Origin of the sequence: Brevundimonas sp. (genome assembly GCF_032055285.1) — a bacterium.
Classification (GTDB): domain Bacteria; phylum Pseudomonadota; class Alphaproteobacteria; order Caulobacterales; family Caulobacteraceae; genus Brevundimonas.
This window is the reverse complement of record NZ_DAMBRE010000001.1, coordinates 496,978-551,821: the sequence shown is the minus strand read 5'-3', so window position 1 is coordinate 551,821 and position 54,844 is coordinate 496,978. Positions and strand designations below refer to the sequence as shown.

The 54,844-nt window shown below is 68.6% G+C and carries 57 protein-coding genes (2 of these 57 running past the window's edge); 31 read left to right on the top strand and 26 right to left on the bottom strand.

The features are described from left to right. Both RTY13_RS02790 and RTY13_RS02785 read right to left on the bottom strand, forming a co-directional pair. A protein-coding gene (locus RTY13_RS02790) for a DMT family transporter (RefSeq protein WP_312780961.1) crosses the window boundary here: on the bottom strand, positions 1–192 show its start. Its footprint begins 255 nt before the window's first position; only the first 192 of its 447 coding nucleotides appear in the window; its start codon is at positions 190–192; the stop codon falls past the left edge of the window. A gap of 9 nt (positions 193–201) precedes the next feature. After that, positions 202–675 (bottom strand): NUDIX domain-containing protein, encoded by a 474-nt coding sequence (locus RTY13_RS02785; RefSeq protein WP_312780959.1) that lies wholly within the window; start codon positions 673–675, stop codon positions 202–204. A 154-nt stretch (positions 676–829) separates the two neighbouring features. On the opposite strand from RTY13_RS02785, the gene RTY13_RS02780 reads away from it, so the two are divergent. The 7 genes from RTY13_RS02780 to RTY13_RS02750 all read left to right on the top strand — a co-directional run bounded on the left by RTY13_RS02780 (position 830) and on the right by RTY13_RS02750 (position 4,156). Then, complete coding sequence (locus RTY13_RS02780; protein WP_312062223.1) at positions 830–1,231, top strand: dihydroneopterin aldolase; 402 nt, start codon at positions 830–832, stop codon at positions 1,229–1,231. Beyond that, positions 1,232–2,011 carry an SDR family oxidoreductase gene (locus RTY13_RS02775; protein ID WP_312780957.1) on the top strand — a complete coding sequence of 260 codons (780 nt, stop codon included), beginning with the start codon at positions 1,232–1,234 and terminating at the stop codon, positions 2,009–2,011. A 94-nt stretch (positions 2,012–2,105) separates the two neighbouring features. Then, on the top strand, positions 2,106–2,642 hold the full coding sequence (locus RTY13_RS02770) for a 6-pyruvoyl trahydropterin synthase family protein (protein ID WP_312780955.1): 537 nt from the start codon (positions 2,106–2,108) through the stop codon (positions 2,640–2,642). Further along, positions 2,639–3,028 carry a dihydroneopterin aldolase gene (gene folB, locus RTY13_RS02765; protein ID WP_312780954.1) on the top strand — a complete coding sequence of 130 codons (390 nt, stop codon included), beginning with the start codon at positions 2,639–2,641 and terminating at the stop codon, positions 3,026–3,028. The genes RTY13_RS02770 and folB overlap by 4 nt, the downstream gene beginning before the upstream one ends. Positions 3,029–3,086: 58 nt before the next feature. Beyond that, a complete protein-coding gene (locus tag RTY13_RS02760) occupies positions 3,087–3,470 on the top strand; it encodes a serine/threonine protein kinase (RefSeq protein WP_312780953.1) in 384 nt (127 codons plus the stop codon). Positions 3,471–3,477: 7 nt separating this feature from the next. Beyond that, positions 3,478–3,852, top strand: a complete 375-nt coding sequence (locus RTY13_RS02755) for a hypothetical protein (protein WP_312780951.1) — start codon at positions 3,478–3,480, stop codon at positions 3,850–3,852. A 16-nt stretch (positions 3,853–3,868) separates the two neighbouring features. Further along, complete coding sequence (locus tag RTY13_RS02750) at positions 3,869–4,156, top strand: GNAT family N-acetyltransferase (protein WP_312780950.1); 288 nt, start codon at positions 3,869–3,871, stop codon at positions 4,154–4,156. Between the two features lie 184 nt (positions 4,157–4,340). Here RTY13_RS02750 and RTY13_RS02745 read toward each other — a convergent pair whose 3' ends face one another. Both RTY13_RS02745 and uvrB read right to left on the bottom strand, forming a co-directional pair. After that, positions 4,341–4,670 carry a hypothetical protein gene (locus RTY13_RS02745; RefSeq protein WP_312780949.1) on the bottom strand — a complete coding sequence of 110 codons (330 nt, stop codon included), beginning with the start codon at positions 4,668–4,670 and terminating at the stop codon, positions 4,341–4,343. A gap of 110 nt (positions 4,671–4,780) precedes the next feature. After that, a complete protein-coding gene (gene uvrB / locus RTY13_RS02740; protein ID WP_312780947.1) occupies positions 4,781–7,141 on the bottom strand; it encodes an excinuclease ABC subunit UvrB in 2,361 nt (786 codons plus the stop codon). A gap of 90 nt (positions 7,142–7,231) precedes the next feature. Between uvrB and RTY13_RS02735 the strand changes: the two genes are divergently transcribed. From RTY13_RS02735 to RTY13_RS02720, 4 genes are read left to right on the top strand one after another with little or no spacing between them, the layout of a single operon-like run. Beyond that, positions 7,232–8,368: a beta-ketoacyl-ACP synthase III gene (locus tag RTY13_RS02735; protein ID WP_312780946.1), complete on the top strand. Its 1,137-nt coding sequence runs from the start codon at positions 7,232–7,234 to the stop codon at positions 8,366–8,368. Further along, positions 8,308–9,048, top strand: a complete 741-nt coding sequence (locus RTY13_RS02730; protein WP_312780945.1) for an iron-containing redox enzyme family protein — start codon at positions 8,308–8,310, stop codon at positions 9,046–9,048. The genes RTY13_RS02735 and RTY13_RS02730 overlap by 61 nt, the downstream gene beginning before the upstream one ends. Continuing rightward, positions 9,045–9,974, top strand: a complete 930-nt coding sequence (locus RTY13_RS02725) for a DUF6999 family protein (protein ID WP_312780943.1) — start codon at positions 9,045–9,047, stop codon at positions 9,972–9,974. The genes RTY13_RS02730 and RTY13_RS02725 overlap by 4 nt, the downstream gene beginning before the upstream one ends. Before the next feature lie 60 nt (positions 9,975–10,034). Then, positions 10,035–11,300 (top strand): dicarboxylate/amino acid:cation symporter, encoded by a 1,266-nt coding sequence (locus tag RTY13_RS02720; protein ID WP_312780941.1) that lies wholly within the window; start codon positions 10,035–10,037, stop codon positions 11,298–11,300. Positions 11,301–11,328: 28 nt separating this feature from the next. Here the strand turns inward: RTY13_RS02720 and RTY13_RS02715 are convergent, their stop codons facing one another. The 3 genes from RTY13_RS02715 to RTY13_RS02705 all read right to left on the bottom strand — a co-directional run bounded on the left by RTY13_RS02715 (position 11,329) and on the right by RTY13_RS02705 (position 17,388). Continuing rightward, a complete protein-coding gene (locus RTY13_RS02715) occupies positions 11,329–11,925 on the bottom strand; it encodes a hypothetical protein (RefSeq protein ID WP_312780939.1) in 597 nt (198 codons plus the stop codon). After that, positions 11,922–14,582 carry a M14 family metallopeptidase gene (locus RTY13_RS02710; RefSeq protein ID WP_312780938.1) on the bottom strand — a complete coding sequence of 887 codons (2,661 nt, stop codon included), beginning with the start codon at positions 14,580–14,582 and terminating at the stop codon, positions 11,922–11,924. The genes RTY13_RS02715 and RTY13_RS02710 overlap by 4 nt, the downstream gene beginning before the upstream one ends. Positions 14,583–14,739: 157 nt before the next feature. Continuing rightward, positions 14,740–17,388: a glycoside hydrolase family 3 C-terminal domain-containing protein gene (locus tag RTY13_RS02705; RefSeq protein WP_312780937.1), complete on the bottom strand. Its 2,649-nt coding sequence runs from the start codon at positions 17,386–17,388 to the stop codon at positions 14,740–14,742. Between the two features lie 230 nt (positions 17,389–17,618). Here RTY13_RS02705 and RTY13_RS02700 point away from each other — a divergent pair, with 230 nt between their 5' ends. From RTY13_RS02700 to RTY13_RS02680, 5 genes are all read left to right on the top strand, one after another. Beyond that, entirely contained in the window at positions 17,619–17,918 is a 300-nt protein-coding gene (locus RTY13_RS02700; RefSeq protein ID WP_409450280.1) for a PadR family transcriptional regulator, read from the top strand. A 378-nt stretch (positions 17,919–18,296) separates the two neighbouring features. Next, positions 18,297–19,031, top strand: coding sequence for a hypothetical protein (locus RTY13_RS02695; RefSeq protein WP_312780935.1), 735 nt, complete (start codon positions 18,297–18,299; stop codon positions 19,029–19,031). Between the two features lie 79 nt (positions 19,032–19,110). Continuing rightward, positions 19,111–20,217: an Ada metal-binding domain-containing protein gene (locus tag RTY13_RS02690; protein ID WP_312780934.1), complete on the top strand. Its 1,107-nt coding sequence runs from the start codon at positions 19,111–19,113 to the stop codon at positions 20,215–20,217. Continuing rightward, complete coding sequence (locus tag RTY13_RS02685; RefSeq protein WP_312780933.1) at positions 20,198–20,725, top strand: methylated-DNA--[protein]-cysteine S-methyltransferase; 528 nt, start codon at positions 20,198–20,200, stop codon at positions 20,723–20,725. The genes RTY13_RS02690 and RTY13_RS02685 overlap by 20 nt, the downstream gene beginning before the upstream one ends. A 44-nt stretch (positions 20,726–20,769) precedes the next feature. Next, a complete protein-coding gene (locus tag RTY13_RS02680; RefSeq protein WP_312780932.1) occupies positions 20,770–21,540 on the top strand; it encodes a hypothetical protein in 771 nt (256 codons plus the stop codon). Here the strand turns inward: RTY13_RS02680 and RTY13_RS02675 are convergent, their stop codons facing one another. Further along, positions 21,541–22,242, bottom strand: coding sequence for a LamG domain-containing protein (locus RTY13_RS02675; protein WP_312780931.1), 702 nt, complete (start codon positions 22,240–22,242; stop codon positions 21,541–21,543). A 10-nt stretch (positions 22,243–22,252) separates the two neighbouring features. After that, entirely contained in the window at positions 22,253–23,770 is a 1,518-nt protein-coding gene (ilvA, locus tag RTY13_RS02670; RefSeq protein ID WP_312780930.1) for a threonine ammonia-lyase, biosynthetic, read from the bottom strand. 174 nt (positions 23,771–23,944) lie between these two features. On the opposite strand from ilvA, the gene RTY13_RS02665 reads away from it, so the two are divergent. From RTY13_RS02665 to nadC, 5 genes are all read left to right on the top strand, one after another. After that, the gene (locus RTY13_RS02665) at positions 23,945–24,280 is read left to right on the top strand and encodes a GIY-YIG nuclease family protein (protein ID WP_312780928.1); all 336 of its coding nucleotides are present in this window, start codon (positions 23,945–23,947) and stop codon (positions 24,278–24,280) included. A gap of 116 nt (positions 24,281–24,396) precedes the next feature. Further along, complete coding sequence (nadA, locus tag RTY13_RS02660) at positions 24,397–25,476, top strand: quinolinate synthase NadA (protein ID WP_312780926.1); 1,080 nt, start codon at positions 24,397–24,399, stop codon at positions 25,474–25,476. A gap of 12 nt (positions 25,477–25,488) precedes the next feature. After that, positions 25,489–26,382, top strand: coding sequence for a site-2 protease family protein (locus tag RTY13_RS02655; protein ID WP_312780924.1), 894 nt, complete (start codon positions 25,489–25,491; stop codon positions 26,380–26,382). Positions 26,383–26,386: 4 nt separating this feature from the next. Continuing rightward, positions 26,387–27,913, top strand: a complete 1,527-nt coding sequence (locus tag RTY13_RS02650; protein ID WP_312780922.1) for an L-aspartate oxidase — start codon at positions 26,387–26,389, stop codon at positions 27,911–27,913. A 195-nt stretch (positions 27,914–28,108) separates the two neighbouring features. After that, positions 28,109–28,969: a carboxylating nicotinate-nucleotide diphosphorylase gene (gene nadC, locus RTY13_RS02645; RefSeq protein ID WP_409450271.1), complete on the top strand. Its 861-nt coding sequence runs from the start codon at positions 28,109–28,111 to the stop codon at positions 28,967–28,969. Here the strand turns inward: nadC and RTY13_RS02640 are convergent. Then, complete coding sequence (locus RTY13_RS02640) at positions 28,923–30,065, bottom strand: acyltransferase (RefSeq protein ID WP_312781776.1); 1,143 nt, start codon at positions 30,063–30,065, stop codon at positions 28,923–28,925. The genes nadC and RTY13_RS02640 overlap by 47 nt on opposite strands. Before the next feature lie 121 nt (positions 30,066–30,186). Here RTY13_RS02640 and RTY13_RS02635 point away from each other — a divergent pair, with 121 nt between their 5' ends. Next, positions 30,187–30,396, top strand: a complete 210-nt coding sequence (locus RTY13_RS02635) for a hypothetical protein (protein WP_312780920.1) — start codon at positions 30,187–30,189, stop codon at positions 30,394–30,396. Between the two features lie 21 nt (positions 30,397–30,417). On the opposite strand, the gene RTY13_RS02630 is transcribed toward RTY13_RS02635, so the two are convergent. Further along, a complete protein-coding gene (locus RTY13_RS02630) occupies positions 30,418–31,419 on the bottom strand; it encodes a cell wall hydrolase (RefSeq protein ID WP_312780918.1) in 1,002 nt (333 codons plus the stop codon). 429 nt (positions 31,420–31,848) lie between these two features. On the opposite strand from RTY13_RS02630, the gene RTY13_RS02625 reads away from it, so the two are divergent. The 4 genes from RTY13_RS02625 (at position 31,849) to RTY13_RS02610 (ending at position 34,578) form a co-directional block, all read left to right on the top strand. Further along, complete coding sequence (locus tag RTY13_RS02625) at positions 31,849–32,049, top strand: hypothetical protein (protein ID WP_312780916.1); 201 nt, start codon at positions 31,849–31,851, stop codon at positions 32,047–32,049. 233 nt (positions 32,050–32,282) lie between these two features. Then, positions 32,283–32,645, top strand: coding sequence for a DUF6481 family protein (locus RTY13_RS02620; RefSeq protein WP_312780914.1), 363 nt, complete (start codon positions 32,283–32,285; stop codon positions 32,643–32,645). A gap of 158 nt (positions 32,646–32,803) precedes the next feature. After that, a complete protein-coding gene (locus RTY13_RS02615; protein ID WP_312780912.1) occupies positions 32,804–33,283 on the top strand; it encodes a Dps family protein in 480 nt (159 codons plus the stop codon). A 101-nt stretch (positions 33,284–33,384) separates the two neighbouring features. Continuing rightward, on the top strand, positions 33,385–34,578 hold the full coding sequence (locus RTY13_RS02610; RefSeq protein ID WP_312780910.1) for a cell wall hydrolase: 1,194 nt from the start codon (positions 33,385–33,387) through the stop codon (positions 34,576–34,578). A gap of 16 nt (positions 34,579–34,594) precedes the next feature. Here RTY13_RS02610 and RTY13_RS02605 read toward each other — a convergent pair whose 3' ends face one another. Together RTY13_RS02605 and RTY13_RS02600 are read right to left on the bottom strand one after the other, a co-directional pair. Further along, the gene (locus RTY13_RS02605; protein ID WP_312780908.1) at positions 34,595–35,065 is read right to left on the bottom strand and encodes a hypothetical protein; all 471 of its coding nucleotides are present in this window, start codon (positions 35,063–35,065) and stop codon (positions 34,595–34,597) included. 63 nt (positions 35,066–35,128) lie between these two features. Next, on the bottom strand, positions 35,129–36,190 hold the full coding sequence (locus RTY13_RS02600) for a hypothetical protein (protein WP_312780906.1): 1,062 nt from the start codon (positions 36,188–36,190) through the stop codon (positions 35,129–35,131). Positions 36,191–36,314: 124 nt separating this feature from the next. On the opposite strand from RTY13_RS02600, the gene RTY13_RS02595 reads away from it, so the two are divergent. Both RTY13_RS02595 and RTY13_RS02590 read left to right on the top strand, forming a co-directional pair. Beyond that, positions 36,315–37,010 carry a response regulator transcription factor gene (locus RTY13_RS02595; RefSeq protein WP_312780904.1) on the top strand — a complete coding sequence of 232 codons (696 nt, stop codon included), beginning with the start codon at positions 36,315–36,317 and terminating at the stop codon, positions 37,008–37,010. Continuing rightward, positions 37,007–38,338: an ATP-binding protein gene (locus tag RTY13_RS02590; RefSeq protein WP_312780902.1), complete on the top strand. Its 1,332-nt coding sequence runs from the start codon at positions 37,007–37,009 to the stop codon at positions 38,336–38,338. The genes RTY13_RS02595 and RTY13_RS02590 overlap by 4 nt, the downstream gene beginning before the upstream one ends. A 39-nt stretch (positions 38,339–38,377) precedes the next feature. Here the strand turns inward: RTY13_RS02590 and trxB are convergent, their stop codons facing one another. Continuing rightward, positions 38,378–39,385: a thioredoxin-disulfide reductase gene (gene trxB / locus RTY13_RS02585; protein ID WP_312780900.1), complete on the bottom strand. Its 1,008-nt coding sequence runs from the start codon at positions 39,383–39,385 to the stop codon at positions 38,378–38,380. A 78-nt stretch (positions 39,386–39,463) separates the two neighbouring features. On the opposite strand from trxB, the gene RTY13_RS02580 reads away from it, so the two are divergent. Then, entirely contained in the window at positions 39,464–40,969 is a 1,506-nt protein-coding gene (locus RTY13_RS02580; protein WP_312780898.1) for a TIGR00341 family protein, read from the top strand. A gap of 29 nt (positions 40,970–40,998) precedes the next feature. Next, on the top strand, positions 40,999–41,292 hold the full coding sequence (locus tag RTY13_RS02575) for a hypothetical protein (protein WP_312780896.1): 294 nt from the start codon (positions 40,999–41,001) through the stop codon (positions 41,290–41,292). On the opposite strand, the gene RTY13_RS02570 is transcribed toward RTY13_RS02575, so the two are convergent. The 12 genes from RTY13_RS02570 to RTY13_RS02515 form a co-directional block, all read right to left on the bottom strand. After that, a complete protein-coding gene (locus RTY13_RS02570) occupies positions 41,289–42,317 on the bottom strand; it encodes a mitochondrial fission ELM1 family protein (protein WP_312780894.1) in 1,029 nt (342 codons plus the stop codon). The two genes, RTY13_RS02575 and RTY13_RS02570, sit on opposite strands and share 4 nt — an antisense overlap. Then, on the bottom strand, positions 42,308–42,781 hold the full coding sequence (greA, locus tag RTY13_RS02565; protein WP_312780892.1) for a transcription elongation factor GreA: 474 nt from the start codon (positions 42,779–42,781) through the stop codon (positions 42,308–42,310). The genes RTY13_RS02570 and greA overlap by 10 nt, the downstream gene beginning before the upstream one ends. A gap of 141 nt (positions 42,782–42,922) precedes the next feature. Further along, complete coding sequence (locus tag RTY13_RS02560) at positions 42,923–43,147, bottom strand: hypothetical protein (RefSeq protein ID WP_312780890.1); 225 nt, start codon at positions 43,145–43,147, stop codon at positions 42,923–42,925. Positions 43,148–43,215: 68 nt separating this feature from the next. After that, a complete protein-coding gene (locus tag RTY13_RS02555; RefSeq protein WP_312780888.1) occupies positions 43,216–43,884 on the bottom strand; it encodes a glutathione S-transferase in 669 nt (222 codons plus the stop codon). A 65-nt stretch (positions 43,885–43,949) separates the two neighbouring features. Beyond that, positions 43,950–44,174, bottom strand: a complete 225-nt coding sequence (locus RTY13_RS02550) for a cysteine protease (RefSeq protein ID WP_312780887.1) — start codon at positions 44,172–44,174, stop codon at positions 43,950–43,952. 65 nt (positions 44,175–44,239) lie between these two features. After that, positions 44,240–45,556 carry an amidohydrolase gene (locus RTY13_RS02545; RefSeq protein ID WP_312780886.1) on the bottom strand — a complete coding sequence of 439 codons (1,317 nt, stop codon included), beginning with the start codon at positions 45,554–45,556 and terminating at the stop codon, positions 44,240–44,242. A 55-nt stretch (positions 45,557–45,611) separates the two neighbouring features. After that, positions 45,612–45,860: a DUF1294 domain-containing protein gene (locus tag RTY13_RS02540; protein ID WP_312781774.1), complete on the bottom strand. Its 249-nt coding sequence runs from the start codon at positions 45,858–45,860 to the stop codon at positions 45,612–45,614. Between the two features lie 58 nt (positions 45,861–45,918). Further along, a complete protein-coding gene (locus tag RTY13_RS02535) occupies positions 45,919–46,362 on the bottom strand; it encodes a hypothetical protein (RefSeq protein ID WP_312780884.1) in 444 nt (147 codons plus the stop codon). Between the two features lie 109 nt (positions 46,363–46,471). Further along, positions 46,472–49,771: a carbamoyl-phosphate synthase large subunit gene (gene carB / locus RTY13_RS02530; protein WP_312780882.1), complete on the bottom strand. Its 3,300-nt coding sequence runs from the start codon at positions 49,769–49,771 to the stop codon at positions 46,472–46,474. Positions 49,772–49,780: 9 nt separating this feature from the next. Beyond that, on the bottom strand, positions 49,781–50,059 hold the full coding sequence (locus RTY13_RS02525; RefSeq protein WP_292083616.1) for a ribonuclease E inhibitor RraB: 279 nt from the start codon (positions 50,057–50,059) through the stop codon (positions 49,781–49,783). Positions 50,060–50,322: 263 nt separating this feature from the next. Next, on the bottom strand, positions 50,323–53,625 hold the full coding sequence (locus RTY13_RS02520; RefSeq protein ID WP_312780880.1) for a TonB-dependent receptor domain-containing protein: 3,303 nt from the start codon (positions 53,623–53,625) through the stop codon (positions 50,323–50,325). 238 nt (positions 53,626–53,863) lie between these two features. Next, positions 53,864–54,568 (bottom strand): HAD family hydrolase, encoded by a 705-nt coding sequence (locus RTY13_RS02515; RefSeq protein ID WP_312780878.1) that lies wholly within the window; start codon positions 54,566–54,568, stop codon positions 53,864–53,866. Between the two features lie 88 nt (positions 54,569–54,656). Here RTY13_RS02515 and RTY13_RS02510 point away from each other — a divergent pair, with 88 nt between their 5' ends. Continuing rightward, positions 54,657–54,844, top strand: the beginning of a protein-coding gene (locus RTY13_RS02510) for an amino acid permease (protein WP_312780876.1). 1,108 nt of this gene lie beyond the right edge of the window; 188 of the gene's 1,296 nt are visible here — the first part of the coding sequence; the start codon lies at positions 54,657–54,659; its stop codon lies off the right edge, out of view.

Here is a 54,844-nt window from a genome sequence, read left to right as displayed (position 1 = left end):
ACCGACGTCCGGGCGCGCTTGCAGGGTCATGGCCAGCACGCCCAGGGCCACCGTACCGACGGCGAAGGAGACAAAGGCGGCGTTCAGCGGCGAGCCGACCGCCGTGACCAGCTTGGCGTTGGTCGGCCCCTGTAAGGCCGTGGCGGCGCCGGCCAGCAGCAAGGTCAGAAAGACAAGGATCGGAGCCTGCATGGGCGGACCCTACCAGTTCGGATCGGCGGGCGCGCCGTCGAAGATCTCGGCCAACCGATCGCGGGTGGCGCGGGTCGTGTCCTCGGGCAGGGCGTCGGGGGCGAACCAGCCGATCTCGGCGATCTCGCCGTGACTGGTGCGCTCGGTCATGTCGAAGGCGTCGATGCGAAAGACCAGGACGTGATCTCCGGGAAAGAACCGCTCGTTGGAATGAACCGAGATCAGGCGCGGCTCGCCCTTGGCGATCAGCCCCGCCTCTTCGCGCAGTTCGCGGACCACGGCGGCCTGGGTCGTCTCGCCCCGGTCCACGCCCCCGCCGGGCAGCCACCAGCCGTGCAGATAGGTGTGCTTGACCAGCAGCACCCGACCCTCGGCGTCCGTCGCCACGCCGCGCACGCCCAGCGTCATCCCCCGGCTCATCCGCGAGACGGCGAAGAAGAGCGGCCGGGTGAAGGGCTCGATTCGGGTGCGCCAGGTGGTCATGGGGCGACGATAGGCCGGGCGACGCTGGCTTGAACAGTCGCGCCGCTGCCTCTATGCGAAGCTTTGAACAGGAGCCTTCCCATGCTGGCCATCGCCACCATCTTCGTCTTCATCGCCGTCATCGCCGCCGTGAACTTCTACGAGTTCGGCCGGGTTGACTGAATCCGCTGCCGGCGCGGGCGGGTTCGACTGGCGTCACGCCGGGGACCATGTCCGCGTCCTGTTGTCGGATGTGGCGGTCGATGTGCGCATCGGCCTGCACCCGTGGGAGCGGCACCCCGAGCGCCCCACGCGGCTGATCGTCAATGTCGAGATGTTCGCCGTCTGGCCTTTGGCGCAAGGCGGTTTCATCGACTACGACCGGGTGCGCGATCATATTTCCGGCTGGCGCGGGCGTGACCACGTGGAGCTGCTGGAGACCCTGGTCGAGGAACTGATCGGCGTCTGTTTCGCCCTGCCGCCGGTCGAGGCCTGCCGCGTGCGGATCACCAAGCCGCACATCTTCCCCGAGGCCGCAGGAGCGGGCGTGGAAATCTTCCGCCGCAGGCCGGGCTGAATGGGCGATCCCCTGAACAAGACGGTGCTGATCACCGGGGCCGCGCGGCGCGTCGGCGCCGGGATGGCGCGGGCCCTGGCCGAGGCGGGCTGGGACGTGGCCGTCCACCATCGCGGCGGGGCCGCAGAGGCGGCGGCCCTGGTCGCCGAACTGACCGGCCTGGGCGTGCGCGCGGCGGCCTTTCAGGCGGACCTGAATGATGCGGACGAACGCGACGGCCTGATCGACCGGGTGGTTTCTCATTTCGGGCGGATCGACGCCCTGATCAACAACGCCTCCCTGTTCCGCTACGATACCCTGTCGACCCTGACCGAGGCGTCGTGGGCCGAGCATCTGGCGTCGAACCTGACCGCGCCGGTCTTCCTGATCCGCGACTTCGCCCGTGCGGTCGAGGCGGCGGACGGGCAGGGGGTGGTGGTCAACATTCTGGATCACAAGGTGGACAGTCCGAACCCGGACTTCTTCGCCTATACGGCGGGCAAGGTCGGTCTGGCGGGGCTGACGCGGACCCTGGCCATGGGGCTGGCGCCCCGCATCCGGCTGTGCGGCGTCTCGCCCGGCCTGATCCTGCGCAGCGGCGAGCAGACCGAGGCCGAGTATGAGGCCGCCTGGCGCGATACGCCGCTGGGGCGCGGCGCCTCGCTGGAAGACGTGGCCCGCACCGTGCGCTTCGTTCTCGAGACGCCCAGCCTGACGGGCCAGAACCTGACCATCGACGGGGGCGAAAGCCTGATCGGCCGGGGGCGGGACGTGGCCTTTGACGGAATCCCCGTTCCCTGAACGCGCCTTTACTTCGCCGTCGTCAGGGTGTTGATGCGCGAACCCTTCGCGGCGCCTATATGGGGCGACTGTGTTTTCGGAACCCTTGCCCCTGATGCCTGCCGTCCAGTTCACCCGCCGCTTCTCGATGGCGCACCGGCTGATCGCCGATGCGGGGTCCAAGTGCGCCGTGCCGCACGGGCACAACGAGTTCGTGAAGGTGACGCTGGAGCCGACCGCCGAGATCGCCTTTGGCCAGTCCAACCACGCCGCCTCGTTCGAGAACCTGAAGCGGCGCTGGCACGGTTTCGTCGACCGCAGCCTGGACCATGCCTTCCAGCTGAACCGCGCCGACCCTCTGCTGGCCTGGTTCCAGAGCCATGAGCCGCAGCGGCTGAACCAGGTCCTGACCGTCGACGGCGATCCCACGACCGAGGCCCTGGTCATCGCCCTGTGGCGCAAGCTGGAAGCCATCCTCGCCGCCGAGGGCCTGCCCTTCCGTCTGGCCGAACTGGCCATCGAGGAGACGCCGACCAATACCGTCCTGACGCGCGGTCTGACCGAGGCCGAGCGGGCGTGGAAGCTGGGCGACTGGTGCGACCGGGCCGATTTCAGCATCAATGACATCCTGCCGCCGGAGACCTGGTCGTGAGCGCCGTCGTCACGCCTTTCACCGCGTCCGAGCCGCGCCGTCTGGGCCTGACCGTGCTGGTGCGCGGTCTGGAGGTTCAGGCCGCCATCGGCGTCCACGCCCACGAGCACGGTCGCTTGCAGCCCCTGTTCGTCGACGTCGAGCTGGACCTCGGCGCCGCCCCGATCCGCTCCCTGTCCGACACCCTGGACTATGAGGGCGTGGCCCGGATCGCCCGCGATCTGGCGGCGGGCGAGCACATCGCCCTGGTCGAGACCTTCGCCGAGCGCGTCGCCCTGGCCTGCCTGGCCGATCATCGCGTCCTGGCCGTCAAGGTGCGCATCGAAAAGCCCGGCGCCATTCCGGGCGCAGCGGCGGCGGGCTGCGAAGTCGCCTATTCGCGCTGAGGCCGGTTGCGCGGGGCCGTCCGTCCCGCCATTGTCCCGCCTCGTTCAAGAGGTTCCGATGGTCCAATCCGGCGATTACAGCAGCAACAGCGCGGCGGCCTCGCCCGATCAGGCCGGCGACCTGACCAGCCTCTATGTCGGCTACGCCCTGATCCTGTTCGCCGTGCCGACCTTTGGCGTGGCGGCGGCGATCGGCCTGCTGCGGATGTGGCGCAAGGCGCCGCCCGCTGATCCTCTGGCGCGCAGCCATTTCATCTTCCAGCAGCGGACCTTGATGGCCGCCGTGGCCGCCATCGTCGGCGGGGTGGTCCTGATCCTCATCAACGTCGGGGTCTTCGTCCTGTTCGTCATGTCGGTGTGGACCATCCTGCGCGGCGCCCTGGGTCTGAAGGACCTGCTGGAAGGCCGCCCGATCCGCCATCCGCTGCGTCTGTTCTACTGAGGCCGTCATGACTGATCAGATTTCCCAGGCGCGCGGCAATGGCCGCGACGGGGCCGTTCTGGCCTGGATCCTCTACATCCTGTCGATCCCCAGCGCGAACCTGCTGGTGCTGGCGGGGCTGATCGTGGCCTATGCCTGCCGCGGCTCGGCGACCGGTCTGGCGGCCCAGCATATCGAGGCCCAGATCAGCCTGTTCTGGTCGGTCTTCTGGATCAGCGTCGTGCTGTGGGGCCTGATTGCGGTCAGCGCCGTGGCCTCCATCCTGCTGATCGGCATTCCCTTCCTGATCCTGTTCGGACTTCTTTTGCTGCTGGTGTCGATCTGGTTCACGGTCAAAAGCGTTCTGGGTCTGCTGGCCCTGCTGAACGACCGGCCGGCCTGATTTCAGGAGCCTTTTCGTGAGCGCCTTTCGCGACCAGCCCGCCGACCGCCGCTTCCAGCAGGAGTTCGCCGACGCCGAGGGGAACGAGCACCCTGTCTGGGCCGAGTACGCCATTCGCGGCCACGCCCGCGTCATCCTGCACGTCGAGGCCCACCCGGCCCTGCGCGGCCATGGCGCGGCGGGCCAGTTCATGCAGGCCCTGGCCGAACACGCGCGGGCCGAGAAGCTGACGCTAATTCCGCACTGCAGCTATGCGGTGGCGTGGCTGCGCAGGCACCCCGAGTTCGCGGACATCGTCGGCTGAACCCTCTTCGTCATCCCGGAAGCGGCGCAGCTGCTATTCGGGACCGCAGGAAATGCTGGCGGCGGCGTCCTGGGCGGTCCCGGCTCTGCGCTTCGCTTCGGCCGGGATGACGGGCGTGGTTGCGCAAAGCGCCGAGGCCGCGTCGGGTCGAGAAGGCGGAGCCTTCTGACCGCGGCCTACAGCATCATGGATGGCTCTTGGCGATGATGGCCTTCATGGTCTCGGCCTTGGCGGGCAGGTCCTGGACCAGACGATGGGCCAGTTCGCGGGCGCCGACCGGATAGGCGTCGCCGCCGTCGGCGATCTCGCGCGCCATGTCGGCGGCCTTGAGCAGAACCTCTTCCAGCGCCTCGACCTGTTCGAGCGCCAGGGCGCGCGCCTCGGCCTGGAGGCGTTTGACGCGCTCGGCGGTGGTCTCGGGCGCACGCATCAGGTCATAGACCTCGGCCTCGGGGGAGGAGACGACCCGCAGGTTGGGCCGGTCGTCGGATTCTGGACTGTTCGGTTTCGACATGATGCACCCTTCGACACGACAATGCCGCAATTTCCGCACCGTTCCCTTAAACAAGTGAGGGCGGCGCCGGGTTTTGCGCCGCTGTGGCGCCCAAGCCTCAGGGCTTTCCCCTACCGCCCCTTCCTGAACGCCTCGGCCTTTTCGGCCGCCGCTTCCTTGCGCCAGCGTTTGGGGGCTGACTTGTCGACCTCCTCGCCTGCGCCGGTGAGGGCTTCATTGGCGAATTCGAGGTCGAGGAGCTTCATGCGCTTGATCTCGTCGCGCAGGCGGGCGGCTTCTTCGAACTCTAGGTTGGCGGCGGCGTCGCGCATGCGGCCTTCGAGGTCCTTGAGGGCGGCCTGGAAGTTGGAGCCGAGGAAGGGCTTGGCCGCTTCGGCGACGCCGGGGCGGGTCAGCTGGTCGAGGTCGCGCGACTCATAGGGGCTGTCCAGGATGTCCTTGATGTCGCGCTTGACGCTTTCGGGCGTGATGCCGTGTTCGAGGTTGTAGGCCTGCTGCTTGTCGCGGCGGCGGTTGGTCTCGGCGATGGCGCGCTCCATCGAGCCGGTCATCTTGTCGGCGTAGAGGATGACGCGGCCGTCGACGTTGCGCGCTGCCCGACCAATGGTCTGGATCAGGGAGGTTTCCGAACGCAGGAAGCCCTCCTTGTCGGCGTCGAGGATGGCGACCAGACCGCACTCGGGGATGTCGAGGCCCTCGCGCAAAAGGTTGATGCCGATCAGGACGTCGAAGGCACCGAGGCGCAGGTCGCGCAGGATCTCGATGCGCTCCAGGGTGTCGACGTCGGAGTGCATGTAGCGGACCTTCACGCCCTGCTCGTGCATGTATTCGGTCAGGTCCTCGGCCATCTTCTTGGTCAGGGTGGTGACCAGGGAGCGGTAGCCGTTGCGGGTGGTCGCCTTGACCTCGTCGATGACGTCGTCGACCTGGTTTCGGGTGGCGCCGGAGACGGGGCGGATCTCGACCGGGGGGTCGATCAGGCCGGTGGGGCGGATGACCTGTTCGACGAAGACGCCGCCGGTGCGCTCCATCTCCCACGCGCCGGGGGTGGCCGAGACGTGGACCGTCTGGGGCCGCATGGCGTCCCATTCGTCGAACTTCAACGGGCGGTTGTCGATGGCGGAGGGCAGGCGGAAGCCGTACTCGGCCAAAGTGGATTTGCGGCTGTAGTCGCCTTTGAACATGGCGCCGATCTGGCCGACGGTGACGTGGCTCTCGTCCACGAAGAGCAGGGCGTTGTCGGGGATGTATTCGAAGAAGGTGGGCGGGGGCTCGCCCGGCGCGCGGCCGGTCAGCCAGCGGCTGTAGTTCTCGATGCCGGCGCAGGAGCCGGTGGCCTCCATCATCTCCAGATCGAAGCGGACGCGCTGTTCGAGGCGCTGGGCCTCCAGCAGCTTGCCGTTCTCGTTCATCCAGGCGAGCGTCTCCTTCAGCTCCTCCTTGATGCCGGTGATGGCCTGGTTCAGCGACGGGCGCGGGGTGACGTAGTGGCTGGCGGCATAGACGGTGACTTCTTCCAGCTCGGCGGTCTTCTTGCCGGTCAGGGGGTCGAACTCCTGGATCGACTCCAGCTCGTCGCCGAACAGCTGGATGCGCCAGGCGCGGTCCTCCATGTGGACGGGGAAGATCTCCAGCACGTCGCCGCGCTTGCGGAACATGCCGCGCTCGAAGTTCAGGTCGTTGCGCTTGTATTGCAGGGCGATGAGGTCGGCGCGCAGCTTGGCCTCGTCGATGACGTCGCCGACCTTCAAGGAGAAGGTCATGGCGGTGTAGGTCTCGACCGAGCCGATGCCGTAGATGCAGCTGACCGAGGCGACCACGATGACGTCGTCGCGCTCCAGGATCGCGCGGGTGGCGGCGTGGCGCATCCGGTCGATCTGCTCGTTAATCGAGCTGTCCTTCTCGATGTAGGTGTCGGTGCGCGGGACGTAGGCTTCGGGCTGGTAGTAGTCGTAGTAGCTGACGAAATACTCGACCGCGTTGTCCGGGAAGAAGGCCTTGAACTCGGAATAGAGCTGGGCCGCGAGCGTCTTGTTGTGGGCCAGGATCAGGGCCGGGCGCTGGGTCTGCTCGATGACCTTGGCCATGGTGAAGGTCTTGCCCGAGCCGGTGACGCCCAGCAGCACCTGATCGCGCTCGCCGGCTTCGGCCATGGCGGACAGCTCGGCGATGGCGGCGGGCTGGTCGCCGGCGGGGGTGTATTTGGTCTCCAGCCGGAAGCGGCCGCCCTTCTTCGCTCCCTCGCGCGAGGGGCGGTGCGGCACCCAGTCGGCCGGGGCGGCGGGCGGTATTTCCGGCGTCAGGCGCGGGCCGGCGACGGGCGCGAACATCGGCATGGCCTTGCCGCCGCGGCCGCGCGGGGCGTCCTGGACGAAGGGCGCGGCCATCTCCTGCATCCCCGCGCTCTGAGCGGCGCTCTGGCCGGGCACGTGAACGGGCTTGGGCGACGGTGTCGAAGGAGAACGAGCCATGAACGTCAAGGTAGTGCGCGCGGGCCGATGACGCCATAGGCGACGGTTTGCGGCTTGTGCGGGCCGGGGGCTGCGGCCAAGGTCCGCGCCATGAGTATGCTTCGTGACGTCTTCATCACCGGGACCGGCGCCGTCCTGCCCGGGGAACGGATCGGCAATGACCGGATGGAGGACTTCATCGGCCGCATCGGCGGGCGGGCGTCCGCCGTGGGACGACGCGCCCTGCGCTGGAACGGCATCGAGGGGCGGCACTACGCCCTGAACGCCGACGGCGAGCCGCTGCACTCCAACGCCTCCATGTGCGCCGAGGCGGTGCGGGCGGCGCTGGACGAGGCGGGGCTGAGCCTAGGCGACCTTGAGCATCTGGGCGCGGCAGCGACGCAGGGCGACTATCTGGTGCCTGGTCACGCCAGCGCGGTTCAGGCCGAACTGGGGGCGGGGCCGCTGGAGGCCTTCAGCTATCAGTCGGTCTGCGCCAGCGCCCTGATGGCGGCCAAGGGGGCGTGGCTGAGCGTGCGCGCGGGCGAGGCGGACGTCGCCGCCGCCTGTGCGGGCGAGTTCTCATCGCGCTGGTTCCGACCCGCCTTCTATGAGGGCACGGCCCTGGTGGACGAGAAGGGACGGGCGCGGATCGAGGCGGACTTCCTGCGCTTCACCCTGTCGGATGGGGCGGGCGCCGTGGTGATGGAGCCGAGGCCGAAACCCGACGGCCTGAGCCTGAAGGTCGAGTGGATCGACATGACCTCCCTGGCCGGGCGTTTCGACCCCTGCATGTGGGCGGGATCGACGCCCGAAGCGCGGGCCGACATGACCAGCGCCTGGAGCCACGCCGGACCGGCGGCGGCGCATGCGGCGGGGGCGGTGGCCCTGTTGCAGGACTTCGACCTGCTGAAGATCGTCATCCGCGCCTGGATCGGCGTCTGGCTGGAGAAGGTGGACGCCGGGCGGATCACGCCCGATCAGGTCGACCACCTGTTGTGCCACTACTCGGCGCGGTCGCTGCGTCAGGAGATCGTCGGCCTGCTGGAAAGCACCGCCGCCATGATCCCGGAGGAGAAGTGGTTCACGACCCTGGCCGACAGCGGCAATGTCGGCTCGGCCTCAATCTGGGTCATGCTGGACGCCTTCCTGAAGTCAGGACGCGGAAAGCGCGGAGACAAGGTGCTGTGCATCGTGCCCGAGAGCGGGCGGGCGATGATCGGCTTCATGATGCTGGAGATTGTCTGATGGCGGAACGTGAAGCCGAGGCGGCGGTGGCCGACACCTTGCGGAAGTTGGCGGTGGTCTTCGCCGACTTCGAGCAGCGGTTGGAGGCGACGCCCCTGATCCGCAAGCTGACGCGCGGGCGCTTCGAGGTCGTCGACTACCACGCCTTCCTGATCAACCTGCGCCAGCAGGTGAAGGACGGGGCTTTGTGGATGAGCCGGGCGGCGTCCAACATCGGCGAGGAGCATCTGGAGCTGCGCTCGACCCTGATGCGCCACGCAGTGACCGAGCATCGCGACTTCCGCCTGCTGGAGGCCGACTTTGTCGCCTCGGGCGGGGCGCTGGAGGACATCCAGTCGGCGTCCAAGAATGTCGGGTCCGAGGCCCTGTCGGCCTGGATGTTCCATGAGGCGTCGAAGCCCGATCCCTTCGGCCTGCTGGGCGCCATGTTCATCATCGAGGGGCTGGGCTCGATCAAGGCGCGGCCCTGGGGCCTGAAGGTGCAGGAACGGCTGACCCTGCCAGACGAGGCGGTGCGCTTCTTGCTCTATCACGGCGACAACGACGCCGAGCACATGAAGGAGTTCGAGGAGATGCTGGGCATGGTCCTGCCCGATCCCTTCGTCGCCGAGCGGATCGTCACGACCGCCAAGGTCACGGCCCGCCTCTACGCCCTGCAGATCGAGGAGATCGCGGCGTGAGATATTTCAAGCCGCACGAGGACCCGTTCGATCCTGCGCGCTTCGACCCCAAGGACCCTGATCCGTGGATGGCCCTGTATCTGGATCACAGCCTGCCGATCGACGACGGGGCCAAGCGCGACCTCTTGCTGGGGGCGCGGTCGCGGTCGCGGCGCTGGCTCTTCCCGGTGGCGCGGCCTCTGGTGTTTCTGTTCTTCTGTCTGGTGAAGGTGCTGCGGGTTATTTCGCCGAAATACCCGAACCTGAACGGCCTGCTGCACAAGACCATCCACTGGGGGCTGCGGACCTTTGTGACGCCCGAGGGCAACCGGGTGATCCTGCGCCACTTCCACGTCGGGTCCGAGTTGACCGCCTTCGTGCGCGAGAACGCGGGGGTGGGCGACAAGGTGACCAAGTGGCCGCTGACGCCGACGCGGCTGCAGGACATCGAGCCGGATCTGTTCCTTCAGCACGACCTGAACATCTTCAACTTCGTCATCGAGATGAACACCGTGCTGCGCGCCGAGGGGCGCGAGTTGATGCCGCCCCAGCGGATCGACTTCTCCATGATCTCGGACGAGTTTCCGCCGTTCGAAGAGTTTCCGCGCAAGTGGCACAACTTCGTCGACGTGCAGACGGCGGTGGAGTTCTACACTCCCATCTACGCCCTGATGCTGCCGCGCGACGACTTCGTGCGGGCCTCCAGCTCGCTGCAGCTGGATGAGGTGATGGCCATCTACATCGCCCGCATTCTGGGCACGAGCTACCACATGGCCTTCGTCAAGAACGGTCATCCGCTGGTGGCCTTGTCGACGCTGCAGGCGGGCTATCGGCTGATGATGCACGGCCTGGATTCAGAGGCCATGCACGGCTGGCTGCGGGTGATGAAGGCGCGTCAGGCGGCGGGCCTTCCGCTCGACCCGGCCAATTCGGGCACGCCGCATTAGGGCACGCGACGACGCCGATTTCCTCTGGCGTGTTTCACGGGCGCTGATAGCGTCGCCGTTATGAAAACGGCGCGTTCCTTTCTGACCTCCCTCAGCACCCTGGTGCTGCTGTCGCTTGTGCTGGGCCTTGTCGCCGGGGCGGCGGCGCAGAAGTGGGGCCTGCCCGGCGGTCACGCCACGGCGGACTTCATCCAGGCCCTGGGCCAGCTGTGGCTCAACGCGCTTCGGATGACGATCATTCCTCTGGTGTTCAGCCTGCTGGTCACCGGCATCGCCTCCATCGCGGATGCGGCGCGGACCGGGCGGCTGGCGATGCGGGCCGTGGCCTGGTTCGGCGGGCTGATCGTCTTCGCCACCGTCTACGCAGTGGGCGCGGCCTATGGCCTGCACGCCCTGTGGCCGATCGACCCCGAAGGCGCGCGTCTGCTGCTGGCCATCAAGCCCGAGGGCGCCGAAGGCCTGGGCGCCGGCGCGCCCTTCAGCGAGTTCCTGAAGACCATCGCCCCGGCCAACCCGATCCGGGCGGCGGCCGAGGACGCTATCCTGGGCATGGTGGTCTTCGCCGTCTTCTTCGGCTTCGCGGCCTCGGGTCTGCCCGACCGGCTGCGCGTGCCGCTGATCACCTTCTTCGAGGCGGTCGGCGAGACCATGATCACCATCGTCCGCTGGGTGTTGATGGCGGCGCCCCTGGGGGTCTTCGCCCTGTCGATCGGGGTGGGGCTGATGGCGGGGGCCAGCGCGGCGGGGGTCCTGCTGCACTATGTGGCCCTGATCTCGCTGGCCTGCATCGGCATCGGCCTGATCTTCTATCCTCTGGCGGTCATCTTCGGCCGGGTCAGCCTGGGGCGGTTCGCCCGGGCGGCGGCCCCGGCCCAGGTGGTGGCCTTCTCGACCCAGTCGTCGCTGGCCAGCCTGCCGGTCATGGTCGAGCGGTCGGTGGACGCCCTGGGCGTCAAGCGGGCGACGGCGGGTCTGGTCCTGCCGCTGGCGGTGGCGGTGTTCCGCATCACCAGCCCGGTCGCCAACCTGGGCGTGGCCATCTATTGCGCCCACCTGTTCGGTATCGAGCCCTCGGCCGGCCAGCTGTTCGCCGCCATGCTGACGGCGGTGCTGATCTCGATCGGCACTGTGGGGCTGCCGGGTCAGGCCAGCTTCTTCGCCTCCATCGCCCCCATCTGCATCGCCATGGGCGTGCCGCTGGAGATGCTGCCCCTGCTGCTGGCGGTCGAGGTCATCCCTGACATCTTCCGCACCCTGGGCAATGTCACGGCCGACATGGCCGTGACGCGGATGGTGCAGGGCGGCGAAGTCGCGGACGCTGACTGACCGGCGACGCGGACTTGGGGCGTCGTTCTCAGCGGGGAGATGTCAGGGCGAAGGTCAGGCGGACCACAGTCTGGTCGCCGCTGTCGCTGAGGGTGACGGCCGAGCCTGTGACCTGGCGGCGGCGGTCGCATCGCAGCAGGGTCCAGGACGCCCAGGCCGGGTTGCCGACCGCCGAGGGCCAGCGGGCATAGGGCAGTTCCTTCGGCGGGGTGAGCGTGTCGCAGGGCTGGCGCAGAGCGCTCTCGACGGCGGACCAGACGCGCGGGTCGCGGGCCAGTTCTCGATCCATGGTGAAGCGCAGGCACAGGTCGGTTTCCCGACAGTCCGGGCCGCCGGCGGGGAGCATGATGGCGCAGCCGCGGCGCCCGGCGACGAAGTCCGCAAGGCTGGCGGCGCTGCATGGACCCTGGCGGCCCATGCGGTAGACTTCGTCGCCGAAGGCCGCGTAAGCGCCTTGGCCCAGAGAGTCTCGCAGGACGGCCTGGGTCGCGGCGGCGCAGAAGGCGTCGCCATAGGGGGCCGGGTCATAGCCGATCAGGGGCGGCCTCTTGGGGAAGGTCGCGCAGGCGCCGAGCAGGGCGAACCCCGCCAGTAGCGCCGCGTTTCGTGCCGATCTGACGATCATCGGCGGTTCTCGCCGTTCCAGCCCGAGGTGTGGGCGGGGCCGCGGAAGACGGCGTTGAGGAAGAGCGGCTTCAGCCCCTCCAGGAAGGCGCGCATGGTCACGTCCTGGGTGAAGGCGACGACCTGGCCGCGACCGACCTCTGTGGCCATGGCCACCGGCTTGTAGGCCAGCTGGCGGCGATTCTCGGTCCACAGCTGACCCGAGGCCAGCACGGTGTCGGGGCCGGCCAGGCGCACGACGTTGGTTCCCTGATCGCGGCTCAGGGGGGTGTAGATGTCCGAACCACGCACCATGACGCTGACCTCGGGGGCCACGCCGGCGCCCAGCCAGTGCTCCTGATCCACCACGGCGTGGGCCAGGACCCCGGCCACGGAATCGGGCGACCCGCCGCGGTGGGCGGTGTGGCTGAGATAGTCGATGTCCGAGGCGATCTCGGTCCCGGGGACGGTAGCGCCTTCGACCTCATCCTTCTCGTGGCCCTCGGGGACGACGGCGCTCTCGCGGCGGCTGTCCAGCAGCTTGGCGTCGGGGTCTGTCAGCAGGCGGCTGGCCGAGCCGACGCCGATCAGGACGCCGCCCGACTGGACCCAGGCGCGCAGGTTGGCGACGCCGCCCTCGCCCAGGATCTGCTCGTAGTTGCCGCCGGACGGCAGGATCAGCACCTGATAGCCCGACAGGTCGGCGCCCGACAGACGGCGGGTGCGAACCGGGGTGACGGGCCAGCCGTATTCCCGCTCCAGGATGTGCCGGATCGACCCAGCCGATTCAGGATCGGTCGGATCGTCCCAGGCCATGGCCACGCGCGGGGCCTTGATGGCCGTCGCCTTGTCCGAGCCGATGCTGGGACCGCTGGAGACCCAGGAGCTGGCCAGGGCCGTGACCTCGGCCCCGCTAGCGGCGGCGATGCGGCGCACGCGCGCGTCCAGATCGGTGGGCGCTCCCGCGCGCGGCACGATGAAGGCGCCGCCGGCATAGGCCTTGCCGTCCAGGGTGAAGGGGGCTTCGATCGAGCGGACCGGCAGGTTTTCCTTGAGGGCGGCGGTCAGGAAGCGCATCCCCGCCGTGCCTGGATTGATCGCATAGCCGTAGGCGGCCTCCGTGCCGGCGACGGCGACCGGACGCACCAGCTCAGGTCCGACCGCCGTGGTCTGGACCGAGGGCGCGCCGGCGCATTTCTGGCTGGGCACATTGAACAGCAGGGGCAGGGACCAGCCGGTCAGGTCGTAGATCTCATCCCCCAGGCCGCGCGCGCGCCGGGCTTCCTGCTCGGCCAGGAATTTCGGGTCCAGCGGCACGTCCCGGGCCAGCAGGGTCTCGGCCATGCGGCGCTGGGGTTGGGACAGGTTCACCACATAGTCGCCGGGGCGCCAGGCCTGGCCGCAGGCGGAGAAGGAGGCCGTGGCGCGACCGACCTCGATGCCCGAACGGACCAGCAGGCCCGCCAGCTTGTCGGCGGCGGCCGGATCGGCGGCGCCGGAGCGCGATATGACATAGGCCCCGCGTCCGCCCGCCACGCCGTCGCGGTGGAAGGCGTAGAAATCGCTCAGCAGCTTCTCGCGGTCGCGGGCGGCGGTTTCGATGGTCGACAGGGTGGCGGTCAGGTGGCCCTTGACCGTGTCGGCGTAGGTCAGGATCTCGCCGGACGAGCGCCGGGCCATGAGGCCGCGCGCCGAACCCTGCTCATAGGTCATGGAGACGGCCCCGAAATAGGCGGGCCAGCCGTCGCCGTAGCCGGGGTAGAAGGCGTCGAAGGTCTCACGCGTGAAATAGTTCAGCCCGGCCTGGTCGAAGCGCGCGCCGTTGTTGCGGCCGAAGCGTTCGCGAGCCTCGAGGATCGGGGGATAGATCCAGGGATTGAGCGGCTGGGCCTCGGGCGGGAAGAAGAAGCTGGAGTCCGTGCCCATCTCATGGGAGTCCACCACCACCTGGGGGCGCCATTCGCGGATCAGGGCGGCGTGGCCCTGGGTTTCCGGCTGGGACTGGATGAACCAGTCGCGGTTCAGGTCGAACAGGTTGTGATTGAAGCGACCCGACGGCCAGGGCTCGGCCCGTTCGGCGGACAGGGAGTCGGGATTGGGCTGAAGGCCGAGACCGGCCTCGAAGCCGTTGATGAAGCGCTCGCGCCCGTCGGGGTTCTGGGTCGGGACGAAGACGACCACCGCGTTCTGCATCCAGCCTTGAGCCTCGGCGTCGGCGGCGTCCATCAGGCGGCGCGCTGCGGCCATGGCGGCGTCGGCAGGGCTGATCTCATTGCCGTGCACCGAATAGGCCATCCAGACGATGACCGGGGTGTCGTCGATGAGGGCGCGGGCCTGTTCCGGCAAGGTGCGGCGCGGATCGCCCAGGGCGCGGGTGGCGGCCTTGATCGCATCCAGTCGGGCGATATTGGCGGGCGAGCCGACGGCGGCCCAGAACAGGGGGCGGCCTTCCCAGGTCGTGGCGTAGTCGCCGATGACCATGCGATCGGGCGAGGCGGCGCGCAGGGCCTCGAAATAGCGGCGCACCTCGGCGGCGCGGGTGATGCGCGCGCCCGAGGCATGACCCAGGACGGCCTCCTGCGTCGGCGGCGTCTGCTGCGCCAGAACCGGCGTGGAGGCGGCGGCCAGAGCCAGGCTGAGCGCGAGCAACGGACGCGCGATGATACGACGACGTGACATGAGATCTTCCCCCTACTGAGGCCAGCTTAGCCGCCGTTTCGGATGGAAGGGAAGGCGGGATTCGGGGGCAAGCCTGAGGCGGATGCCCCGGCGTCAGGCAAGGCTGCGACCTCGTCGGACGCCGGGGCGCGGGCCGCAGCCGTCGTCGGCCTTCTGATCAGAAGGCCGGCATCTCGCGCGAGTCGGTAATGGTCAGGCTCAGCCGGGTTCCATGACCCCCTTGTTCGAGATCTGGGGCAGGCTGGCCGCCCCCAATCCAGACGAGAGCCGGACCGGCCGGCGTCATGCGGCTGCCGTCGGCCCTCACAAGGCTTAGCGCGGCGGCTGGAATGTCGAAGCTGATCTCGCGACTTTCGCCAGCCTTGAGGGCCACCCGCTGGAAGCCTGCAAGGCTGTGCCGCGGCGCGCCCTCGACATCGGGGCGCGAGACATAGAGCTGGACCACCTCCTCTGCATCCCGATCGCCGATGTTGGCGATGCGGACGGCGGCCCTGGCGGTCTCGCCAGCCGCGACACGGTCTTGTTCCAGCCTAGCCTGATCGTAGCGGAAGCGGGTGTAGCTGAGGCCGTATCCGAAGGGGTACAGGGGCGTCCCGTCGAAATAGCGGTAGGTCCGTCCCTTCATCCCGTAGTCGGTGAAGGCCGGCAGGTCCTCGGTGCTGCGGTAGAAGGTCAGGGGCAGCCGCCCCGACGGGCTGAAATCGCCGGCGATAAGTTCCGCCACCGCCTGCCCTCCGTCGCCGCCGGGATACCAGGCCTCGATGATGGCGGGCAGGTTTTCGTCGGCCCAGTTCACGCTCATGGCCGACCCATTGATCAGCACCAGAACGACCGGCTTGCCGGTCGCGTGCAGCGCCTCGAGCAGCGTCTGCTGGGGGGCTGGCAGATCCAGGCTGGTGCGGTCGCCGCCCGCGAACCCGGGCGCCTGAACCGACATCTCCTCCCCTTCAAACTTGGAGGTCAGGCCGCCGACGAAGACCACCAGGTCGGCGTCGCGGGCGGCGGCCAGGGCGGGTTCGTGGCCGACGCTGGGGCGACTCCACTGCAGGCGATGCGTCGCGCGCAAACCGATCTGCTGGGCCTCGATACGGATGGCGTGAACCGTGTCAGCCGACAAGGAGACGGCGCGATCCGACGTCGGCCAGGCCCCATCCCACATGTCGGCGACCAGCCTGTCGTCGATGTAGACGCGGTATCCAGCGTCGCCGGTGTAGCGGAAGCGGTACTCCCCCGCCTCCGGCGCCTTGATGTAGCCGGTCCAGCGGGTCGAGGCGTTGCGCTGCTCCCGGTCCGGCCAACCCCACCGCACCATGACGTTGGCGTCGGTTCGGCTGGTAAAGAGGCCGCCCAGTTCCGGCGTCTCGAAGGTCTCCGCCTGCAGGCCGGGCGTGACGCAGGCCTCGTCACGACAGAAGGCGGCGTCGGGGATGTTCTCCAGCGGCGGGGCGACCCAGCCCGTCCCTTCGACATAGGTCGCCTGAGCCTCGGGATAGCGAGCCCTCAGGCCGTCGAAGATGGTGGACGGGTTGGACGGCGTCCCGTTGTAGTTGCCGACCAGGGCGTCGACCGTGTGGGCGTTGGGGCCGATCACCGCGATCCGGCGCGGCGGCTGCGCCAGCGGCAGCAGGCCATCGTTCTTGAGCAGGACCAGGGACTTGCGCGCTGTCTCCAAGGCTAGGGCGCGGTGTTCGGGCGTATCGAAATCCTTGGGTCCGATATGGCCGTGAGGACCTGACGCGGTCCTATCCATGGTTCCAAGGCGATAGCGGGCGGTGAACAACCGCACCAGGGCTCGGTCCAGTTCAGCCTCGGTCAGCAAGCCCTGCTCGACGGCCCGAACCGTGGTTTCGGGGCGGAAGGTGGCGTTGAAGCGAAAGTCGCAGATCAGGTCGGTCCCGGCCCGGATCGCCAGAGCTACGGCCTCTTCGGGCGTGCGCACCGTCGCGTGCGAGGTCGGCAGATAGATGTCCGCGACGGCGGCGCAGTCCGATACGACGTGGCCGTCGAAGCCCCAGTCCTGGCGCAAGCGCTGCTGCAGATAGGCGGTGTTCGCGCAGGCCGGCAGGCCGTCGATCGCATTATAGGCGCACATCAAGGCCTGCGGCCTGGCCTGGGTCACCGCCGCGTGGAAGGCCGGCAGATAGGTGTCGGTCACGTCATGGGCCGAGGGGTGAATATCGTCGCTGTGGCGCGTCGCCTCGGGCCCGCTGTGGACCGCGTAGTGTTTCACTGCGGCGATCGTCTTGGGGTGCGCGGGATCATCGCCCTGCAGGCCTCGGATATAGGCCACGCCGAATCGCGCGGTCAAAAAGGGGTCCTCGCCCCAGGTCTCCTGTCCTCGACCCCAACGGGGGTCGCGGAAGATGTTGATGTTGGGCGACCAGACGGTCAGGCCCCGATACTGAAGCGAGCCGCCGTCGGCGGCGCGCGCGTCGATGTATTTGGCGCGAAACTCGGTAGCGACCGTGTCCGCGACCTGCTCGATCAGTTCCGGGTCCCAGGTGGCCGCCATGCCGATGACCTGAGGAAAGACCGTCGCGATATCAGCGCGGGCCACGCCGTGCAGGCCTTCGCTCCACCAGTTATAGGCGGGCACGTCCAGGCGCGGGATGGCGGGGGCCCCATGCTGGATCTGCGCGGCCTTCTCCGGCAGGGTCATGCGCGACACCAGCGCCGCGGCCCGCGCCTCGGCGCTCGGCGTGGCCTCGGTCGCAACGGCAGCGGGCGCTTCGTGAGCCTGAACGGCGACGGCCCCGCTCAAAGCCGAGGCAAGCGCCATGGCGGAAACCAAGGATCGCACGATCATGAAACGTCCCGCAGCCTCGTTGAATCTGCTTATTTAGTATTATTATATGTCTTTTTTGACAACCGCCTTCCGGCCAGAACGATGAACGGACTGCTCAAGGGCGGTAGCGGCGGCGCGGCGCCTCGCTAGGGTCTTGACGAGAGCGCATGGTATGTTTCATACACTGTGTGTCACACACTATGTGGCGACATGTGAGGTGGGGCGAGGTGGACAAGGACCTGTTCGAGACGATGCGGCTGGAACTGCGGCGCGGGACGCTGGTGCTGGCGGTTCTCGCCTGCCTGCGGACCGAACGCTACGGCTACACCCTGCGTCAGGCCCTGGCGGCGGACGGGCTGGAGATGGAGGAATCCACCCTCTACCCCCTGCTGCGACGGCTGGAGGGGCAGGGGCTGCTGACCAGTGAATGGCGCGAGGAGGAGAAGCGCAAGAAACGCTTCTATGTCCTGTCGCCGCAGGGCGAGGCCATGCTGGCCGCCCTGACCGACGAGTGGCGCGGCATCAACGCCTCGCTGGACCGCATGCTGTGAAATCTCGGGGGAGGGAGACCGATATGGACGTGATCGAACGCTATCTGGAGGCCGTGGCGGCCCAGCTGTCGGTCGAGGACCGCGAGGACATCGTCGCCGAGCTGCGCGACCTGATCCTGAGCCGCGTCGAGGCGCGCGAGGAGGAACTGGGTCGAGCCCTGAGCGACGAGGAGAAGGAGACGATCCTGCAGGAGATCGGCCATCCCCTGGTCGTCGCCGCCCGCTATCGCAAGGGGCCGGACACTCTGATCGGACCCGAACTGTTCCCCTACTGGCTGTTCGGGGCCAAGGCGGGTCTGATCGTGATCGCGGCTGTGCAGGCGCTGGGGCTGCTGGTCCATGTGCTGGGCGCGCCGGCCGATTTCGGGCGGCCTGACCTTGTTGGGGGCGCTGACCCTGGCCGGGGCGATCATGGAGCACTACGACGTCAAGCCGACCTGGTTGACGAAGTGGCGGGTGCGCGACCTGTCGGCCTTTGGTCTGGCCGACCCGGCGAAGTGGGGCGCGTCGATGACCGGGAGCGATAAGGCGAAGGCCGAATGGCTGCCCGAGGGCGCCAAGGTCTGGGGGCTGCGCGCCGAGACTCCGCGCGCGGCTGAGGCTCTATGGTCCCTGATCGCCAGCGCCGTCTTCATCCTGTGGTGGATCGGAGCCATCAACTTCACGGGACTGGGCGCCTTTTCATTGCAAGGCGGCGAGGTCAGCGTGACGGCGGCGCCGATCTGGAGCCTTCTGTTCGCGCCCATCCTGGCCTGGGTTGCGGCGGGCATGGCGGTGGACGGCATCACCTTGTGGCGGCCGGGCGCCGGGCGGCTGCGCGCCTTCCTCAAGATCCCGGTGGCGGCGGCCGGACTGTGGATCGGCTGGAGACTGTTCGAAGCCGATCACTGGGCGACGCTGACCCAGGGGGATCAGACGGCGCGGGTCGTCGGCGGGACGACCAATGTCAGCTTCGAAGCCCTGCGCGCGATCAACGAGGCCGGGCGCGGTCTGGCGGATACGGCCATGACGCTGGGTTCGGTGTTGAGCTGGGCGCTGGCGATCATCATGCTGTGCCTGGCGTTCGACATCCTGACCCAGATGTGGCGCATCGCGACGGTGAAGGACTGCTGACCCGTCGTTGAGTGAAGGTCGGCGCCGCCATGTCCGAAAACCGCGAGACAGGGCGGCGTGGCGGGCGCATGTTGCGGGCATGGAAAACGCTCGCGACAGTCTGGATCAGGAGGCCTGCTACCGGGCGGTCCTGACGCGCGATACGCGCTTTGACGGGCGGTTCTTCACCTGCGTGAAGACGACGGGGATCTATTGCCGCCCCGTCTGTCCGGCGCGGACGCCCAGGCGCGAGAACATGAGCTTCGTCGCCTCGGCGGCGGCTGCGGAGGAGGCGGGGTTCCGCGCCTGCCTGCGCTGTCGACCCGAGACGGCGCCCGACATGGGGGCGTGGCGCGGCACCTCCAACACCGTCAGCCGGGCCCTGGGTCTGATCGAGGCGGGCGCGCTGGATGAGGGCGACGTGGACGCCCTGGCCGCGCGGCTGGGGGTGGGCGAGCGGCACCTGCGCCGCCTGTTCCGTCAGCATCTGGGGGCGGCCCCTGTCAGCGTGGCGCAGACGCGGCGGGTGCTGCTGGCCAAGGCCCTGATCCACCAGACCGATCTGGGTATGGCCGAGGTGGCGCTGGCTTCGGGGTTCGGCAGCGTGCGGCGCTTCAACGAGACGTTTCAGGGCCTGTATGGCCGCCCGCCCTCGGCGTTGCGGCGACGGGCGGAGAAGCCGGGCGACGGCGGGATCAGGCTGAGCCTGCCCTATCGCCCGCCCTATGAGGTCGAGGCCATGCTGACGGCGTTGGACGCGCGCGGCGAGAAGATCAAAGACGGGGTCTGGCGGCGTGAACTGACGCCCGACGTGGACGGCGCGACGGGCGAGGTCTTGGCCCGGTTCGAGGGCGGCGACCAGCTGGCGGTGACGGTCGCGGCCTCGGACCTGAAGGCCCTGCCGGGGGTGCTGGCGAAGGTGCGGCGGGTGTTCGATCTGTCGGCGGACCCCGAGGCGATCCAGAGGGATCTGTCGGCAGACGCCCTGCTGGCGCCCTTGCTGCGGGCGCGGCCCGGCCTGCGTCTGCCCGGAGCGTGGATGGACGAGGCGGCGGACATGGCCAGCGACCGGCTTGAAGACGAAGGGCTCGCGAGACGAGCCGAGCACTGGCGGCCCTGGCGGGCCTATGGCGCGCTGCACCTGAGGGAAGCGGGGATCGACGGCGTGGCGCAGATGGAGATGGACGATGAAAAAGACGCAGCCTGAAGCCTTTACGCTGGACCGTATCGCCTCGCCGCTGGGCGAGGTCCTGCTGGTCGTTGACGCCGAGGGCGCGGTGCGGGCCTTCGACTTCACGGACTATGAGGCGCGCATGATGAAGCTGCTGACGCGCCACTATGGCGAGGTCGTGCTGACCGAGGGCCGGGCGCCCGAGGCGGTGCGGGCGGCGGTGGCGGCCTATTTCGGCGGCGACGCGCGAGCGATGGACGGGCTGAAGGTGAAGACCGGAGGCACCGATTTTCAGCGTGCGGTCTGGGCGGCGCTGCGCACCATTCCGGCGGGCGAGACCTGGTCCTACGGCCAACTAGCCAACGCCATCGGCAAGCCTAACGCCGTGCGCGCCGTGGGCCTGGCCAACGGGGCCAATCCGGTCGGCGTCATCGTGCCCTGCCACCGCGTCGTCGGCGCCAACGGGACGCTGACCGGCTATGCCGGCGGGCTGGAGCGCAAGCGCTGGCTGCTGGCGCACGAGGCGCGTTGCAGAGCCGCTTGACGCCGCGCGCCGTCGGGCTTGAATCCCTGACGGGAGGACGGCTGATGCGTTTTACGGTTTCGGTGCTGGCGGCGGCCTTGGCGGCTCAGCCGGTGACGGCTTTCGCGCAGGACGACGACTGGGAATTTCAACAGGATGCTGGTCGCAAGCTGACCGTAGCGGCGGTTCGCTACGACGACGGCAAGGCCATCATCGCGCGTTGTCAGGACGGTGATCTGAAACTGGTCGTCGTGGGGTTGCCGCAGATGACGGAGCCTGTGGTGTATCTTGAGGGCCGCAGGCCGGATGGCCGTCAGGATACACAAGTCTGGAATCCACAGAGCGGCGAGGGGGTGGCGGCCTTGTCGAGCGCGGTGCCGGCGCGCGATATTCGCTTTCTTCGCGGCGGCGGCGCCTGGGGGATCAGGACCCTGCCCGACGCCCCGCGGGCGATGCGAGCGACCTTGGACCTGCCCTCCCAATCGGCCAACCTTGATCGCGTGCTGGTGGAGTGCCAGCGGTCCCTGCAAGATGACAGGGACACCCTGCCCCGAGCGCGTTTCAGGGCCGCCGAAGCCGCAGCTCAGCCTGACACCAAACCCAGGCGGCCGGTTCGGCGCGGCCAGGTTGTCGGCGTCGCCGAGATCAGCTGCATCATCCGCGATCTGCGTTACACGGATTGCCGCGCGGATTTCGAACGACCGGAAGGCGCGGCGGAGGACGCGCTTCGCTATCAGAACCGCCGCCGTCTTGAAGGTGAAGATCGGAGCGCCTTGGAGGGAACCGTGGCCTATGTGAGTACGGTCACAGAGCAGTCTGTGAGGATCGGGCCTTAGTTATTTCAGGCTGATCGGCGAGGTGAACTGGTCGGGCGTCAGGGCGCGGGGGGTGAAGCGGGCTTCGCGGACGGCGCCGTTGAAGTAGTTGACGCGGTTGATGCGCGTGCCGACCGAGGACCGGCCGGGGCCTTGCGGTTTGAAGGCGATATTGGCCTCGGTCTGCAGCACGCCGTTGACGAAGGAGCGGTAGGTGGTCCCGTCGAAGGTCTGGGCGACGTGGGCCCACTGGCCGAGGGGGTGCAGCCTGGTCGGCTCGATCAGGGGCTTGTTGTAGCCCTCGCCCTTGGTGAAGGCGTCCAGATACCAGCCGCCCTCGACCACGCGGATTTCGAACATGATGCGGGTGCCGGGACCGCCGGGCGGCTCGTCCGACTGCAGGTGGAACCAGCGTTGCTCGAAGGGGCCGCCGTCGGGGCGGAAGACGGCCTCGAAGGTGAAGGTCGCGGCCCCCGCCAGCGGGTGTCTGTCGATGAACAGGGCGTCGTCCACACCGTCGAACCGGACCGCCGGGCCGAAGGGGCTGGCGATGATGTGGGGCGCGCCCTCGACATGGGTGACCTCGCCGCCGATGGCCGACAGGCGGTCGAAGGTCCAGACGGTTTGGCCCGGCTGCTCGGCGGGGGCGGGCAGGGAGGCGCAGGCGGCCAGGGGGGCAAGGGCCAGCGGAGCGGCCAGAAGGGCGCGGCGGTTCAAGCTCATGTCGTTCCCCTCAGGCGGCGCCGTCGAGGAAGAGGCGGCAGGCCGGATTGTCGGTTTCGTCGACATAGGGGTAGCCGAGGGCGTCCAGCGCGGTCCAGAGGGCGGCGACCTGATCGGGGGCGACGCTGATACCGGCCAGCACCCGGCCCACGTCGTCGCCGTGGTTGCGATAGTGGAACAGGGTCAGGGCCCAGGCGGGTTGCAGGCTGTTGAGGAAGCGAAGGAAGGCGCCCGGTCGCTCGGGGAACTCAAAGCGCAGCAGCCGCTCGTGCGGCAGGCCGATGGTGCGCCCGCCGACCATGTAGCGGACGTGCAGCTTGGCTGTCTCGTTGTCGCTCATGTCCTCGACGGCGTAGCTGTCGGCGCGCAGGCGCTCGATCAGGGCGTGGCGCTCCTCGGCGCCGTTTTTCAGCGAGACGCCGACGAAGATCTGGGCCGTGCCGTCGCCGGACCAGCGATAGTTGAACTCGGTCACCGAGCGGCCGTCGAGGCTGCGCAGGAAGCGGTGATAGTCGTCGCGGCGGTCGGGCATGGCCACGGCCAGCAGGGCCTCGGCGCCTTCGCCGATCTCGGCTCGTTCAGCCACGTGACGCAGGCGGTCGAAGTTGACGTTGGCGCCCGAGTTGATCGCCGTCAGGGCGCCGCTGCCAGGGTTGCGCGCGGCCCAGACCTTCAAGCCCGCCAGCGCCACGGCGCCCGAGGGCTCGGCCACGGCGCGGACGTCGTCGAAGATGTCCTTGACCGCCGCGCAGATGGCGTCGGTGTCGACCAGGACGATGTCGTCCAGCAGGTCGCGGCACAGGCGGAAGGTCTCGTCGCCCGCGCGGCGCACCGCCACCCCGTCGGCGAACAGGCCGACCTGATCCAGGGTCACGACATGGCCGGCCTCGATAGCGCTCTTCATCGTCGGGGCGTCGGCGGGCTCGACGCCGATGATCCGGGTTTCGGGACGCAGGAAGCGGACGATGGCGGCGACCCCGGCCGCCAGACCGCCGCCGCCGATGGGGATGAAGACCGCGTCGATCGGGTCGGGGTGCTGGCGCAGGATCTCCAGCCCGACCGTGCCTTGCCCGGCGATGACGTCAGGGTCGTCGAAGGGGTGGACGAAGGTCGCGCCCGTCTCCTGTTCCAGTTCACGCGCGTGGGCATAAGCGTCGTCGAAGCTGTCGCCGTGTAGGACCACGTTTCCGCCGAGCCCCTTGACCGCCGCCACCTTGATGCCCGGCGTGGTGGTCGGCATGACGATGGTCGAGGCGGCGCCGCGCTTGGCCGCCGCCAGCGCCACGCCCTGGGCGTGATTGCCCGCCGAGGCACATATGACGCCGCGCGCCAGCTCGGCCTCGCTCAGGTTGGCGATCTTGTTGTAGGCGCCGCGGATCTTGAAAGAGAAGACTGGCTGCAGGTCCTCGCGCTTGAGCCAGGCGGGGCGGCCGATGCGCGCCGAAAGCCGCTTCAGCGGGTCCAGAGGGGTTTCTTCGGCCACGTCATAGACGCGGGCGGTCAGGATGCGGCGGACGGTGTCTTGCACGAATAAACTCGAAAGGGCGCGGTCGGGAGGCTCAAACGACCTCTGGTCTAGGCCAGAACCTGCGGGCGGGGGAAGGGTCTTGCGTCAGGCGCGTAGCGGATTGTTTGCGGGGACATATATTTACCCGGATAATATGTTCGTCTATTTGATCCGGGTAAAACAAAGGAGGCCTTCATGGCGACCGCAGATCGCAAGGCGCTCATCAACGACTACAAGGACCGCGAAACCGTGGCCGGGGTGTTCGCCGTCATCTGCTCGGCCACCGGTCGCGCCTGGGTGGGGCAGAGCCGCCACATCGACACCCAGCAGAACGGTCTGTGGTTCGCGCTGAAGCTGGGCAGCAGCCCGTATCGGTCGCTCCAGACCGAATGGACCGCCCATGGCGCCGACAGTTTCCGCTTCGAACAATTGGACCGGTTGTCGCCCGATCTGTCCGACATGGCCCGCAAGGACGAACTGAAGAAGCGCGCGGCCCTGTGGATCGCGCGGCTGGAGGCGGAGGCGCTGTAGGGGTCATCACGCCCTTTTCCCTTGCGCCGTGTGCGGAAGGGCCTACATTGCGCCTGCTTATGCTAACTTTGAGCATAAGTCGGGGCCGCGCAGACGGCCGCAAGGGAGTTGAGGCGATGGCGGACGGCGCTTTCGGTCTGTCGAAGGAACTGGCGGAAGAGACCGCTCCGGTGTGGGAGAAGGTCAAGGGTCTGGTGACCCCGCTGGAGTGGCCGGAACAGGCCAAACTGATCAGCGAGATCAATGCGCTGAAGAAGCAGCGCGACGCCGTCATCCTGGCCCACAACTATATGACGCCCGAGATCTTCCACGGCGTGGGCGACTATGTCGGCGACAGCCTGGGTCTGGCCAAGGAGGCCGCCAAGTCCAAGGCCAAGGTCATCGTCCAGGCGGGCGTGCACTTCATGGCCGAGACCTCCAAGATTCTGAGCCCCGAGAAGACGGTGCTGATCCCCGACCTGCGCGCGGGCTGCTCGCTGGCGTCCTCGATCACGGGCGCCGACGTGCGCCTGATCAAGCAGCGCTATCCCGGCCTGCCGGTCGTCACCTATGTGAACACCACCGCCGACGTGAAGGCCGAGACCGACATCTGCTGCACCAGCGCCAACGCCGTTCAGGTGGTGGAATGGGCGGCTAAGGAGTGGGGCGTCGACAAGGTCATCCTGATCCCCGACGAGTTCCTGGCGCGCAACGTCGCGGCGCAGACGAACGTGGGCATTATCGCCTGGAAGGGTCGCTGCGAGGTGCATGAGCGCTTCACCGCCGACGACATCGCCGAGATGCGCGCCGCCTATCCGGGCGCGGAAATCCTGGCCCACCCGGAATGCCCGGAAGAGGTGCTGGCGGCGTCGGACTTCGCCGGCTCGACGGCGGCGATGATCGACTATGTCGAGGCGCGCAAGCCGAAGCAGGTGGTGATGATCACCGAGTGTTCGATGGCCTCGAACGTCAAGGGCGACGTGCCCGGCGTCGACTTCATCGGCCCGTGCAACCTGTGCCCGCACATGAAGCGCATCACCCTGGAGAACATCCGCGATTGCCTGAAATTCATGCAGTTCGAGGTGACGGTGGAGCCGGAGATGGCTGAGCGCGCGGCCCTGGCCGTGCAGCGGATGATCGACCTGCCGCCGCCCGCCATCCCGGCGCGCTATGACCTGATCAAGGCCAAGCACCACGTCGATGTGGAGCTGATCTGAGGTCCTGCGGCGATGCGGCCTGTTGCGGGCCGCGCGCTGCAAGCCCAGTTCGACGCCATGAGCGACACCGACCACACCACGCGCCGTCCCGGTCCCTGGGACCTGCCGCCCGAACCGGCGGCGTCCGAACCCGTGCGCGCCCGCAAAGTCGCGCCGCTGGAGGACAAGGGGCAGCATCCGGCCTGGGCCATTGTCTCGACCCTGCTGATGGCGGGCTTCCTGTGGTGGATCACCGGCAGCGTCATCGTGGCGGGCGGCGTCCTGTTCGGCCTGTTCGTGCACGAATACGGCCATGTGCTGGCGATGAACCGCCTCGGCATGGGGCCGGCGCGCATCTACATCATTCCCTTCCTCGGCGGGCTGGCCAAGGCCCAGCGCGAGCCCAAGAGCGAGTGGCACGGCGTTCTGGTGTCGCTGGCGGGCCCGGCTTTCGGTCTGGTCGCCATGCTGCCTTTCGTGGCGGCGGGGTTGGCGCTGCGCTCGCCCGAGTGGCTGATGGGCGCCTTCTTCATCGCCATGATCAATCTGGTGAACCTGCTGCCGGCTCCGCCGCTGGACGGCTCGAAAGCGCTCGGTCCGGTGCTGACGCGGGTGCATCCGCGTCTGGAGCAGGTCGCGCTTCTGGCCGTCGGCGGTCTGGCTGTCTGGTGGGGGCTGTCGACCGGGCGGTTCATTCTGGCGGCCTTCCTCGGCATCGCCGTCTTCAGCCATCTGAAGCGCGGCGTCTGGCGCGTGGCCTGGGGGCGTTTGAGCTGGCCCGAGGCGGGGCGCAGCCTGGCCCTCTATCTGGCGACGGCGGCGATCTGTGCGGCGGCGGCCATCGGCGCCCTGCTGCCCCTGACCGGCGGCGCGGTGGAACCCGCCTTCGACATGGGCCTGAGGTTCATCGGCGTGGGAGGCCGTTAGGGGCATGGCGCGCATCCGGCATGACGGGCCGCTGATCATCGGCGGGGGGCTGGCGGGGCTGTCGGCGGCGCTGGAGGCCGCGCCGGCCCGGAATCAAAGAGGGGGAGCCCTGGTGGTCACGCCCGAGCCCCTGCTGAACGCCTGCTCCTCGGCCTGGGCCCAGGGCGGGCTGGCGGCGGCCCTGTCGCCCAAGGACAGCGCGGTCCTGCATGCTCAGGACACCGAGGGCGCCGGCGCCGGCCTAGTCGAGCCCGAGGCGGCGCGCGCCCTGACCGAGCGCGGGCGCGAGACGGTCGAGTGGCTGGCCGCCCTGGGCGCGCCCTTCGACCGGGACGAAGCCGGCGGCTTTTCCGTGTCGCTGGAGGCGGCGCACAGCCTGCCGCGCGTGGCCCGCGTCGGCGGCGACGGGGCCGGGCGTGCCATCCTGTCAGCGGTGGTGGCCGCCGCCCGGGCGTCGAAGCATATCGAGATCTGGGAGGACGGACGGCTTCGGGGCCTGATCCAGGACGTGAACGGCCGGGTGCGCGGCGCCCTGATCGAGCGGGCTGGAGGCCGGGTGGACGAGGTCTTCGCCCCGGCCGTGGTCCTGGCCACCGGCGGCGTTGGCGGTCTCTATGAGGTGACCACCAACCCCTCGGCCCTGCGCGGCGAGGGGCTGGCCCTGGCCTATGCGGCGGGCGCCGAGGTCCTTGATCCCGAGTTCGTGCAGTTCCACCCTACGGCCATCGACGTCGGCCTGGACCCCGCGCCTCTGGCGACCGAGGCCCTGCGCGGCGAGGGGGCGCGGCTGGTCGACGGGACGGGCGCCTTCCTGCTGGGCGAGGATGAAGACGCCGATCTGGCCCCGCGGGACATCGTGGCGCGGGCAGTCCACGCGGCGCGGGTCGACGGGCGCGGGGCGTTTCTGGACGCGACCAGGGCGGTGGGCGAGGCCTTTCCGCACGAGTTTCCGGCGGTGTTCGCCGCCTGCATGCGCGCCGGGCTGGACCCGCGCGTCAGCCCCATTCCGGTGGCGGCGGCGGCCCACTACCACATGGGCGGCGTCGTCGCCGACGACGAGGGGCGGACCGGGGTGCCGGGCCTTTACGCCATCGGCGAGTGCGCGGCGACCGGGGTGCACGGCGCCAACCGCCTGGCCTCCAACTCTCTGCTGGAAGCGGGCGCCTTCGGACGCCGCGCGGGGCGGGTGGCGGCGCAGGAGGTGCAGCCCGCCAAGGCGGCGTTGAAGCCGGCGAGGGCGTCGAAGGACTTGCCGCCCGAGGCCATGGCCGAACTGCGCGCCGCCATGACCCGGTTCGCGGGCGTGGTGCGCGACGAGGAAGGGTTGAGCGCTCTGAGCGCGGTCATCGACAGACTGGCCAAGGCGCACCCTGACGCCGTGGTCCTGACCGCCGCGCGCCTGATCGCCGAAGGGGCGCTGAACCGGCGCGAGAGCCGGGGCGGGCATTTCCGCGCCGACTATCCCGACAGCCTGCCGAGGGCGGAACATACGCGGATGCGGCTGACGCTGGCCGTGCTGGAAGCGACGTGATCGCCGCGCCAGAGCGATCCTCCCCTGCGCAGCGGGGGAGGGGGACCGCGAAGCGATGGAGGGGGCGGACCCATCCTCTTGCCTATCCGTCGTTGAGCATTGCAAGAACACAACGCGGGCGGTTGTCGCCGCCCCCTCCACCACGCTGCGCGTGGTCCCCCTCCCCCGTCGGGGACGGGTGAGGATTGGTGAAGAATGATGACCCGAACCCTGCCGGACCTGCTGATCGAGCCCGTCGTGCGGATGGCCCTGGCCGAGGATCTGGGCCGCGTCGGCGACGTGACGGCCCAGGCCTGCATCCCCGAGGACGCCCGCTTCAGCGCCGTCTTCGCCGCGCGTCAGGCCGGGGTGATGGCCTGCGGGGCCGTGGTGCGGATCGCCGTGCACGCCATGGACCCTCAGGCGACGGTGAACCTCAAGGTCGCCGACGGCGAGGCCTTCGCGGCCGGGACCATTCTGGTCGAGGTCGAGGCGAATGCCCGCGCCCTGCTGGCGGCCGAGCGCACAGCGCTGAACCTGCTGGGCCGGATGTGCGGCATCGCCACCCTGACCCGGACCTATGTGCAGGCCGTGGCGGGGACCAAGGCGCGCATCGCCGACACCCGCAAGACCACGCCGGGTCTTCGCGCGCTGGAGAAGCATGCTGTGGCCTGCGGCGGCGGGCTTAACCATCGCTTCGGGCTGGATGACGCCATCCTGATCAAGGACAACCACGTCGCCGTCTGCGGCGGGGCGGGCGAGGCGGTGCGCCGCGCGCGGGCCTTCGCGCCCCACCTGATGAAGGTCGAGGTCGAGGTCGATGGTCTGGATCAACTGGACGAGGTCCTGCCCGAACGCCCGGACGTCATCATGCTGGACAACTTCAGCCTGGACGACATGGCCGAGGCCGTGCGCCGGGTGCGCGGCAGCGCCTTCGGTCCGGTGACGGTGGAGGCCTCGGGCGGGGTCAACCTGACGACGGTGGCGGGGATCGCCGCGACGGGCGTGGACGTGATCTCGGTTGGGGCCCTTACACACTCTGTTCCGCAACTGGACGTGGGTCTGGACGCGCGCTGATCGGCGCGTTGAACCACCTTCGGCGGATAGCTCGCTGCAAGGGGGCGTCGATCAGGCGGTTGTAGAGGTCGGCGGCGGCGACGGCCGCGAGCAGACCCAGGACCCATAGGGTCCAGGCCTGCCAGGCGATGGTTGCAGCGGCGGGATGAAAGCGCTCGACCAGGGGCTGGATGGCGCCGAACCAGACGGCGCCGGTGATGGTGTGGGTCATGAACAGGCTGAAGCTGACCTTGGCCCCCCAGGCCGCACCGGGGACGGGGCGGGTCGTCTTCAAGGCGCCGCAGCCCAGCACCACCACGCAGATGGCCGGCAGGCTGACCAGGTCCGGGCCGGCGATCGCGACATTGACCAGCAGGATCGCCCCGCCGCCAAGGCCGATCAGCCGCGCCGTATCTTGCGACCAGCGCGCCGTCTCGACCGCGCGAGCCAGGGTCAGGCCGATCAGGAACAGGGGGGCGGCGCGGAACATGGCCCACTGATAAGGCAGGTCGAACAGGGAGTGTTTCAGCAGGGTCAGGCTGAGGGCCTGGCCGACCAGCATCAGCCCCAGTCCCAGGGTCAGGGCTGTCAGCGGTCCCGGTAGACGGCGCATGGTCCGCCATAGCCAGGGGAAGAAGGCGTAGCAGATCAGCAGGGCCGACAGGGTCCAGGCCGGGACGTTCCATTGTCCGCCGCCGAGGCCGAAGGCGTGCAGCAGCAGGATCTGGGCGGGAATGCCGGACCAGGTGAAGCGATCGGCATTGACCGGCGTTCTCCCGATCATGGACGCCTCGAACACCAGCAGGGCCAGGATGGCCAGGGTGATCAGGTGGGTCGGGTAGCTGCGGGCGAAGCGCTTGAGCCAGAAGCGCGACAGGGTGAGGCGGCCCGAGACGACGCCCGGCCCATAGGCCCGGGCCAGAACGAAGCCGGACAGCATCAGGAAGAAGTCGGTGGCCAGATAGCCGCGCCCCCAGACGCCGTGCAGATCCGCCAGGGGAATGGGGGCCGAATCGCCGAAGTGGAACAGCACCACGAACATGGAGGCGAGGAAGCGCAGGGCGTCGAGCGCCCCGCCCCGGACGGGGGCCGAAGGCGATGGGGAAGGGGTGGTCATGGTGGTCAAGAGCCGTCTCCCGCGCCTCGGGGGAGAAGGCGCATCGCCATCCATAAAGCAAGAAACGCGCCGGGAACGTCTCTTGGTCGAGGGTCGTTCATTGTGGCGAAAGGAGAAGCCCATGAGCAAGACCCCCTCGGTTCCGAAGGAGCAGCGCAGCTTCGCCGATCATGGCGCGCGACCCGTCGACGACATGGCGGATCGGCGCGATCTGGCCACGGGCGCTCAGTCCGGCCAGCCGGGCGATGCGGACGTCAACACCGGCCAACAGGGCCGTTTCGGCAACCTGAAGCAGAACCTGACCACCCAGTGGAAGACGCAGGAGCGCTGAGCCTGACGCGCCGCGGAGCGACTACTCCGTGGCGGCTTCGGCGGACGGGATCGCGGTCGGCGCGGTGACGCCTTCGCGGGCCAGGACGGTCGAATAGGCCACGGCGCCGACGCCGGCCGGTTCTGCAGTCGTCAGGCTGGCCTGGATCAGGCGCGGCTGTTCGGCGTCGGTCGAGGGGCGCGGCGTGTAGCGGAAGGCGTCGCTGGAGCCTGAACGACCGCCGAAGCGATAGAAGAGGTGGTCCCCGACCTGGCCGACCTTGATCAGGCTGTTGCGCCAGCCGGGCGAGACGCCGGTGGTGTGGAAGTGGGTGGCGTTGCCGACGGCGGCGTAGACCTGACCCGACAGGGCCTTGGAGGCCACGTCGCGGGCGCGGTTCCAGGCGGCGCGGTTGACGTTCCCGCGCATGGCGCCGTTGCAGGTGAAGCTGAATTGGCAGCCGGTGCTGCGGTTCGAGCCTTGATAGACGACGGCGCAGACGGTGTTGGGGAAGGCGGGGTGGCGGGCGCGGTTCAGCACCACCTGGGCCACGGCGCGCATGCCGTCCACGCCTTCGCCGCGCGCTTCGTAATAGGCGGCCTTGGTCAGGCAATCGAGGTCGCGCGATTGATCGAGCGTGCTGCTGAGGCGGAAGGGCCGGGCAGCGGGATTGGCCGGGTCGGCGCGACGCAGGCCGTTCTGGGAGTCTTCGAGGCGGGCGGTCAGCAGTTCCGCCTGGCGGTCGCGCTGGGCGGAGCCGGCGACGGTATAGGGATCATGGCGATCAGCGATGGCCAGGGCGCTGGCGTCCAGGCCGCCGGCCGCAGCGGCCATGGCTTCCTGGGTATAGCCCTCGGCGCCGGCGCCCTGCAGGCGCTCGGCCTGGGCGCGAACGGTCGAAGCCTGAGCGGTCACGCCGCCCAGATAGGCTCCACCGACAGCGAGGCTGACGACGCCGCCGAACGCCGCAGCCGCCGTCTTGGGGCGCAGGCGAACAGACTGGGCGGCGTGCATCAGCGCACGCGTCTGCGAAGAGAAACTCAAAGGCGTAGTCCTGTTCAGCAGGGCGAGGATGCCGCCCCCGGTACTCAACGAAGCTGGGCGACATGAGGCGTCGCGAACCGGCTCCGGACCACAGATCGACGAACGGCCGACCTCTGGAAGGCGGGCCTTAAGCCATCGGTTTATGGCCTCAATGTGGTTGATTCGGCAATTGCTGTTGCGCCGCAGCAATCTGTCGCGCGGATAGAGACGGCATATTGGTGCATCGAGAATGTGGCGTGTTTTTGTTGCAGAACATCTTGCGACATCTGTATTCGATTACGAGGCGATGATTTGAACGTGTTGACGCCTGGGCTGGAAGCCCTATTGATCGGGTCGCGTTTACTTTGGCGACAGACTCTCGCCTTAGGTGGGAACTCAATGGCTTCGATGGCGTTGCAAGCTCAACCATTTCAAGGAGTTCTCCGCCTGATGACCCGTTTCTCGAACCGCGCCGCCGCCGTCCTCGTTCTGGGAGTCTCCGCCTTGGTGGTTTCCGCCTGCGGACATACGATCGAACAGAAGGCTGCAACCGGGGCGATCGCCGGCGCCGTGGTGGCCGGACCGGTCGGAGCGGCGGTCGGCGGGGCCGCTGGGGCGGCGGTCGGCCATATCGACAAGCCGCACCGCTAAAGGCCAGGCCATGGGGATGCTCGCCTAGCGTCGTAGGCCTTCATCCGCCCTTCGGACGTCGTTTCGGCTCGAAATTGCGTGTTTGACGCTTGGAAACGGCGGCAGAGCTTGATTTCTGCGCTGGATTCCGCTTTGGCAGCGCGCCGGGCCGTTCGCGCATCCGCACGCCCGCCGGGCCGCCATTGATCGGCGTCGCCTCTCAATCAGAGTTTCAAGGAAGACCGCCTCTACGCATGCGAGACCTCAAACAAACCGGCTTCAACGATCGTATCTCCGCCCAGCAAGACGCCAAGAAGGCCCTGCTGGCCAAGTTCAAGCCCAAGCCGACGGTCCAGGATCCCGAGTTCGAGAAGCTGGCTGAGAAGCGCGCCGCCGAGAAGGAGGCCCTGCGCCAGAAGTTCGAGCTGGAAAAGGCTGAAGTGCGCCGCGAGAAGGCTGAGAAGGAAGCCGCACGTCTGGCCGCTGAAATGGCCGCCCAGGACGAGGTCGACGCCGCCAAGCGCGCCGCCCGCAAGGAGCGCAAGCAACTGACCAAGGAAGAACAGAAAGCGGCGCGCGACGCCCGTTACGCCGCCCGCAAGGCGCGCCAGCGCTAAGACCGCGAGAGGCCGGCAGGGGCGTGCAACGCCCCTGCGGCTCCAGCGTTACAGGCATGAAGATTCCGGCCGATGCCGGGCGCGCCCCCTTGGATCGCGGCCCGGATTTCCTAACTGCAAGGCTGGATATTCAACAGCGACGCAAAACAGGAGCCGCCATGACCGCCGCCATCGACACCGGCCTGAAACCCAAGGAACGCGACGAGGTCGCGCGCGAGCTGTCCAAGGTCCTGGCCGACAGCTTCGCCGTCTATCAGAAGACGCACGGCTATCACTGGAACGTTCGCGGGCCGGAGTTCTTCAGCCTGCACAAGCTGCTGGAGCAGCAATACAACGAGATCTGGGCTGCGCTGGACGACATCGCCGAGCGTATCCGCGCCCTGGGCGAACTGGCCCCGCAGAGCGCCTCGGCCTTCGCCAACCTGACCTCGATCAAGGACGGCGACCCCGAGAAGGACGCCAGCGAGATGCTCAAGGAGCTGATCAAGGATCACGGCGTGCTGATCGCCACGGCCCGCGCCGCGCTGGACGCCGCCGACGAGGTCGGCGACGAGGCCAGCGTCGATCTGATGACCCAGCGTCTGGCCGCCCACGAAAAGGCCGCATGGATGCTGCGGTCCAGCCTGGGCGATCGCTAGGCTCCTCACGGAACGGTAATCTTCGGGCCTGAAAAGCGCCGGATTGGGCGGTCACAGGGATCACCCTCCGGCGCTCGCCAGCGCCGCACATGGGACGCTGGATGCTGAAAGGCCGCCTGCCGCAGCTGAAGACGACCGGACGCCAGGCCCTCGCCATGGCGCCCATGGCCGTGGCCGTCAGCCTGGCGGTCATGGGCGTGGCCATGTCGGCCAGCTCCAGCCCGCGTCCCGACATCGACCGTACAGCCGAGGCCGTGGCCCGCGCGACCGGCGGCGATCTGACGCCGCGCGGCCTGCAACTGGTCATGGTGCGGCTGGACCCCGGTCAGCTGGCGCTGGCGCAGCGCTTCGATCCGGCGCTGAACCAGCCCGAGCTTTACGGCCTGACGCCGGGGTGGGAGAGCTTGAGCCTGGGCGGCAAGCCTTCGCTGGACGCGGGCGTCTCGGGCGTCGCCGCCCAGCAGCTGAACGCGGCCATGCCCAACGCCCTGGGCGCCCTGCAGCCCGCCAAGCCCTTCGACCTGCGCCCCGCCACCGAGGCTGACCGCAAGCGCGCCCTGCGCTGCCTGACCCAGGCCGTCTATTACGAGGCGGCGCTGGAGCCGACCGAGGGGCAGGAGGGCGTGGCCCAGGTGGTGCTGAACCGGGTGCGTGATCCCAACTATCCGAACACGGTCTGCGGCGTCGTCTATCAGGGCGCCGAGCGGACTACGGGCTGCCAGTTCAGCTTCACCTGCGACGGGGCCCTCAGCCGCGCCCCGATCAGCTGGGCCTGGACCCGCGCCTCCCGCGTGGCCGAGCGCGCCCTGTCCGGCCGTGTGGCGACGCGGGTGGGGACCGCGACCCATTATCACGCCGACTACGTCCACCCCTGGTGGTCGCCGACCCTGGCCAAGATCACCCAGGTCGGGGCGCACATCTTCTATCGCTGGAAGGGCGCGCCGGGCGAAAGCGCGGCCTTCACCGACAAGTCCTCGGGGCGCGAGCCGATCATCGACGAGGCCCGCTTCGCCCGTCCGCGCATCCTGCTGGCCACCGCCGCCGACAGCGTCGAGGAAGCCCTGGCCGGCGCCGCGCCGAACCAGCTGCGCACGGTCGAGATCAACGGCCAGACCCGCGTCGTCGGCGTCGCCAGCCTGGGCGGCCGTCGTCAGGCCAGCAAGGAAGAAATCGCCGCCATCAACGAGCGACTGAAGGCCTATGAGGCCGCGCCTGCGCCGACCGTCACCGTGGCGCCGCCGCCGCCCGGCGTGACCGCCATGGCGGTCGAGGAAGTCGGCAAGCCCGGAGCCTGACCCGACGCGCGAGGCGTCAGGCGAAGACAGCCCAGCCTGGGTCGGGTTCGGCTGAACCGGTCTTGTCGGCGCGAACCGGGCGAGCTTTCGGCGCGCGTGGCCTCGCGGCGGGCCGTCGCCGCAAGGAGGCGCCGACCTGACTGACTTTTTGCACCAGAGCGGCGCGCATGGCGCGGAAGCGGGCGGTCGCGCCCAGGGCGGCGACGAGGATGAAGACGTCCAGGAAGACCGCCACGTCGAACATGCCGAACCACAGGATCAGCTCGGGCGTGAACAGGCTGAACAGGCGCAGGCCCTCAAGCTCGAACAGGCCGAACAGGATCAGGCCCGCGGCTCCCAGGGCCGCGTAGAAGGCGATGCGTCCCGGCGACAGGGCGTTGAGGCGTCGCGCCGGAGTTTCGACCAGCAGTCTGTTCAGCACCCGGCCGACGCCAGTCGTGGAAACGGCGGCCAGCAACAGCATGGTCACGGTCATGAAAACGAGCATCGGCCTTCCCCCTTTGGTCCGTCTGAACCTATGCGGTGAAAGATGCTGTTCAAGGGCGCGGGGTCACTGGCGCTCGGCGAAGGCCTGCCAGTCGCCTTGCAGGGCCTGGATCGAGGTCGGCAGGCCGTGGGCGGCGCCGGCTTCCGCCAGCCAGGCCTCGAAGCTGCGGCCGCTCGCCAGCTCCTGGGCGATGTCGGCGAGGATGGCGGGGCGACCGGAGCGCTGTATCAGATAGTCGGCGAAAACGCGCGTCTGGATGTAGAAGACGCGTTCCAGCGCGGCGGGGCGAGGCCCGGCGCCGGCCGGGGTGAAGCTGACGCCGACGCCGCCGCTGGCCGCGACCTCGGGTGCGACGGCGACGGCGCGGGCCAGACCGGGATGTTCGCGCGTCAGCAGGCCGGGCAGGTCCAGCAAGATGGCGCGGCCGTCCACGGGGCCGACGGCGGGGACGGTCTCGCCCTGCATCAGGGCGTGGAACTGGTCGCGGCGCTGGGCGGCGGTGGCCTCGTCCTCCAAAACGACGGCGGCGGCCTCGTCCAGCCAGTCGGGGCCAGGGCCGCCGTAGTGGCGCGGGGCGTCGGCGTCCGTCGAAGCGCGCTGCGGCCAGAAGGCCTGGGTGAACCACAGGTGGCCCAGTTCGTGGGGCATCATGCCCGCGTCCAGCGCGGCCTGGGCTTTGGCGTCAGGAATCTGGGACAGGGCGCGGGCGACGACTTCCTCGGTCTGGGCCGGGGTCATGTTCTGGGAGGCGGCGAAGCGTCGGGTCCCCTGTTCGACCCCGCGACGGGCCGCCTCGTCGAAGGCGCGCGGGGCGGGCCAGGGCAGGACATGGACGAAGCCGGCGGCGGTCAGGGCGGCGCGCTGCGGGACGGGCGGGGTCGAGATCACGACATAGGGGGCGATGTCGCGACTGAACTGCGCGGCGAACCGGGCCTCGGCCGCGCGCGCATAGCCGGCCAGCCGCTGGGCTTCCTCCGGGGTGGCGGCCAGGGCGACGCCGTGTCCCGCCCCGGCGCAGTTGAGGCCGGGCGTGGCGCGCAGGGCGCGGGCGCACATTGGGTCAGAGGCATGAAGGAGGGCGGCGGATGCGGCGGTCGTGGTCAGCAGCAGGACAAGGGCGGACATGGGCGTCTCCGAAGGTGGAGGCGCAGGTTTGCGGGCGTCGGTATCGCCTTCATGTCCGACGCGGCGCTTGCCGAGCGCGCGCCGACACAACAGAGATACAGAAGGGGCGAAGAACTGGGGGACCATGACCGCGACGGCCGACATCCTGATCGTCGATGACGACGCCAGCCTGAGGGCGGCGCTGGGGGATTACCTGTCGGACGCGGGCTATGCCGTGCGGACCGCCGACGGCGGGGCGGCGATGGACGCGCGGCTGGCCGAGGCTTTGCCCGATCTGGTCGTGCTGGACGTGATGATGCCGGGCGAGGACGGGCTGTCGATCTGTCGGCGGCTGCAGGGGCGGGCGCCGGTGCTGATGCTCAGCGCCATGGGCGAGACGACCGACCGCATCGTCGGGCTGGAGGTCGGGGCCGCCGACTATCTGCCCAAGCCCTTCGAGCCGCGCGAGCTGCTGGCCCGCATCCGGGCGGTGCTGCGCCGTCCCGTCCTCGCGGACGAGGCGACGGATCGGCCGCTGGCCTTCGAGGGCTGGGGGCTGGAAATCGAGGCGCGGCGCCTGATCGACCCGGCGGGGGTGGCGGTGGAGCTGACAGGGGGCGAGTTCGCCCTGCTGCTGACCTTCGTGCGGTCGGCGGGTCGTATCCTCAGCCGGGACCAGATTCTGGAGAACACCCACGGCCCCCTGGCCGAGAACTTTGATCGGGCCGTCGATCTGGCGGTCAGCCGTCTGCGGCGCAAGCTGGAGCGGCCGGGGCAGGCGGCGCTGATCGAGACGGTGCGCGGGGCGGGCTACCGCTTCCGCGCGACGGTGCGGCGATGAGCAGGTTGTCCATTCGCACGCTCTCCATCCGAACCCTGGCGGCGGGGTTCACCGTCGCGGCCATCCTGCTGTGCCTGACGGTCGCCTTCGTCATCGCCCTGGCCTTTCCCGCCCCGCCGCCGGCGCGGGTGACGCTGGACGAGGTGCAGGCGGCCCTGAGCGGGGAGGCGGATACGGGCTGGCGCCGTCGCGTCGCTGCCGCGCCGCCTTTCGAGGCCGCGCGCGAGGGACAGGCCCTGGTGGCCCAGGCGGGGCTGGCGGTGCTGCTGGACGCGCCGATGACCGAGGTGCGGGTGCGTCTGCTCAGCCCCGAGCGCACCCCGGCAAGCCGACGTCCGTCGGGCGCGCCGTCGGAGGGGGTGAAGGCCCTGCTGGCGGGCATGGCCCTGTCGCCGGGGATGAGTTTCGCCCCGTTCGAGGCGGCGGTGCGGCAGGCGGACGGGCGCTGGGCGGTGGTGGCGCCGCCGTCGCCGTGGCTGACGCCGCAGCGGTTGCGCATGGGGCTGGCCTTCCTGATCGCCGCCGCCGTCCTGCTGCCGCTGGCCCTGTGGGGGGCGGGACGGCTGACCGCGCCCTTCCAGCGGCTGGCCGAGGCGGCGCGCGGGGAGGGGCGGGCCGAGACCTTCGTCGGCGGACCGCGCGAGGCGCAGGAAGCCGCGCGAGCGCTGGACGCCATGCGCGACCGGCTGGGCGAGGCCTTGAAGGAGCGCACCGCCATCATGGCCGCCGTCGCCCACGACCTGAGGACGCCGCTGACCGGCCTGCGCCTGCGGGTCGAGGGGCTGGCGGAGGGGCCGCGCACGGCCGCCGTCGCCGACATCGCCCGGATGGAGCGGTTGATCGCTCAATTGCTGACCTATGTGCGCGGCGAAGAGGCCCCGTGGACGCCGGAACCTGTGGATCTGGCCGATCTGGCCCGCGAATGCGTGGCCCGGCAGGTCGCGATGGGGCGCGAGGTGACGCTGACGGCGGATGGCGAGCATCTGGTTCGCGGCGATGGGGACCAGCTAGAGCGGGCCCTGACCAATCTGATCGACAACGCGGTGCTGTACGGCGACCGGGCGGATGTCGCCGTGTCGTCGGAGAGCGGGGAGGTCGTCTGCGTCATCGACGATGGCGGGCCGGGCCTGCCGCCGGATCAGCTGGAGGCGGTCTTCTCGCCCTTTCGCCGTCTGGAGGCCTCGCGCAGCCGCGCCACCGGCGGGGCGGGTCTGGGGCTGTCGATCAGCCGGACGATCATCGAGCGCTGCGGCGGGCGCGTGGCCTTGAGCAACCGCTCGGAAGGCGGCTTGCGGGCGAGGGTGCGTCTGCCTCGACTGATGGAGTGACTGGCGCCCGCCCCGTCGGAACAGGGCGGGTCTTAGACTTTACCAGGCGCCGATCTTCTCGGCTTCCTTGTGGCTGATGGAGTTGTGGGCGGCCTTGTGGTCTTCCTCGGCCAGGAAGCGCGCGGCTTCCAGGGCGGCCATGCAGCCCATGCCGGCGGCGGTGACGGCCTGGCGATAGACGTCGTCGGTCACGTCGCCGGCGGCGTAGACGCCCTCGATGGCGGTCGAGGCCGTGCCCGGCTTGACCCGCAGATAGCCGCCCGAGTTGATCTCCAGCTGGCCGGCGAACAGTTCCGACGACGGGGCGTGGCCGATGGCGATGAAGACGCCGTCGGCGGGGATTTCCGACAGGTCGCCGGTCTTGACGTTCTTGAGCCGCACGCCGGTGACGTTGCGGGCCACGCCGTCGACGACGCCGAGGATTTCATCGACCGTCACGTCCCAGATCACCTCGATCTTCGGGTGGGCGAACAGGCGGTCCTGCAGGATCTTCTCGGCACGGAACTCGTTCTTGCGGTGGATGACCGTGACCTTCTCGGCGAAGTTGGTCAGGAACAGGGCCTCCTCGACGGCGGTGTTGCCGCCGCCGACCACCACGACCTGCTTGCCGCGATAGAAGAAGCCGTCGCAGGTGGCGCAGGCCGAGACGCCGAAGCCCTGATATTCAGCTTCGCTGTCCAGACCCAGCCACTTGGCCTGGGCGCCGGTCGAGATGACCACGGTTTCGGCCAGCAGTTCCGCGCCGCTGTCCAGCGTCAGGCGGAAGGGGCGCTGCGACAGGTCGGCCTTGACCACGATGTCGTGGATGACCTCGGTGCCGACGTGCAGGGCCTGGGCCTGCATCTGCTCCATCAGCCAGGGACCCTGAATGGTCTCGGCGAAGCCGGGATAGTTCTCGACATCCGTGGTGATGGTCAGCTGGCCGCCGGGCTGCAGGCCGGCGATGACCACCGGGTTCAGCGAGGCGCGGGCGGCGTAGATGGCGGCGGTCCAGCCGGCGGGACCGGAACCGATGACGGCGAGGCGGACAGTACGAGCTTGGGTCATGGCCCTATTTAGGCGCTGATTCCCGATTTCGCGACGCCCGTCGTTCCGTGAAGCCTCACAGGGCGGTATGAAAAGGGCATGACCGTCGAGAATCCCGCCGCTCACCAGACCCGCAACCTGCTGCGTCGCCTGCTGGTCAGCGCGCGACGCGGGGTCGAGCACGCGGAAGTCGCCCAGGCCGTCTATGAGAACGGGGGGCTGAACGGCCGCTATCTGATGATGACGGTCATTTCGGCCTCTATCGCCGCCCTGGGCCTGATGCTGTCGTCGCCGGCCGTGGTCATCGGGGCCATGCTGGTGTCGCCGATGATGGGGCCGATCGTGGCCCTGGGCTTCTCCCTCGCCCTGCTGGACTGGAACGAGCTGAAGCAGTCGCTGACGGCGCTGGGCGTCGGGGTCGGACTGGCCCTGTTCGTGGCGATCCTGCTGACCCTGCTGTCGCCGCTGAAGGAGCCGACGGCCGAGATCCTGGCCCGCACCCGGCCCAACTTCTTCGACCTGTTGATCGCGGTCTTCTCCGGGCTGGCGGGCGCCTATGCCGTGATCCGTCAGCGCGGCGAGACCATCATCGGCGTGGCCATCGCCACCGCCCTGATGCCGCCGGTGGCGACGGTGGGCTTCGGCCTGGGGACCGGCGACCTGTCGATCGCGGGGGGCGCCTTCTTCCTGTTCATGACCAACCTGGTGGCCATCGCTCTGGCGGCGACGGTGACGGCGGGCTTCTACGGCTTCCGGCCTCGCCTGCTGGAGCGGCCCAAGCCGTGGCGCGGGGTGGCGGTCATGGTGGTCTTCGTCCTGCTGGCCGCGCCTCTGGCCCTGTCGCTGCGCAGCATCGCCCTGGAGAGCCGGGCCACGGCCGAGACCCGGCTGGCGGTCGAGGACATCTTCGCCGGGGGCGAGTCGCGCATCACCCTGCTGGACGCCCGCAGCGAGGGCAAGGGCGTGACCGTCTCGACCCTGGTCAGCACGCGCAAGCTGGTGGCCGACGCCCAGGCGCGGCTGCAGGAGCGGCTGACGGCGGCCCTGCACGTGCCGGTGGCGGCGACCCTGGATCAGATCGTCGTGGCCGACCCGCAGGCGGCGGCCCGCGCCGTGCAGACCAGTCAGGCGACGGCGCCTGATCCGGCGGCGGCCCTGCGCAACCGTCTGGCCGAGGCCGTGCCCTTCGCCACCGATGCGGTGATGACCGACGCCGAGGGGCGGCGCGCCATCGTCCTGCTGCGGCCCGACGCGGGGCTGGACCTGGACAGCGCCTATGCCCTGGAGGCGGCCTTGCGGGGACGCTTCGACGGGGTGGATGTCTGGGTCACGCCGCCGGTGCAGGAACCGAAGTCGGTGGATCTAGGCGACGCCGAGGCGCGCGCCCGCACCGTCTGGGCCCTGGCCCGGTGGCGCGCCAGTCCGGCTCTAAGCCTGTGCCGTCCGGCGCCGGGCGCCCCGGCGACCGACGATCATGAGGCCCAGCCGGACGCTGGCCAGTCCTTCCGCGCCGAAATGGCGGCGGCCGGAATCTCGGTCCGAGACGAAGCCGGACCGGCCTGTCAGCGCGGTGATCAGAACCTGGCCCGCCTGGCGCTCAGCTAGGTCGGGCCTCGATCAGGGGAGGAAACGAGATGACATCGGCGAACAAGGCGGCGGCCTTCCTGCCCATCGGCATCGGGTCGGGGATCGCCATCGGCACGGGTGTCGGCGTGGCGACCGACAACCTGGCCCTGGGGCTGTCGCTGGGCGTGGCCATCGGCTCGGGCCTGGGCGTGGCCCTGATGGGGGCGATGCTGGCCCAGACCAAGAAGAAGATCGAAGGCGGCGGGTCCGATCCGACCTGCGTTCCAGACGGCGGGGCCTCCAGTTCGTCGTCCGCCAGCGACGCAGGTTGTTCGTCGGATGGCGGGGGCGGCTGCGACTAGCGCGTCCGCATCGCTTCCAGCACGGCGCGGCCGGCGCGCTCGGTTTCATTGAGCGGGGCGTAGGTCCAGCCTTCCAGCGTCCCCTCGAAAGGGCGGGCGGCGCCCTGGGCGGCGAGGTCGGCGTGCAGGCGGGCGAACTTGCCGGCGGGTTTCAGCGCGATCATGGGCAGGACCTGGACCGGCTTGCCGGTCGAGGCGGCCTCGGTGGCCATATTGGCGCTGTCCTCTGTGACGAGGATGTGGTCGGCGGCGTCCAGCATGGCGAACAGGGGGTTGTCGCCGGTCCCGTCCCATATCCAGCCAGGCAGGGCGGACAGGCGCTCGGTCATCACCGCCCTGGCCGCGTCCGGCGTGCGACGCGAGAAGGTTTGCAGCAGCGACCCATCAGCCGCCTGCACCGCCGCCTTGATCTGATCGGCCAGGACCGCCGCGTGGCCCTCGGGCAGGTCGAAGGCCTTGGACGTGCCGCCGATCATCACCGCCACGCGCGGATGGGGCAGGGGCGCGATGCGGTCGGCGAAGGCCGGCGCGGCCTCGGCCAGCTTTTGCGGTGTGATGCGGTGGGGGCTGCCGATGATCTCGAAGACATTGTCGCCCGACAGGCCGTCGTGGGCCGGGGCGACGATCAGGTCGTAGGCGCCGTTCTTCCAGCGCGGGTCCTGGGTCTGGACCGTGAAGGTCCGGCCGCCGCTCCAGTCGCGCACGCGGGCGGACAGGGGCAGGCTGGCGCGGCCGGTGGCGATCCACAGGTCGGGCCAGTCGCTGACGGTGCGCGGATCGAACGACCCCGGCGCCAGCATGGCGGGGGTCTTCAAGCTGGACGGCCAGCGGTCGAACAGCGGCCGCCAGCGGACGTGCTTGATTTCAATATCGGCGGTGGTCAGGCGGGCGACCGCCTCGGCCAGGCCCAGGGCCTGGTTCTGGATGCCGGCGCGGCCGTCGGACACCACCCAGACAGACAGAGGGCGCGCGGCTGAACCGCGCGCCCCTGTGGCCTGCTCAGCGAGAGGAGTGCTTACTTCCACTCGACCTTGAGGATTTCATAGGCCTTCACGCCGCCGGGGGTGTTGACCTCGACCACGTCGCCGACTTCCTTGGAGATCAGGGCGCGGGCGATCGGTGAGGCGATGGAGATCTTGCCCAGCTTCACGTCGGCCTCGTGTTCGCCGACGATCTGATAGACGCCCTCTTCTTCGGTGTCTTCGTCCACGAAGGTGACGGTGGCGCCGAACTTGACCTGGTTGCCCGACAGCTTGGACACGTCGATGACCTGGGCGCGCGAGAGCTTGTCCTCGATCTCGGCGATCGAGCCCTCGATCCAGCCCTGGCGTTCCTTGGCGGCGTGATACTCGGCGTTTTCGGACAGATCGCCGTGCTCGCGGGCCTCGGAGATGGCCGCGATCACGCTCGGCCGTTCGACCGACTTCAATTGCTTCAGTTGCTCGTCGAGGACACGGTAGCCCTCGGCCGTCATCGGCACTTTTTCCATTGTGTCGTGAGTTTCTTGCTTCGCCCGGAGACTAATGAGAGACGTAAATCAGCACAGACACGATCACGGGGCGCGCGTGATCGGGGCCAAGAGCCTAGGGCGTCCTTCGGCCAAACTCAAGAGCATCGTCGCAGTTGCGCTTCAGGGCCTGGCGCGCGGCGACCCCGGATCACGACCAGCAGAGGCTTGTTCGCGGTCCTGACCCAGGGCGCGCCGAAGCGCGGTCCAGGCGATGAAGATCAGCGCCAGCATCGCCAACACCATGAATAGACCCGAGATCAATCCCAGGCCCGTGGCGATGAAGGCGATGACGATGCAGACGGCGGCGGCGAGGGCGGCGACGACTTGAATGACAGACAGGCGCATGGGGTCGTAAACGTTAACGCCCTTGCGCGGTTGCGTGGTCGCGAAGCCGTGATCGCAAAACGCCGACCTCAGGCGTAGGCGTATTCCCCGCCGCGCTCGAGAGCGCGTTTCCAGGCCGGACGGGCGTGGATGGATTGCAGGAAGCGGGCGATGTGGGGATAGGCGGTCAGGTCGATGGCCCGGCTGGCGGCGGCTTCCAGAGGGAAGCTCATCATGATGTCAGCGGCGCTGAATTCCGGCCCGGCGAACCAGCCGGTGGCGACCAGTTCCTTTTCCTGCCAGTCGGCGTGAGCCTTGAGTTGCGGGTCTATGAAGCTGGCCTGGGCCTTGGCTGCTATGCCGTTGACGAGGGCGCGCATCAGACCGGGCGCGCGTTTCGGCAACTGGGCGAAGACCAGCTTGAGCAGCAGGGGCGGCATGGCCGAGCCCTCGGCATAGTGCAGCCAGTAGGTGAAGCGCCGTCCCTCCGCCGTGCCGCGTGCCGGACGCAGGCGACCCTCAGGGTCATAGGCGTCCAGCAGGTATTCGATGATGGCGCCCGTTTCGGCCACGCGGATGTCGCCGTCGTCCAGCACCGGCGACTTGCCCAGGGGATGGACCGCCTTCAGCTCGGGCGGGGCAAGCATGGTGGCCGGGTTCCGCTGATAACGCTTGATCTCATAGGGCAGGCCCAACTCCTCCAGCAGCCAGAGCACGCGCTGCGAGCGGGAGTTGTTCAGGTGATGGACGAGGATCATGGGCGCGCTCCGTCTGATGAAGGCTCAGCTTGGGCGCTTGACGCAAGGTTCGTCCAGAGGGCGCATCAACGGCGAGGGCGGCCGCTCCATCGATTGCGGGCGTGATGTTTGGCGTTCGGCTTGGCCGCAGCGCGAGGCGCGGCGCCGGGGCGGCTGGCCTGATGCTTCTGCCACAGCTCGAAGGCCAGGGTGGCCAGGGCCAGCTTGCCCGCATGGCGGCCGGCGAAGCTGCGCCCGCGCCGCGACAGCAGCAAACCGCCCAGAAGGGTGGCGAGGCGGGGCAGGCGCATGGGGAAACTCCGTGAAGGCCGGGCGACTGCAGACTGAACGGATCAGCCGCCCGACGGTTCAGGGATCAGGCTTTCGGCATCAGGGCCTCGGCGGCCAGGACCGAGCCTTCGACGCCGAGCGTCACGGCGGGTTCGGGCGTGATGCGGAACAGGGGCGAGTGGTGGCCGGGGGCGCTGTCGACCTGATCCGCCGGGGTGCCGCCGACGCTGAAATAGACGCCCTTCACCCCGCTCTCGGGGGTGACGAAATAGGCGAAGTCCTCGGCGCCCATGCCGCCGCGCGGCTTGTCGATCAGGACGTCCTCACCCAGGCCGGCGACGAAGGCGGCGCGCACGCGGGCGGCTGTGGCGGCGTCATTGATGGTCGGCGGCGTGTTCTCCAGCGCCGAACGGGTCACAGTGGGCAGCTTGTCCTCGGGCACGCCGAGCGCCAGGGCCGTGTTGCGGCTGATGCGGTCGATGCCGTCCAGCAACTGGGCGCGGACCTCGGGGCTGTCGGCGCGCACCGTCAACTGCATGTCCACGCGGTCGGAGATGATGTTGTGCTTGATGCCGCCGTGGATGGCCCCGACGGTGACCACGGCTCCGTCCAGCGGATTGGTCTCGCGGCTGCGCAGGGCCTGCAGCGACACCACGATCTGCGAAGCCACCAGCACCGGATCGACGCCCAGGTGCGGCGAGGCGCCGTGGGTGCCGACGCCGTGGACGGTGATGTCCACGCTGTCCGAACTGGAGGAGGTGATGCCCAGCGGGGCCTCGATCCTGCCCGTCGGGGTGTCGGCCGAGACGTGGAAGGCCAGGGCGTAGTCCGGCTTGGGGAAACGGGTGTAGAGGCCGTCGTTGACCATGGCCCGGGCGCCGAAGATACGCTCCTCGGCCGGCTGGGCGATCAGGACGAGGGTGCCGGACCAGTTGGCCTTCCTCGTCGCCATCTGGCGCGCCGTGCCGACCAGGGCGGTGATGTGCACATCGTGGCCGCAGGCGTGCATGACGGGCTTTTCGGTCCCGTCGCTGTCGACCTGACGCGCGGTCGAGGCGTTGGCTAGGCCCGAGTTCTCTCGAAGGGGCAGGCCGTCCATGTCGGCGCGGATCATGACGGTGGGCCCGGCGCCGTTCTTCAGCACCGCCACCACGCCGGTCCCGCCGACCCCGGTGGTGACCTCATAGCCCAGGGCGCGCAACTCCTGCGCCATGCGGGCGGCGGTCTGCACCTCCATGCCCGACAGTTCGGGATTGCGGTGGAAGTGGTCGAACAGGGCGCCGAGATTGGCGTCGTAGTCGGCCTTCACCGCCGCCTTCAGCTCGGCGTCTTGCGCCATGACCGGCGCGGCGCCGGCTGCCAGAACCGCCGCCAGAACGGCCGTGATCGTCGCTCGTTTCATGTCTTTCCCCTGATCCCTGCGGCGAGCTTATGCCTTTCAACAGGAGCGGCAAGTGTCAGGCGGGAAGGGCGTTCCGGACGAAGAGAGCGGCGGCGGTCAGCAGAACCAGGATGTAAAGGCTGAAGATCAGCCCCAGCCGGGTCGCGAAGGGCTGCTTGCGTGTCTTGTGACGCAGGATGTGCTGACCCATCCATGCGCCCAGGCCGCCATAGGCGACCGCCAGCAGCAGGCTGCGCTCGGAGATGCGCCAGCCGCCCGCCCGCGCCTGTGCCTTGTCGAACCAGAACAGGCCGAAGGCGAGCAGATTGCCCGCCAGCAGGCCGAGCAGGATCAGGTCGACGAGAGACAGGCCCGCGTTCCGGCTAGTAGACGAACTGGGGCGTGTCGCCGATCAGGATGTAGTTCGGTTTCCAGGCTCCGTTCCAGCGATAGAGGCTGAGCCAGACGAAGACCGGTCCGTTCGCGGTGTAGGCGGCGATTTTCACGCGACAGAGTTCGGGCGATGCGCATTCCGACTCGAACACTTCCCACCGCTCGATGACGCCGTAGGTTTCTAGGATGAAGGTGGTCTGGCTGACCAGTTGCTGGACCTCGACGGTCTTGCTGGCGAACAGGGTGCCGGCGAAGAGATCAGCATAGGCCTTGGCGTAGGCCTTATCCTTGAGGGATGAAAAGAACGGCGTCGTGACACGCTCGATCCCGGCGGCTTGCGCCTCGGTCATCGGCGGAAGTTCCCGCTCGACCGCTGCGGCGGGGGCGGCGACGGCGAGCGCCAGCGCGATGGACAGCAAGGCGGCTTTCATCATTGCATCTCCTTGTTCGGCGAAATCGTAGCGTCAACGCCATTGCGCGCAAGTTACGAAAAAGCCCCCGGCGTCGGAACGCCGGGGGCTGATTTCACGACTGGGCCGAGGCTCAGTTGTAGGACTGCACCGGACGGACATCCAGTTCGCCGGCGCGGATGGCGGCGATGCCCTGGGCCGCGGCCAGCGAACCGGCGGCGGTGGTGTAGTAGGGGATCTTCATCATCAGCGCCGTGCGGCGGATCGAGAAGCTGTCGGCCAGGGCCTGCTTGCCGTCCGTGGTGTTGAAGACCAGCTGGACCTCGCCGTTCTTCATGGCGTCGACGATGTTGGGGCGGCCTTCCAGCACCTTCTTGACCAGACCGACCTCGACGCCCTGAGCCTTGAGGTAGTCGTGGGTGCCCGAGGTGGCGATCACCGAGAAGCCTTGTTCCAGCAGCGAGCGGACGGCCTCGACGATGAAGGGCTTGTCGGCTTCCTTGACCGAGACGAAGGCGCAGCCCTCGGTCGGCAGGACGGTGCCGCCGCCGATCTGCGACTTGGCGAAGGCGCGGGCGAAGGCGGGGGCCAGGTCGGCCTCGCCATCACGCTTCCAGTCCAGGCCCATGACCTCGCCGGTCGAGCGCATTTCCGGGCCCAGGATGGTGTCGACCCCGGCGAAGCGGGCGAAGGGGAAGACGGCTTCCTTGACCGCGATGTGATCCAGAGCGTTGTCGACCAGACCGAAGGAGGACAGTTTCTCGCCGGCCATGACCTTGGCGGCGATGGCGGCGATCGGCTGGCCGATGGTCTTGGCCACGAAGGGCGCTGTGCGCGAGGCGCGCGGGTTCACTTCCAGCACGAAGATGCGCGGGTTTTCGCTGTGCGGCTCCTCGATGGCGAACTGCACGTTCATCAGGCCGCGCACCTTCAGGGCCTTGGCCATGGCGGTGGTCTGGCGCTTCAGCTCGGTGACGATCTCGGGGCGCAGCGAGAAGGGCGGCATGGAGCAGGCGCTGTCGCCCGAGTGGACGCCGGCTTCCTCGATGTGTTCCAGCACGCCGGCGACGAAGACGTCTTCGTCGTCGCACAGGGCGTCGACGTCCACTTCCGTGGCGCGGTTCAGATAGTGGTCGATCAGGACCGGATCGTCGCCCGAGACGCGCATGGCCTCGTGGACGTAGCGGTCCAGCTGCTCGCGGTCGTGGACGATCATCATGCCGCGGCCGCCCAGAACATAGGAGGGGCGCAGGACGACGGGATAGCCGACTTCCTCGGCCTTCTGTGCGGCTTCCTCGGCCGAGCGGGCCAGGCCGTTCGGCGGCTGTTGCAGGCCGATGGCCTGCAGCATCTGCTGGAAGCGCTCGCGGTCCTCGGCCAGGTCGATGCTGTCGACGCTGGTGCCCAGGATCGGCACGCCGTCTTCCTGCAGGGCGTGGGCCAGCTTCAGCGGGGTCTGGCCGCCGAACTGGACGACGACGCCGATCAGCTCGCCCTTCGAGCGCTCGACGTCGATCAGCTCCAGCACGTCCTCGCCCGTCAGGGGCTCGAAGTAGAGGCGGTCCGAGGTGTCGTAGTCGGTCGAGACGGTCTCGGGGTTGCAGTTGACCATGATCGACTCGACGCCGATGTCGGCGAAGGCAAACGCTGCGTGGCAGCAGCAGTAGTCGAACTCGATGCCCTGGCCGATGCGGTTGGGACCGCCGCCGAGGATGATGGCCTTCTTCCTGTCCGACGGCGCGGCCTCGCACTCGGGGATCTGGCCCAGGGCGCCGGTCTCATAGGTCGAATACATATAGGCCGTAGCCGAGGCGAACTCGGCGGCGCAGGTGTCGATGCGCTTGAAGGTCGGGCGGACCTTCAGGCTGCGACGGGCCTTGCGGACCTCGACCTCGCTCTTGCCGGTCAGGGCCGCCAGACGGGCGTCGGAGAAGCCCTTGGCCTTGAGCTTGCGGAAATCGGTCTCGGTCGCGGGCAGGCCCTGGACGCGGACATGGCCCTCGGTGCGGATCAGGTCGGCGATCTGGCGCAGGAACCAGGGCTCGTAGGAGCAGGCGGCGTGGACTTCCTCGACCGTCAGGCCGTGGCGGAAGGCCTGAGCGATGACGCGGATGCGGTCGGGCGTAGGCTCGCCCAGGGCGCGGACCACGGCGGCGCGGGCGCCTGCGTCGTCGTCGGCGTCGGCGACGCCCTCGATCTCGATCTCGTCAAAGCCCGACAGGCCGGTTTCCAGACCGCGCAGGGCCTTCTGCATCGATTCCTGGAAGGTGCGGCCGATGGCCATGACCTCGCCGACCGACTTCATGGCCGTCGTCAGGTGGGGCTCCGAACCCGGATACTTCTCGAAGGCGAAGCGCGGGATCTTGGTGACGACATAGTCGATGCTCGGCTCGAACGAGGCGGGCGTGACCTGGGTGATATCGTTCTGCAGTTCGTCCAGGGTGTAGCCGACGGCCAGACGGGCGGCGACCTTGGCGATGGGGAAGCCGGTGGCCTTGGAGGCCAGGGCAGAGGAGCGCGACACGCGCGGGTTCATCTCGATGACGACCATGCGGCCGTCGGCCGGGTTGATCGCCCACTGGACGTTGGAGCCGCCGGTCTCGACGCCGATCTCGCGCAGGACGTTGATCGAGCCCGTACGCATCAGCTGGTATTCTTTATCCGTCAGCGTCAGGGCCGGGGCGACGGTGATGCTGTCGCCGGTGTGGACGCCCATGGGGTCCACGTTCTCGATCGAGCAGATGATGATGCAGTTGTCCGCCGTGTCACGGACGACCTCCATCTCGTATTCCTTCCAGCCCAGCACCGACTCCTCGATCAGGACCTCGGTGGTCGGCGACAGGTCGAGGCCGCGCTCCACGATCTCGTGGAACTCCTCGATGTTGTAGGCGATGCCGCCGCCGGTGCCGGCCAGGGTGAAGCTGGGGCGGATGATGGCGGGCAGGCCGACGAAGGCCAGGGCGTCGTCGGCTTCCTCGATGTGGTGGATGGCGCGCGAGCGGGGCGATTCCAGACCCAGCTTGTCCATGGCGTCGCGGAACTTCTGACGGTCTTCGGCCTTGTCGATGACCTCGGCCTTGGCGCCGATCATCTCGACGCCGTACTTGGCCAGGGCGCCCGAGGCGTTCAGGGCCAGGGCCGTGTTCAGCGCGGTCTGGCCGCCCATGGTCGGCAGCAGGGCGTCGGGGCGCTCCTTGGCGATGATCTTCTCGACGATGTCCGGGGTGATCGGCTCGATATAGGTGGCGTCGGCCACCTCCGGGTCGGTCATGATGGTGGCGGGGTTCGAGTTGACCAGGATGACCCGGTAGCCCTCGGCCTTCAGCGCCTTGCAGGCCTGAACGCCGGAGTAGTCGAACTCGCACGCCTGGCCGATGACGATCGGGCCGGCGCCGATGATCAGGATGGACTTGATGTCTGTGCGCTTGGGCATCGGCGTTACTCAGTTCGTCACGACCGCGCACTCCCAGCCGTCGTAGTCGAGCTGGAAGGCCGCGGCCCAGGATTGCATCATGGCCGACACAGGCGAAAACGACGCCTCGTCGACCGGCATGGTTGTTTCCAGGACGGTCATGTCGCCCTGGCCCCGAGTCAGAAAACCCGCACGACGCGCGACCTCGCAGAGATCGCCGTGCGCATCCTCGTCGCCGTAGAAATAGAACAACGTATGGCGCGGGGTGATCCCGCTGTCGCCCTGCTCGGCCAGAGCAGCGCGCACCATAGCATCCTTTTCCTCGTGACTGTTCAGCGCCGGGCTCCACGCGCGCGAAGAAACCGGACGCAGGGCGAGGCCCGCGACCGATCCGTTCAGGTTGTCGGTTAAGCGGTCCGTTTAGAGACGAGGGGCCGGGGGGGCAAGCCCTTGCGGCGCAGGAACGTCGCACGGCGTGTTACGGCCTGTCACACGCCCTTGTCGTGGGGCGCGGGCAAAGAAAAAGGGCGGTCCCGAAGGACCGCCCTTAATCGTCTTAGCGACGCTTGAACTTACCAGGGACGGAAGTTCAGGCCCACGAAGAACCGGCGACCATAGGGGTCGTAGTTCGAGATGATCGTGGTGCCCAGGATGTCGCGCTGGTGAGCTTCGAACAGGTTCACCACGCCTGCGCGCAGGCTCAGGTCGTCACGGACGTTGTAGCGCACCGTGAGGTCGTGACGGGTGAAGTTGCCCGTTTCCAGCTGGTCCGTCAGACGCGAGTCCGGGTTGCTGATGAAGTCGCGAGCGCGGACGATGTTGACGCTCGACTGCCAATCGGCGGTCCAGTTCAGGCTCCAGATGTCGTTCGGACGCCAGGTCACCGACGAGGCCATACGGACACGTGGGTAGATGGTGCTTCCGCTCAGGCCGGCGGCCAGTTCATCATAGTCGCCCGGATCGGACTCGTTCAGGTACTGCTTCTGCTCGATGAGCCACGAACCGTTCAGGCGCCAGTCGATGGAGCCCCAGTCCTTGCCCCAGTCGGCGGTGTCCCAGGAGTAGTTGGCGCCGAAGTCGAGGCCGCGGGTTTCCAGGGCTGCATAGTTGAACGAACGCTCGATGAAGCCGCCGATGGCGTCGCCCGAGGGGGCGCCAACGCCGAACTCGATGCTCGGGTTGTTGCGGAAGATCGAGTTACAGGCGTCCATGTTCAGCTCGGAACCGCTGACGCAGTTGGCTGCGATGGTGCCTGCAGTGACCGAGGCGATGACCTTGTCGATGCGGATGTCGAAGTAATCCAGCGTCATGGTCAGGCCAGGCAAGAAGCGCGGCTTCAGGACGGTCGAGAAGGTGAAGGATTCCGACTCTTCCGGCTGCAGGTTGGGGTTGCCGCCCGAGGAGCCGGCGATGCCCGAGGTGTAGTTGGGCACGAAGTCGTCGAGGTTGCTGGCGGTGGCGCCGGCGAAGTCGAACGTCAGGCCCTGCTGAGCTGCGAGGGTGGTGCAGTTCTTGATCCGGTTGTTCTTCGTTTCCTGATCATTGACCGCGGCGATGTTGGCCGTGGCGCAGGGATCAGCGAAGTTGTTCGCGAACGTCTGGCTGAAGGGCGAGTAGTTTTCGCCCAGGTTCGGCACGCGAACCGAGGTGTTGAAGCTGGTCTTGAAGGTGATGTCCTGGATCGGACGGTAGACCAGGTTCACGCCGTAGACGTCGACGTTGCCCACGGTCGAGTAGTCGGCGTAGCGGTACGAACCGCTCAGCTCGGCGTACTCGCCCATGAAGCTGTCGCGGAACAGCGGGAGCGACAGTTCGGCGAAGACTTCCTTCGACTCGTAGCTGACTTCCGGGAAGTCGGCGCCGGTGTTGAGGAAGAGCAGACGATCACCCGCAGTCGAGCTGCGGCCGACGGCCGAGGTCGTTTCCTTGCGCCATTCGCCGCCCAGGGCCAGGCCGATGCTGCCGGCGCCCCAGAAGTCCCACAGTTCGGTCGAGACCGAGCCGATGGCCTGGTGCTGCTCGTTCATTTCCTGAACGCGAACGAAGGCGTCGACGTATTCCAGAGCCTCGGCCGACTGGTTGCCCGCGCCGAAGATGTTCAGCGGGGTGCACTGGGCGATCGAGTCGCGGCCGTACTGGGTGTCGCGCAGATCACCGCCACGGTGATTGTCGGCGACGGCCAGGCCTTGGGCGTTCAGCAGGCTGGCGCGGCAGACGATGGCGCCGGCCTTGCCGAGCACGCCGGCCGTGTCGACCACAGCGTCAGCGGCCAGCGACATGCGCTGGGTGTCGACGCCGCGTTCGATGTTTTCGATCTCGGCCTTGCCGTAGACGTAGCCCAGATCCCACGACAGCGACTTCATGAAGCTGATCGGGCCGTGGTCGCCCTGGAAGCCGGCGGTGTAGCGCTGGACGTCGCGGGTATTGGCTTGCGAACGCTCGGGGCCGAAGAAGGTGTGACGAGCGATCGGCAGAGCCACCGTTCCGGTCAGTTGGCCGGCGTTGGCGGCGGTCGGCGGCGCATAGACGTCGATGCGGTTGGCCGCGATCGCGTCCTTCACGTTCTGCGGCAGGAAGGCGTTGTCCGCCCAGCGCAGGTCGAAGGCCGACGTGCCCCAGATCGAGGCGGTCTGGTTGGCGCCGTACGAGCTGTTGTCCAGGTCAACGTCGAAGAAGGTGCGCTGGCCGCGCATGAAGGTTTCTTCGGTGATGTACTTGGCCGAGGCGTTGAACGAGATCTCGTCGGTGATCTGGAAGTTGCCGCCGACCTGGTAGCGCTGCGATTCCGATTGCGGCACGCGGCTGAAGCCAGCGACTTCACCCAGGGGCATGCCGTCGCCGCCGATGTTGTAGGGGCGGTTGTGGCCGACGTTGCCGACGCGCTGGCCGAAGTTGGCCGCACGAGCCGTGTTGCCTTCATAGACGAAGGTCTTGCCCGGATTGATGCCGTAGCAGTTGGCGGCGTACGAGAAGCTGCCGCCGGGGAGGCAGTTCTGGTACGGGATGTTCGGGTTGGCCAGGGCGCTGGGCTGCAGCACGTTGGCCAGGGTGGTCTGACCCCAGGGCAGGATGTCCAGACGGTTCACGCCGTAGAAGACGCCGGCGTCCAGCAGGCCGTCATTGGGCGCGTTGGTCGGGTCGGCGTCGATCGCCAGACGGATCGGGCCGCGGCGAATCCAGTCGATGTCCATCGAGTCGACGTTGTCGACCTTCTCGTATTCCGCGTGAGCGTAGAGGTTCAGGCGGTCGTCGAAGAAGTTCTTGCCGATCAGGGCCGAGACGCGACGGCTGGCTTCGCCGTTGCTGTTGATCTGGCCGTAGTTGGCGTCGATCTCGAGGCCTTCGAAGTCCTTCTTGAGGATGAAGTTCAGCACGCCCGAAACGGCGTCGGCGCCGTAGACCGACGAGGCGCCGCCCGTGATGATTTCAACGTTCTGGATCAGCAGGCGCGGGATGGTGTCCACGTCGACCGACAGGTCGCCGCCCGAGGAGCTGACGTGACGACGGCCGTCGACCAGCGTCAGGGTGCGGCCGGCGCCCAGCGAGCGCAGGTTCGGCAGCGACAGGCCGCCGGTGTTCAGGCTCGAACCCGTCGTGTCCGACGGAACGGTCGAGTTCTGCAGGGCCGGGATGGTGGCCAGGTAGTCGATGACGCTGGTTTGGCCGGTCGACAGCAGTTCTTCCTGCGTCACCTGGATCAGCGGGGTCGGGGCGTTGGTCGGGTCGCGACGGATACGCGAACCCGTAACGACGATCTCGCCCACTTCGGTGGCGACGTCGGACTGGGGCGCTGCTTCGACCGACTGGGCCATGGCCGGGGCGGTCAGTGCGATGGCGCTAGCCAGCACCGTCGAACCGAGGAGGATTGCTCTCATTACTTTTATACACCTGACACAAAAAAGCCGGAAGCGGCCACACATTCCCCTCGGTGTGGCTGAAATGGGGCTAAGTTTGCCTAGGTTTGGTCAAAGTGTGGTTGAGATGACGCCTTGTGGCCGAAGTGGTGCAATCGAGACACATTTGAGACGATCTCAGTCTCAATATTTGGCGTCACGGCGTTCACTGAATTGAATGCTGTGAAATGAGTGATTTTAACTCAAAGATCGTCGATATTTATCCGAGCTTGTCCATCGCGGCGATCCAGTCGGGCAGTTCGGCTATGCGGCTGAGCGAGACATAACGGGGGTGGCCTTCCGGCGCGTCCGCCAACTCGTGGGCCCAGGTGATGTGGTAGGGGATGTGGCAGGCGAAGGCCCCGGCTTGGAGCGCAGGCAGGACGTCGGACTTCATCGAATTGCCGGCCATCACCGCCTCGGCGGCGCCGCTGCCGTGCAGGGCGAAGGCGCGATCATAGGTTGAGCGGTCCTTTTCCGACACGATCTCGACGGCGGCGAACAGGTCGCCCAGGCCGGACGCGGCCAGCTTGCGCTCCTGATCCATCAGGTCGCCCTTGGTGATCAGGACCAGCCGATATTGCTCCGACAGTTCGGCCAGGACCTCGTCGACGCCGGGCAGGGTCTCGACCGGGTGGGCCAGCATCTCGCGGCCCGCCGCCAGGATTTCGCGGACGATGTGCGGCGGGGCGGCGCCGTCGCACAACTCCATGGCCGTCTCCAGCATCGACAGGGTGAAGCCCTTCACGCCGTAGCCGTAGAGACGAAGGTTGCGCTGCTCGACCTCGGCCAGACGCCCCATCATCACCGGCTCGTCGGCGTGGTCGGCCAGCAGGTCCACGAAACGCTTCTGGCTGAGGCGGAAGATGGTCTCGTTGTGCCACAGGGTGTCGTCGGCATCGAGGCCGACCGTGGTGATGGTCATGGGGAGGCTCCAGTGTGCCGGCGCTCTCTATCCCAGGCCCGGCGCGATATCACGCGACGGGTGCGACATTTCGGTCTATGCGGCGCAGATGACCCAGACGGAAATCCTGCCCGACCCGCCGCACCGTATCGGATGGGCGCTCGCCGCCCTCGTCGTGGCGGGCAACATGATCGGTTCGGGGGTCTATCTGTTGCCCGCGACCCTGGCGCCGACGGGCAGCAGCAGCATTATCGGCTGGCTGATCTGCGGGATCGGGGCGGTGACCCTGGCCCTGGT

Excerpts from the sequence above, each read along its gene's own strand:
- RTY13_RS02785 (WP_312780959.1), bottom strand. The coding sequence starts at position 675 with ATGACCACCTGGCGCACCCGAATCGAGCCCTTCACCCGGCCGCTCTTC.
- RTY13_RS02775 (WP_312780957.1), top strand. The coding sequence starts at position 1,232 with ATGGGCGATCCCCTGAACAAGACGGTGCTGATCACCGGGGCCGCGCGG.
- RTY13_RS02770 (WP_312780955.1), top strand. The coding sequence starts at position 2,106 with ATGCCTGCCGTCCAGTTCACCCGCCGCTTCTCGATGGCGCACCGGCTG.
- RTY13_RS02760 (WP_312780953.1), top strand. The coding sequence starts at position 3,087 with ATGGTCCAATCCGGCGATTACAGCAGCAACAGCGCGGCGGCCTCGCCC.
- RTY13_RS02755 (WP_312780951.1), top strand. The coding sequence starts at position 3,478 with ATGACTGATCAGATTTCCCAGGCGCGCGGCAATGGCCGCGACGGGGCC.
- RTY13_RS02745 (WP_312780949.1), bottom strand. The coding sequence starts at position 4,670 with ATGTCGAAACCGAACAGTCCAGAATCCGACGACCGGCCCAACCTGCGG.
- uvrB (WP_312780947.1), bottom strand. The coding sequence starts at position 7,141 with ATGGCTCGTTCTCCTTCGACACCGTCGCCCAAGCCCGTTCACGTGCCC.
- RTY13_RS02735 (WP_312780946.1), top strand. The coding sequence starts at position 7,232 with ATGAGTATGCTTCGTGACGTCTTCATCACCGGGACCGGCGCCGTCCTG.
- RTY13_RS02720 (WP_312780941.1), top strand. The coding sequence starts at position 10,035 with ATGAAAACGGCGCGTTCCTTTCTGACCTCCCTCAGCACCCTGGTGCTG.
- RTY13_RS02715 (WP_312780939.1), bottom strand. The coding sequence starts at position 11,925 with ATGATCGTCAGATCGGCACGAAACGCGGCGCTACTGGCGGGGTTCGCC.
- RTY13_RS02710 (WP_312780938.1), bottom strand. The coding sequence starts at position 14,582 with ATGTCACGTCGTCGTATCATCGCGCGTCCGTTGCTCGCGCTCAGCCTG.
- RTY13_RS02705 (WP_312780937.1), bottom strand. The coding sequence starts at position 17,388 with ATGATCGTGCGATCCTTGGTTTCCGCCATGGCGCTTGCCTCGGCTTTG.
- RTY13_RS02700 (WP_409450280.1), top strand. The coding sequence starts at position 17,619 with ATGCGGCTGGAACTGCGGCGCGGGACGCTGGTGCTGGCGGTTCTCGCC.
- RTY13_RS02690 (WP_312780934.1), top strand. The coding sequence starts at position 19,111 with ATGGAAAACGCTCGCGACAGTCTGGATCAGGAGGCCTGCTACCGGGCG.
- RTY13_RS02685 (WP_312780933.1), top strand. The coding sequence starts at position 20,198 with ATGAAAAAGACGCAGCCTGAAGCCTTTACGCTGGACCGTATCGCCTCG.
- RTY13_RS02680 (WP_312780932.1), top strand. The coding sequence starts at position 20,770 with ATGCGTTTTACGGTTTCGGTGCTGGCGGCGGCCTTGGCGGCTCAGCCG.
- RTY13_RS02675 (WP_312780931.1), bottom strand. The coding sequence starts at position 22,242 with ATGAGCTTGAACCGCCGCGCCCTTCTGGCCGCTCCGCTGGCCCTTGCC.
- RTY13_RS02665 (WP_312780928.1), top strand. The coding sequence starts at position 23,945 with ATGGCGACCGCAGATCGCAAGGCGCTCATCAACGACTACAAGGACCGC.
- nadA (WP_312780926.1), top strand. The coding sequence starts at position 24,397 with ATGGCGGACGGCGCTTTCGGTCTGTCGAAGGAACTGGCGGAAGAGACC.
- RTY13_RS02655 (WP_312780924.1), top strand. The coding sequence starts at position 25,489 with ATGCGGCCTGTTGCGGGCCGCGCGCTGCAAGCCCAGTTCGACGCCATG.
- RTY13_RS02650 (WP_312780922.1), top strand. The coding sequence starts at position 26,387 with ATGGCGCGCATCCGGCATGACGGGCCGCTGATCATCGGCGGGGGGCTG.
- nadC (WP_409450271.1), top strand. The coding sequence starts at position 28,109 with ATGATGACCCGAACCCTGCCGGACCTGCTGATCGAGCCCGTCGTGCGG.
- RTY13_RS02640 (WP_312781776.1), bottom strand. The coding sequence starts at position 30,065 with ATGACCACCCCTTCCCCATCGCCTTCGGCCCCCGTCCGGGGCGGGGCG.
- RTY13_RS02635 (WP_312780920.1), top strand. The coding sequence starts at position 30,187 with ATGAGCAAGACCCCCTCGGTTCCGAAGGAGCAGCGCAGCTTCGCCGAT.
- RTY13_RS02625 (WP_312780916.1), top strand. The coding sequence starts at position 31,849 with ATGACCCGTTTCTCGAACCGCGCCGCCGCCGTCCTCGTTCTGGGAGTC.
- RTY13_RS02620 (WP_312780914.1), top strand. The coding sequence starts at position 32,283 with ATGCGAGACCTCAAACAAACCGGCTTCAACGATCGTATCTCCGCCCAG.
- RTY13_RS02615 (WP_312780912.1), top strand. The coding sequence starts at position 32,804 with ATGACCGCCGCCATCGACACCGGCCTGAAACCCAAGGAACGCGACGAG.
- RTY13_RS02610 (WP_312780910.1), top strand. The coding sequence starts at position 33,385 with ATGCTGAAAGGCCGCCTGCCGCAGCTGAAGACGACCGGACGCCAGGCC.
- RTY13_RS02605 (WP_312780908.1), bottom strand. The coding sequence starts at position 35,065 with ATGCTCGTTTTCATGACCGTGACCATGCTGTTGCTGGCCGCCGTTTCC.
- RTY13_RS02600 (WP_312780906.1), bottom strand. The coding sequence starts at position 36,190 with ATGTCCGCCCTTGTCCTGCTGCTGACCACGACCGCCGCATCCGCCGCC.
- RTY13_RS02595 (WP_312780904.1), top strand. The coding sequence starts at position 36,315 with ATGACCGCGACGGCCGACATCCTGATCGTCGATGACGACGCCAGCCTG.
- RTY13_RS02590 (WP_312780902.1), top strand. The coding sequence starts at position 37,007 with ATGAGCAGGTTGTCCATTCGCACGCTCTCCATCCGAACCCTGGCGGCG.
- trxB (WP_312780900.1), bottom strand. The coding sequence starts at position 39,385 with ATGACCCAAGCTCGTACTGTCCGCCTCGCCGTCATCGGTTCCGGTCCC.
- RTY13_RS02580 (WP_312780898.1), top strand. The coding sequence starts at position 39,464 with ATGACCGTCGAGAATCCCGCCGCTCACCAGACCCGCAACCTGCTGCGT.
- RTY13_RS02575 (WP_312780896.1), top strand. The coding sequence starts at position 40,999 with ATGACATCGGCGAACAAGGCGGCGGCCTTCCTGCCCATCGGCATCGGG.
- greA (WP_312780892.1), bottom strand. The coding sequence starts at position 42,781 with ATGGAAAAAGTGCCGATGACGGCCGAGGGCTACCGTGTCCTCGACGAG.
- RTY13_RS02560 (WP_312780890.1), bottom strand. The coding sequence starts at position 43,147 with ATGCGCCTGTCTGTCATTCAAGTCGTCGCCGCCCTCGCCGCCGCCGTC.
- RTY13_RS02555 (WP_312780888.1), bottom strand. The coding sequence starts at position 43,884 with ATGATCCTCGTCCATCACCTGAACAACTCCCGCTCGCAGCGCGTGCTC.
- RTY13_RS02550 (WP_312780887.1), bottom strand. The coding sequence starts at position 44,174 with ATGCGCCTGCCCCGCCTCGCCACCCTTCTGGGCGGTTTGCTGCTGTCG.
- RTY13_RS02545 (WP_312780886.1), bottom strand. The coding sequence starts at position 45,556 with ATGAAACGAGCGACGATCACGGCCGTTCTGGCGGCGGTTCTGGCAGCC.
- RTY13_RS02535 (WP_312780884.1), bottom strand. The coding sequence starts at position 46,362 with ATGATGAAAGCCGCCTTGCTGTCCATCGCGCTGGCGCTCGCCGTCGCC.
- carB (WP_312780882.1), bottom strand. The coding sequence starts at position 49,771 with ATGCCCAAGCGCACAGACATCAAGTCCATCCTGATCATCGGCGCCGGC.
- RTY13_RS02525 (WP_292083616.1), bottom strand. The coding sequence starts at position 50,059 with ATGGTGCGCGCTGCTCTGGCCGAGCAGGGCGACAGCGGGATCACCCCG.
- RTY13_RS02520 (WP_312780880.1), bottom strand. The coding sequence starts at position 53,625 with ATGAGAGCAATCCTCCTCGGTTCGACGGTGCTGGCTAGCGCCATCGCA.
- RTY13_RS02515 (WP_312780878.1), bottom strand. The coding sequence starts at position 54,568 with ATGACCATCACCACGGTCGGCCTCGATGCCGACGACACCCTGTGGCAC.